We start from the raw sequence: 49,441 nt of genomic DNA, 5'->3' as shown, positions 1-49,441 counted from the left end.
CGGGGAAAAAGGTTTGCCGGGCATGGCCCAGGCGTGGGGAGGGGATGGTGAACGTGTTGACGGGCGGGATGTTGAATGCGACGAAGGATCCGCCGCCGGTCAATGCCGGGCAATTGAACAGCAGGCTGCAATAGCCGCATTTTTCCCAGATCGCATGGTGCCCCGATGCTGGCGGGCAGTGTTCAGCCGGTGGTTGCGTGCCGTGGTCGGCGTGCTCCATTGCCGACATGTCCATGCTCATGTCCATCGACATGTTCATCGACATCGGGGCGCGCTGATCCATCGGCATCGACTGAGAAATCAGTGGACCGATAAAGATCATCAGCATGGCGAACAGGCTGATCCAGCTGCCGCTCCTCAGGCGTGAAGGCTGATGGCGGTGGGCGGATGACCTGGCGCTTGACGTGCGCATGGACGGATTCGGCTCAGCGGGTTACTGAGCGTGCGCGTGCTGGTGCGTGACCTCGGGTGGCTGCTTCTGCACCGCCACTTCAACCGTCACGTCACCGGCCTTCTCGAAATGCAGGGTCAACGGAAAGCGCTTGCCATCGACGAGCAGGCCACGGTCTTTCAAGTTCACCAGCATCACGTGGTAGGCCATCGGTGCAAACGTGACGTTGGCGCCAGCAGGGATATCCACGTTGGGTACCTGTTGCATTTTCATCAGGTCGTTTTGCATCACATGTTCATGCAGTTGCGCTTCGCCAGAAAGGGGCGAGTCGACGCTGAGCAAGCGGTCGGCGGTATTGCCCGCGTTGTGAATGACGAAATACGCGGCAACTGTCGGCGCATTGGGCGGCAGTTCCTGCGACCAGGGATGAGCGATTTCCAGGGCGCCAACTTTGTATTCGTGGGCATTGGCAAAACAGGCAGGCAGCAGCAACGCGGCCAGAACGATGAGTTTGTTCAACATGGCAGTTCTCCAGAACGATTCGAAACGCAGGTCAATTGCGAGAAGAAATCACACCAGAGGGGAGGCACGGGGATTGAGGCTTGGCCATTGCTGGCGCGGTGTCGGCGTGTTGAGCGACGACGCTGGCAGGCTTCGATTGGACTCGAACTGCGCGAAATACAGTCGCGGTTCATGGCCGGGCAACGCCACCAAGGGCGCAGAGCCCGAGCAGCACCAGCAGTGCTGCATGTTGGAATGATCGTCGTTTTGCGGGGCTTTTTGTTCGATGTTGCCCAGGGAGATCGCCACCATTTTGGTGCCGCTCGATGTGCAAAAGCTGCCCCACAACAATTGTTCGGCGGGTGACTTCGCCGACTGCGCCATCGCTCCGGACATCGGCATGGCGAGCATGTTGAACAGCACTGCGAAGCAGGCTATCCAGGCAATTGCGAGCCGTTGTCGGGACATGGGACAAAATCCGGTGGGTGAGCGATCAGGCGCGGGCTATTTAGCCTGATCAGGGCCGATAAGTAAAAAAGCGGCGTGCGGTGTGGTGTCGCAGCGTCGACCGTTCTTAGTGTTCATGATAGTCGTGAATTCAAAATGCCAGTGCCACTTAAGCTTTGTTCAGATTTTCTAGACCTCAGTGGACACCCACTCAAAAACCAGACAACGCAATCCTGTGGGAGCGTACCTGCTCGCGACGATGACCTATGGTAATCAGAGTCCCTATGTAAATTGCTGCATTCTCAATACTTGTAACACTTCCGTCACCGAACCAAACTCCCGCTCAACCCCCGGCAACACCGGCCGTTTCAACACCAGCACCGGCACCCCACGCTCCCGCGCCACGTCCAGCTTCGGTTCGGTCGCCGTGCTGCCGCTGTTCTTGCTGATCAGCACGTCGATCTGCCGACGCTCGAACAACTCGCGCTCATCGTCGATCAGGAACGGGCCGCGTGCACCGATTACCTCGCAGCGCTCGTTGCCGGGATAAACGTCGAGGGCGCGCAGGGTCCAGAATTGCTCCGGGGGAATTTCGTCCAGGTGCTGCAACGGTTCGCGGCCGAGGGTGAACAGCGGGCGGCGAAACGGTTTCAGGGCTTCGATCAATTCGGCCCAATCGCTGACTTCCCGCCAGTCATCACCGGCCTGTGCTTGCCACGCCGGACGCCGCAGTGCCCAGCAGGGAACACCGCTTGAACGTGCAGCAGTTGCCGCGTTCCGACTGATTTGTGCGGCGTAGGGGTGAGTGGCGTCCAGCAACAGATCGATGCCTTCATCGCGAATGAATTGCGCCAACCCTTTGGCACCGCCGTAACCGCCGACCCGAACCTGACATTTCAGATCCGTCGGCACGCGGCCGATGCCGGCCAGACTATAGATGTGCTGCGGCCCCAGGGTTCGGGCAATGGCCAGGGCCTCGGTTACGCCACCGAGCAACAGCATTCGTTTCATTGAAAAGCCCCCGCATGCCCGACGATCCCGCCCTGGCGGTCGATGGCGAACACTTCGACCTGAACCTGCGCCGGGACCACGCTACGGGCAAACGCCAGGGCGTGACGGCATACCGCATCACCGAGGGCGATACCGGCGGCGCTGGCCATGGCCAAGGCCTGCTGACTGGTGTTGGCATCACGGATGCCTTGCTGCAACGCTGCATCGGCACCCACTGCAGCGGCCCATTCGGCCAGCTGCGGCAAGTCGATGCTCGAATGACGACTGTGCAAGTCCATGTGCCCTGCGGCCAGTTTGCTGATCTTGCCGAAGCCGCCACAAAGGCTGAGTTTATCCACAGGCACCTTGCGCAAATGCTTGAGCACCGCGCCGACGAAATCGCCCATTTCGATCAGGGCGATTTCCGGCAGGCCATAGACCCGGCGCATGGTGTCTTCGCTGGCGTTGCCGGTGCAGGCGGCGATGTGCAGGTAACCGTTGGTTTTGGCGACATCGATGCCTTGGTGAATCGAGGCGATGTAAGCCGCGCAGGAAAACGGCCGGACAATGCCGCTGGTGCCGAGAATCGACAGGCCACCGAGAATACCCAGGCGCGGGTTCATGGTTTTCAATGCCAGTGCTTCACCGTTTTCGACATTCACCGTGACCTCGAAGCCGCCGCTGTAACCGTGTTCTGCGGCGAGTTGGGTCAGGTGATCGCTGATCATTTTGCGCGGCACCGGATTGATCGCCGGTTCACCGACGCCCAGTACCAGCCCGGGCCGGGTGACGGTGCCGACACCGTGTCCGGCAAGGAAGCAAATACCTGGCTCAGCGCGCAGTCGCACTTGGGAATAGAGCAAGGCACCGTGGGTGACGTCGGGATCATCACCGGCATCCTTGATCGTGCCGGCTTCGGCGCTATCGTTCGTCAGCCGACAGAACTCCAGGCGCATCTGCACTTGTTTGCCCTTGGGCAAGATGATGTGTACCGCGTCCGCCGCCGCGCCGGTGAGCAACAGGCGAGCCGCCGCGAGACTGGTCGCTGTGGCGCAACTGCCAGTGGTCAGGCCACTGCGCAGGGGGGCAGGTTGTTCGGCGGTTTCGTCACGCATCGAGAGGCTTCGTCGTGTCCAGAAGAGTAATCGGCAAGGCCTGACGCCAGGTATCGAAGTCACCCAGCGGTTGCGCCTGCGCGATGTGGATGCGCGTCAGTTCCCCGCCGTTCTGTTCACGCCATGCCATCAGGGTCATTTCACTTTGCAATGTGACCGCATTGGCAATCAGCCGGCCACCGGGTTTGAGGGCGGCCCAACAGGCGTCCAGCACGCCTTCGCGGGTGACGCCGCCACCGATGAAAATCGCGTCCGGACGTTCCAGGTCTTGAAGTGCTTGCGGTGCATGGCCGCGAATCAGCTGCAGGCCAGGCACACCGAGGGCATCGCGGTTATGTTCGATCAATTGCTGCCGCCCTGCATCGGCCTCGATGGCCAGTGCCCGACAACTCGGGTGGGCACGCATCCATTCGATGCCGATCGAGCCGCTGCCAGCGCCGACATCCCATAGCAGTTCGCCGGGCGTCGGGGCCAGGCGTGCGAGGGTGATCGCCCGGACATCGCGCTTGGTGATCTGGCCGTCGTGCTTGAAGGCCGAGTCTGGCAGGCCGGCCAGCCGTGACAGGCGGGGTGTGGAAGGGGCGGCAAGGCAGTCGATCGCGATCAGGTTCAAGTCGGCGATGACCGGGTCGGCCCAGTCGCTGGCGATGCCGTCGATACGTCGTTCGGCTTCGCCACCCAAATGTTCCAGCACGGTCAGACGGCTCGGGCCAAAGCCTCGTTCACGCAGCAGCGCGGCGACTGCGGCGGGGGTGCGCCCATCGTTGCTCAGCACCAGCAAGCGCACGCCGCTGAACAGCTGTGCGCCGAGTGCGGCGATCGGGCGGGCAACCACTGACAGCGTGACCACTTCCTGCAACGGCCAGCCCATCCGGGCGGCGGCCAGCGAACAGGAAGAGGGCGCCGGTAGCGTCAGCATTTCCTCGCAGGGCACGTGTCGTGCAAGACTGGCGCCCACGCCGAAGAACATCGGATCGCCACTGGCCAGGACGCATACCGGTTCGCCACGCCGGGTCAATACCGGTTCAAGTGTGAATGGACTTGGCCACAGTTGCCGTTGCCCACGGACGCAGGCTGGCAGCAAATCCAGTTGCCGTTGCCCACCGATGATCCGCGCAGCGTTCAGCAGGGCGTGTCGGGCATTTTTGCCAAGCCCCTTGAAGCCATCCTCTGCGATGCCTACCACTGTCAGCCACGGGGTCATGCTGTTCCTCACCTATCAATCGACGCCAAACATCAGGGTGCCGGTCCGTGTCCGGCTGGCGGTCGCACATGATAACGCGGTATGGAAGTCATTCGCCTGTGGTTGTCGGGTGAAATCGTGGTTGGCGTTGACAGCCTTCCAAGTGGCAGAAGAAGTGATTCTATTATCGTTTTTGCAGGTTGAATCTCTTCATTGCGATCTCGTGTATTTTCTTGTCGATTAACGGCCTTTTATGTTCGAGTCGGTACCTGTCAAGTTTAAGGCTGGCCCGGCGCTGTATGATTTTTGCGTCTTGATTTTCCCAGTTCCAGAATAAGAAACTGCTTCTCTTGGTGCGGACTACCAGCTCAAGATTAAATACTGCTATTTCCAGAAAGCCTTTCGAATCGTACCGCGCAGGAATAACTTGAAAGCGTTCCCCCATGAGGCTTTCTTCATCCAGTGAAACCAGCGCCGGTTTGTCGGGTTTCAGCGCGTCGAGGGTGTCAATCATGGCGTTCCCTTGTCGGGGGTCCTGCATGCCCTGAGCGCTCTGGACCAGAAAATCCGCAACGCTATGCGAAATGACACGGCTGGTGCGGGTGAAAATGGCGTCTTCAAAGACAGACCATCCGAGGAACTCCAATGTTTTTACATACTCATGCAGCCACGTCGACGAATCGACGAAGCGGCTGCAGAGCATGTCGGCGGACTTTGTGGCTATTTGCGTGCAATCGGTCAAGTCGGTGTAATCTTGAAGTGAGAGAGTCTCCATGCAGGAAGCAAGACTGTGGCCAGTCAACATTCCGATTATTTTGTTTTCATTCATGTGCTTCTCCTGAGTCATAAGTCTTAGGTGTGATTAGTTGTCTTCGCATTTAAACGAAAGTACAGATTGCGCGAGCACGATGAAATAAAAGAAAGAAAAGGAATTGATACTGGCTGTTAGTGTTTTCGCCAAACTCATGTCTGAGCTGCCCAAGTAAGACTTGACGTCAATCGAGACAATCCGATGCCGGCATCGAGCGCGTTTCGTCGTCTGTCGTTGCGGACTTTTCATCCCGCCAGACAAAGCAGGCATAATGCTGCCCTTTATCCTGTACCGGTCAGCCTGTGAATTCTCGTCAGACACCCATCCCTTTACGCCCTACGGCCTGTCCCGGGTTGTTGCGTATCGTCCAGGCGTTGGACGGCGGTATATGTCGAATCAAACTCAGTGGTGGCGCCATCCGCTCAGAGCAGGCTGTTGCTCTCGCTGATGCAGCCGAGCTCTATGCCGGAGGCATAATCGAGGCAACTAACCGCGCCAACTTGCAGATTCGCGGAATCGACGGCCAACAAACAGCCTTGATCGACCGCCTGCTGGCTGCCGGGTTGGGACCCGGCAGCGCGGCGGCCGACGATGTTCGCAATCTGATGCTGAGTCCCACAGCCGGCATCGATCGGCAAATGCTGTTCGATACTCGCCCGCTGGCCGATCGGATTCTGACCACGGTGCAGCAGAACGAACGTTTTCATGACCTCAGCGCCAAGTTCGCCGTGCAACTCGATGGTGGTGAGGCCTTGGCGATGCTTGAGCATCCCCATGATGTGTGGCTGTCGGCCTTCGAGCGAGACGGTGAGTGTCGGCTGGCATTCGGCTTGGCGGGGTGCCCAACGGACACACCCGCAGGCTCTGTCACGCTCAACGATGGTCACGACCTGGTCGTCGCGGTGCTGGATTTGTTCCTAGAACTGGCACGCCCCGAGCAATCGCGAATGCGTCATTTGTTGGCCGAGCACTCGGCTGATGATTTTCTGTCCCGACTGGCCGAGCGGGTACGTTTTCAAGCCATTTGCGATGGACTCCGCACCACGCGCCCAGGCGCTCTGCACATTGGCATTTGCCCGCAGGCTGAATCCGGTCGGGTCTACATTGGCGCCCAGCCTCCTCTTGGACGGCTTGACCCCGCGATGCTCCGTGGCACCGCCGAACTGGCGCAAGCGTTTGGCGACGCGAGTCTGCGTTTCACCCCTTGGCAGAGCCTGCTGTTGCCCAATGTTCGCGATGAACATGCCGCAGAAGTCGTTCTACGCCTGGAGCAACTGGGCCTGCTGTGTAGCCCCGATCTGGCGTTATCACGATTGATCGCCTGCACCGGATCGGTGGGATGCGGCAAAGGCCTGGCAGACACCAAGGGCGATGCCTTGCAACTGGCCGGGCTGCTGCAGCGATACGGGCACGTACTGCACGTGCATCTGAGCGGTTGCCCGCGCTCCTGTGCCGCCGCGCATATCGCACCGGTCACGCTGCTGGCCGTTTCAATCGGCCGTTACGATCTCTATTTTCGCGATGCCGCGCAGCCCGGTTTCGGCGCGCTGCACGCACGCAACCTTACTATTGAAGCGGTCGCGACGTTGCTCGACGCCCGCGCACGGAGCCCCCTTGATGCTTGATTACATCCGCGACGGTCAGGAGATCTATCGCAACTCCTTCGCGATCATCCGCGCCGAAGCCAACCTGGCGCGAATCCCGGCCGATCTGGAAAAACTCGCGGTTCGGGTGATACACGCCTGTGGCATGGTCGAGGCAATCGACGGTTTGCAGTTTTCCGCAGGCGCGGGCCAGGCCGGGCGCGATGCGCTGGCGGCTGGCGCACCGATCCTGTGTGATGCGCGGATGGTCTCCGAGGGAGTGACCCGTGCACGATTGCCGGCGAACAACCAGGTGATCTGCACCTTGCGCGATGAAAGCGTTCCGGACCTGGCGCGAGAGCTGGGCAACACCCGTTCCGCCGCTGCGCTGGAACTGTGGCGGCCGCATCTGGAGGGCAGTGTCGTGGTCATCGGCAACGCGCCTACCGCGCTGTTTTACCTGCTGGAAATGCTCGACGCCGGTGCACCGAAACCGGCATTGATCCTCGGCTTCCCGGTAGGCTTCGTCGGCGCCGCCGAATCCAAGGCGGCGTTGGCGGCGGACAGCCGTGGCGTGCCTTTCGTCATCATGCAGGGTCGCCTGGGCGGTAGCGCCATGGCCGCCGCCGCCGTCAATGCCCTCGCCACGGAGATCGAATGATGCACAAACCAGGACGTTTGATCGGCCTTGGCGTGGGTCCCGGCGATCCGGAACTGATTACCGTCAAGGCGCTGCGCCTGCTGCGCGAATCGCCGGTGGTGGCGTACTTCGTCGCCAAGGGTAAAAAGGGTAATGCGTTCGGCATCATCGAGGCGCATCTGCAAGAGGCACAAAATCTGTTGCCACTGGTTTACCCGGTAACCACTGAGGCGTTGCCGGCGCCGCTGTCCTATGAGCAAGTGATCAGCGACTTTTACGACGCCGCCGCCGCCGAAGTGGCGACGCATCTCGATGCCGGTCGCGACGTGGCAGTCATTTGCGAAGGCGACCCGTTCTTCTACGGTTCCTACATGTACCTGCACGACCGGCTCGCCGAGCGTTATCAGGCCGAAGTCGTGCCGGGTGTGTGTTCGATGCTCGGCGGTGCCTCGGTACTCGGCGCGCCGCTGGTGTATCGCAATCAGAGCCTGTCGGTATTGTCCGGCGTGCTGCCCCATGACGAACTCAAGCGTCGCCTGGCCGACGCCGACGCAGCGGTGATCATGAAACTGGGGCGCAACTTTCCCAAGGTGCGCCAGGTGCTGGAAGAACTGGGTCTGGCCGAACGTGCGTTGTACGTCGAGCGCGCGACCATGGCCAATCAGAAAATCGTGCCGCTGGATCAGGTGGAGCCCATGTCTTCGCCTTATTTCTCGCTGATCATCGTTCCCGGCGAAAGGTGGCAAGGCTGATGACCCGATCCGTTCCGGCGATTGTCATTCTCGGCAATGGCAGCCTCTCCACCGCGCGCAGGCTACAGCAGGTTTACCCCGGCGCCCTGATCCATGGGCTGGCCGAACGTGTCGATGGCGCGGACCGTGTCTATCACGAGTTCGGTGCGACCCTGCGAGAACTGTATCAACAGGACACGCCGATCATCGCCTTGTGCGCGGCCGGCATCGTCATCCGCACGCTGGCGCCGTTGCTGCTTGAAAAAGGCGCCGAGCCTCCGGTGCTGGCAGTGGCCGAAGACGGTAGCGCGGTGGTGCCGTTGCTCGGTGGCCTGGGCGGCGTAAACGTGATGGCGCGAGAGATTGCGAGCCATCTCGACGTTGCTCCGGCGATCACCACCAGTGGAGAGTTGCGCTTCGGTACTTGCTTGCTCAACCCGCCCAGCGGCTACACCCTGGGCGATCTGGAACTGGGCAAGCGTTTCGTTTCCGATCTGCTCGCCGGCGAGACAGTGCGCATCGAAGGTTCGGCACCGTGGCTGGCGCAAGCGCAACTGCCTGAGGATGCACAGGCGCGGCTGGCGGTGCATGTCAGTCACGCCGAGCGCTTGCCGGCGGCCAACGAATTATTGATCTATCCGCATAGCGTATTGGTAGCGGTCAGCGCCGACGTTACCGATGTGCCGAACGTGGTGCGTCAGGCGCTGCAGCGAGCCGGCATTGCTGTGCAATCGCTGGCGTGTCTCCTGGCGCCCGACAGCGCAATGGCCAGCCCTGCGTTGCGTGAGGCCGCACTCGAACTGGGGGTGCCGTTACGTTTTGCCCGTGCTGAGGGCGGTGCCTGCGAACTGGCGCGTCAGGCTATTGGGCCGGTCGTGTCCATTACGGGTGATGATGCCGTTGCCGTTGCGCTGGCCGAGCAGCCATTGGACCCGATGCAGATCGGCCGCGCGCGCGGGCGACTGGCGGTGGTTGGTCTGGGGCCGGGCGCCGCCGAACTGATGGTGCCTGCGGTGAAGGCTGAACTGGCCCGCGCCAATGATGTGCTGGGCTACGAAACCTATGTGCGCATGGCCGGACCCTTCCGTGCGGATCAAGTGCTGCACTGCACGGATAACCGCGAAGAGATGCAGCGTGCTCGCCACGCTTTCGAACTGGCGGCCCAGGGGCGCTCGGTGGTGGTGGTGTCGTCCGGCGATCCGGGTGTTTTCGCCATGGCCGCCGCCGTGCTCGAAGCGCTCCACGAGTCCACGGATACTCATTGGCACAATGTCGAGCTCGAAATCTTGCCGGGCGTATCCGCTTCGCTGGCAACCGCCGCCCAGGCTGGCGCGCCTTTGGGGCATGACTTTTGTGTGTTGTCGCTGTCGGACAACCTCAAGCCTTGGTCGATCATCGAAAAACGTCTGGACCTGGCTGCGCAAGCCGATCTTGCGCTGGCTTTCTATAACCCGATTTCTCGTTCACGTCCTTGGCAACTTGGTCGGGCGCTGGAGATTATCCGCCAGCACCGTGAGCCTGGAACTCCCGTCGTACTGGGGCGGGATATTGGCCGTCCGGGTCAGACGTTGCGGGTAATCACGCTGGGTCAATTGGAAGTAGACCAGGTGGACATGCGGACGATGGTACTCATCGGCTCTTCGACAACGCGTGTGTTCCCTCGCCTGGATGGTAATACATGGGTGTACACGCCACGCAGTTATGGCAACAAGCTTACCCCTATTTGATAATTACCATTGTTGCTACTCCATAAGTCCAGGTCGTTATTTAACAGTAACGACCTGGGCGGTGGTGCCTGTCTGTTCCCGGTTTCGGTGTGTTGAGGTTATATACACATGTTGTATTTGGTTGTGGTTGGTAGTTATGAATGAATTGCGTTAGTTTTCAGTGCGCTTCCAGATGAAGCGATTATTGATAAATAAAGGAGTGTATTCATGGACGATTTTGAAAGTTCTGTAAGTGTTTCTGACAGTGCTGATTTTGTAAGGGCGTGCATTAATAAGCGCAAAAGTGTATTGACCGTTCAATTGCGCACGATGTCGTTGAGCTCTTCGGTCGTTTCGAGCCCTACCAAAGAGTTGGACGCACTGGTGCTGGGCAACAGCCTGATCGGTTATGGTGACCAAATCTCAATCGAAAACATGGCGATCATTGAAAACCTGATTACCATGTCGAAAATGGAAGCGAATATCGAGGTGCCCGGAAATAAAGACCCCAAGGCTTGGTACCATGCGTTTACGTCCTGCATGGAAGACCTGGGCTGTTTCGTTCCGGATAAAGGTTACTCAAAGTACAGTGCCACATCGTTAAATATCACGATGGATAATGTCATGGTCGATATTATCCAGGCCGCTGTCGATGCCGCAAAGACTGCCATTCCTGGCGCTACGGCGCTCAGTGCATTGACCAACTCTACGTTGGCTGCATTGAAGAAAGAGCCGGAAGCAATCAATCTGTTTAATACACAAGCGAAGAATACTGAAGGCGTACGTTTGTCCACTATTCCCTGTGAACAAATGGCTAACGGAATTATCCTGATCGCAGTGGGGGCTGTCGATCACCAGGGAGGCGGTAATGATGGCGGTCTCCTGTTCGTGGACTGGAAGACTTCTTCTCTGAATATTTTCCATGGCAAGTCATTCATAACGTTCAATCCTGCCCGTTATGCGTACATCAAGTCGGATATCGAAGAATACCTCGGTATTCACCGCAAGGAAATTTTGGCCAAGCGTTTCAGCCGACGCAAGTAAAGGGACAAGGCCAGAGGCTTTTGGTCTCTGGCCACCCTCGAATAAGGAAAGCGTATGGCGTACTCAATAGTCATAAACTCTTGCAGCCTTTTGTTGTTGTCGACGCTGTTGCCGCCTGAAGTCAGGCAGGACACGCTCGACACTGTGTTGTTCGCTCAACTTGCAGCAGAGGAGGACTTTCCGCACGCCAAGGACCACGCTCAATGGTCCGGCGTGTTCATGGATACTCTGGCCGCTTGTGGATGGAAGTTCCATGATCAGGGCGCAACCTCGGGGATGTTCCCTTCTTCCGGTGTTCGAAGTTTCACTTTATCTGAAGCTGTTCACGCAGCGTTCCAATCAGGTTTGTCCGCACAACAGGTCACTCTGCCGGCAACCGCTTTGCGCAGGGTCGCGCAGTTGCCTGAACAGTCACCGGGGGCCCGTGTCTTTCGTGAACGCTCGATAATGGGGTGTGGCAGTCAGTCAGGCGGCATGGACGCAAGCTTCAACGGCATGCATCGTTTGAGAGTACTGGTCGGTATTGCCGAGTCTGATGGCTTCCTGACGTTGGCCACTGTGTTCTTTGAAACGGATCAGCCGATCGAAAGCCAGTTTATCCGGCAGGATTTTGCATTGAGTAGCGTGATGGGAGGGGTGAAGACCGCGTTTTTTCACGCCCGGTTTTCAGTGGACGAGTACAAAGCGTTCAGGGACGACACCGTGCAGTGGTTAGGGCCGCAACGATTGGCACTGTGCATCAATGTCGGCGAGCATGACGTGCCGTTGACTGGTGTCGGATTTGCACCACCGGCCAACGGATGACATTGATAGACATGGCGGGTCAAGGAACCAGGTAACCCTTCACCCCGGTGAAAATAATCTGCGCCGCCAGCGCGCACACAAACAAACCCATCAATCGGCTGACAATCTGCAAACCCTGGTCACCGAGAATGCGCTCGATGTGATTGGACAGATACAACACCACACCGACGGTAAAACTGGCCAGCGCGATACTGACGATGGCCATGAGCTTGTCGTCCCAATGCGGCTGGCTCACGCCCATTACCAGCAATGCACCGATGGTGCCGGGGCCGACCGTCAGAGGAATGGTCAGCGGGACGATGGTTACGTCCTGCTGCACATTGTCGGTCTGGACCGCCGACTTGCCTTGGGCCATGCCCAGCGCGGAAATGAACAGCACACTGCCGGCGCCGATGCGAAACGCATCCACCGTAATGCCGAAGACACTGAAAATCACCCGGCCAAACAAGTACAGCAACACGCTGGAAACCAGCGTTGCGACTGCCACTTTCCAGGCCAGTCGACGCTGCTCCTTGCGTGAGTAGCCGCGGGTCAGGCTGATGAAGCAGGACAGCACGAAAAACGGGCTGTAGAGCACCAGCATCTTCAGGTAAACACTGAACAACACGTGAAGCATGGTGCGGGCTCACTGGCGAGAGAAGTCGAGGGGGAGTCTATCAGGCGTTGCAATAACTGTCGGCTCAGGGCGTTGGGGTTACGCTGCGGTTTTGCAGGTCACGCTGGGCAACCCAGTGTTCGATCAGTTCGCGCAACTGCGAAAGCTCCACCGGTTTGGCCATGTGGCCGTCCATGCCGGCCTGGCGCGCGCGCTCCTTGTGTTCGGCGAGGATATGCGCCGTCAATGCCACCACCGGCGTGCGAATCCGCTGGTTGCCGACTTCCCAGGCACGCAGTTGCTGGGTGGCCGAGAAACCATCGAGGATCGGCATTTCACAGTCCATCAGTACCAGGTCATAGCGCTGGGCCTTCATCGCCTGTAGCGCTTCTTCGCCATTGCTGGCGGTATCCGGTTGCAGATTGAGCTTGCCCAGCATGCCGCGGATGACCTTGGTTGAAATGCTGTTGTCCTCGGCAACGAGAATGCGGAAATCGCTGGGCACCTTGATCGGCAGGGTAGGGCTGGAGGGCGCATGCGGCATGACGGCGAGCCCTTTGTTGCGCTGGGTCAGCTCGTCGGCCAGGGTGGTCTTGAGGGTGTAGCCGGCCACCGGCTTGGCGAGGATGCGTTTGACCCCGGAGTTGCGTGCAATGATCTTGCTGGGCGCATTGCTGATGCCGGTGAGCATGATCAGCAGGATGTCGTGATTCAGACTCGGGTCTTCCTTGATCTTGGCGGCCAGTTGCATGCCGGTCATGCCAGGCATGTTCTGGTCCAGCAGGACCACGTCGAAGTAGTCACGCAAGTGCGCCTTGGTGCGCAACAGCGCCAGCGCTTCCTTGCCGGATGGTACGGCGCTGACGTTGAGGCCCCATGCGCTGCATTGCTGTACCAGCACTTTGCGGCAGGTGTCATTGTCGTCCACCACCAGCACCCGCGCACCTTGCAACGGGCCGTCCAGATCGGATGTCGGGTGTTCGAGCCGGTCCGGGTCCAGCGGCAATGTCAGCCACAGCGTGCTGCCTTGTTGGGTGCCACTCTTGATGCCGAACTCGCCTTGCATCAAGCGGATCAGCTGACGGGCGATCACCAGCCCCAGATTTCCGCCCAGGCGATTGGCCGAAAGGAAGTGCTTGCTGTGCAGCTCGGCGTGCATCAGCGCATCGCGTTCTTCGGCATCCATCGGTTCGCCGCTGTCCTGCACGGCGATGCGCAGGCGCGGTTTGGCGCTGCGTTCATCGAGGGCAACGACAATCAGGATTTCACCTTCGTCGGTTTTCTTCAGGGCATTTTCAAGCAGGCTCAACAGGGTCTGGCGCAAACGTGTCGGATCGCCGCTGATGACCCGCGGCACTTGTGGCTGGATGAAGCTGATCAGCTCGACGTTCTGCTGTTCGGCCTTGGCGCGGAAGATACTCAGGCAATCTTCGATCAAGGCGTTGAGATCGAACTGCACATCATCGAGTTCGATCTGCCCGGACTCGAGTTTGGAGATGTCGAGAATTTCGTTGATCAGCGTCAGCAATTCGTTGCCGGCGCTATGAATGGTTTGCACGTAATCGCGCTGCTTGACCGACAGCGGCGTGCCAAGCAGCAGTTCGGTCATGCCCAGCACGCCGTTCATCGGCGTGCGGATTTCATGGCTGATCTTCGCCAGGAACTCGGCCTTGGCATTGATTTCGGCATTGCTGGCGGCCAGGTCGCGACTGATGCTGAAGCGGTCTTCGGTGATGCTGCGTTGGCGCTCGCTCAAGGCAATGCTCATCAGCAGGCCGCTGATGCAGATGAAAGCCAGCAGGATGGTGATCAGGCCGTGGGGCTCGACCAGTGTCAGCCCCAGCAATGCCGGCAGGATAATCAGCGTTCCGAGGTTGAAAGCCACCATGGCCGCAACGAACAGCCGCGCCGGGCGATAGCCTTTCTGCCAGTGAAAGGCGCTGACGAACAGCATGGTCAGGCCCGCCAGGGCGACCAGGCCATAGGTAATGATGTTCAGCGGCAATGTATTGACGAACAACAGCAGCAGGCCGCAGGTCGTGATGACCAGGATCTCGCCCAGCAGCAACCGGTTGAGCGGGTGGGGGCCGAGGGGGGCAAAAAAGCGATAGGCGAGCATCAGGCCGCAGGGGGCTGTCAGCAACAAAGCGAGGTATGCCCCCGGTGTTTGCACGGCTTGCCAGCTTGGTATCCATGGCCCCGCGAGGTTCAGCAAGAGCACCAGGCTGAGCATCAGCAAGCCCTCGCAGGCGGCCAGCCAGAGACTGCTGCGCGAACGGGTGTAGGCGTAGCGGATGAGGTTGTGCAGGATCAGCATGCCGACACAGCCCAGCAGCAGTCCGTAGACCAGCGTCTGGTTCTGATTGGCCGCGGTCATGACCGCCGATTGCAGGGTGATGTAGGGCCGCAGCTGGTTATCGGAGACCAGTCTGAGGTACACATCAAGGGGTTTGTCGCTCTGCGGCAACGGCAGCATGAAGTCGCTGCTGGGCAGTGGCCGGTCGGTCTGGGGTTGTTTGTTGCCGGTACTCGATTGGTCGATCAGGTTGTCGCCATCGAGCACATACAGGTTGAGACGCGACAAGTCGGGCGCGAACACCCGCAGTAGCTGTTCATGCTTGCCGGGGGCGAGGCGGAAGCGGATCCAGAGTGCGCCGTCGGGCTCGGCTGCGGTGAGGCGGTCAAGTTCGATGGGACTGAATTGATTGCTGTAGCGGGTGGAGCGGATGTCGCTCAGTTGCAGATCGCCCTGTTCGTCGAGCAATACCGCCCAGCCACTGCCTTGCGCGGCCTGGGCCGGGAGCATGCAGAGCAGAGTCAGCAGAGTGACGGTGAAACCTATGGCAATCCTGAGCCAGCGCACGGCGAAATCCCTTCGTAGGTTGATGCCAGAATATAACTATGCGCGGCGCCGGAATAGTCAGGCAAGGGCTTGAAGCCCCTGCCCGGCTCAAAGGATAGCTTATTCCTGATTTTCGCCACGCTCGCGGGCAATGGCACGGTAGCCAATGTCCTTGCGATAGAAACAGCCTTCCCAATCAATTTTCGCCGCCAGCTTGTAAGCCTGCTGCTGAGCCGCATCGACACTGGCACCCATGGCCGTAGCGCAAAGCACGCGACCGCCGGCCGTTACCACTTGATTGTCTTTGAGCGCAGTGCCAGCGTGGAAGACTTTGCCTTCCAGCGCGGCGGCTGCATCCAGGCCATTGATGGCCACGCCTTTGGCGTAGTCACCAGGATAGCCGCCCGCCGCCAGCACGATACCTACGCTTGGACGTGGATCCCATTGCGCCTCGACCTTGTCCAGCGCCTGCGCCAGAGCAGCTTCAACCAGCAGCACCAGGCTCGACTGCAAGCGCAGCATGACAGGTTGGGTCTCAGGGTCGCCGAAACGGCAGTTAAATTCGATAACTTTTGGGTTACCAGCCTTGTCGATCATCAAGCCGGCGTACAGGAAGCCAGTGTAGACGTTACCTTCCTCGGCCATGCCGCGAACCGTCGGCCAGATCACCAGATCCATGACGCGCTTGTGCGCTTCGGCGGTGACAACCGGGGCAGGGGAGTAGGCACCCATGCCGCCGGTGTTCGGCCCGGTGTCGCCGTCGCCGACGCGTTTGTGGTCCTGGCTGGTGGCCATTGGCAGGACGTTCTTGCCGTCGACCATGACGATGAAGCTAGCTTCTTCGCCATCCAGGAACTCTTCGATCACGACGCGCGAGCCGGCGTCACCGAAGGCATTGCCGGCGAGCATGTCACGCACGGCGTCTTCGGCTTCGGCCAAGGTCATGGCGACGATCACGCCTTTACCGGCGGCAAGGCCATCGGCCTTGATCACGATTGGAGCACCTTTTTCGCGCAAGTAAGCCAGGGCAGGCTCGATCTCGGTGAAGTTCTGGTAGTCGGCGGTCGGGATCTTGTGGCGAGCCAGGAAGTCCTTGGTGAAAGCTTTCGAACCTTCCAGCTGTGCGGCGCCAGCGGTCGGACCGAAGCAGTCCAGGCCGCGGGAGCGGAACAGGTCCACGACGCCCGCAACCAGTGGCACTTCCGGACCAACGATGGTCAGGGAAACGTTTTTCTCGGCGAAGTCCGCCAGTTGCTCAAGGGCCAGCACGTCGATGGCGACGTTCTCGCACTTGGCTTCAATGGCCGTACCGGCGTTGCCCGGGGCCACGAAAACCTTTTGCACGCGCGGATCCTGAGCCACTTTCCAGGCCAGGGCGTGTTCACGGCCACCGCTGCCAATGATCAAAACATTCATTTCAAAAACCTCGGATGACGCTAATTCTGTGGGGGCTGATCGTTCCCACGCTCTGCGTGGGAATGCCTCAACGGACGCTCCGCGTCCGAGGGACGCGGAGCGTCCCGGGCTGCGTGCCCACGCAGAGCGTGGGTACGATCAAGCAAACAAATCAGTGACGGAAGTGGCGCATGCCGGTGAACACCATCGCGATGCCGGCTTCGTCGGCAGCAGCAATCACTTCAGCATCACGCATCGAGCCGCCTGGCTGGATCACAGCCGTCACGCCCGCCTTGGCCGCATTGTCCAGACCATCGCGGAACGGGAAGAATGCGTCGGACGCCATCACCGAACCGGCTACCTGCAAGCCTGCATGCTCAGCCTTGATCGCAGCGATGCGAGCCGAGTTCACGCGGCTCATCTGACCGGCGCCGACACCGATGGTCTGACGGTTCTTGGCGTAGACGATGGCGTTGGATTTAACGTACTTGGCGACTTTCCAGGCGAAGATCAGGTCGTGGATTTCCTGTTCGGTCGGCGCGCGTTTGGTCACGACTTTCAGGTCATCGGCGCTGATCATGCCGATGTCACGGCTCTGCACCAGCAGACCACCATTGACGCGCTTGTAATCCCACGCTGCTGCACGATCGGCCGACCACTCGCCGCAGGCCAGCAGACGCACGTTGGCTTTGGCTGCAACGATGGCGCGGGCTTCTTCGCTGACGCTTGGGGCGATGATCACTTCAACGAACTGGCGCTCGACGATCGCCTTGGCGGTCTCTGCATCCAGTTCGCGGTTGAAGGCGATGATGCCGCCAAACGCGGATTCGGTATCGGTGGCATAAGCCAGGTCGTAGGCTTTGCGGATGCCGCCTTCGGCATCAGGGCTGACAGCCACGCCGCACGGGTTGGCGTGCTTGACGATCACGCAGGCTGGCTTGACGAAGCTCTTGACGCATTCCAATGCAGCGTCGGTGTCGGCCACGTTGTTGTACGACAGCTCTTTGCCTTGCAGTTGGGTCGCGGTAGCGATGCCGACTTCGGCAGGCTTGGCTTCCACGTAGAACGCCGCGCTCTGGTGCGGGTTCTCGCCGTAGCGCATTTCCTGGGCCTTGATGAACTGGCTGTTGAACGTGCGCGGGAATTCGCTGCGACCTTCTGTGCTGAGCGTCTCGGCAGCCTGGTTCACGGTACCCATGTAGTTGGCGATCATGCCGTCATAGGCAGCGGTGTGTTCGAAGGCCTTGAGCATCAGGTCGAAACGCTGAGCGTAAGTCAGGCCACCGGCCTTGAGGTTTTCGAGGACGCTGGCGTAATCGCTGGCATTGACCACGATGGCCACGTCTTTGTGGTTCTTGGCAGCCGAACGGACCATGGTCGGGCCGCCGATGTCGATGTTCTCGATGGCGGTCGGCAGGTCACAGCCTGGCTTGTTGATGGTGGCTTCGAACGGGTACAGGTTGACCGCCACCAGATCGATCGGCTTGATGCCGTGTTCGTTCATGATGGCATCGTCGATACCGCGACGACCGAGGATCCCGCCGTGGATTTTCGGATGCAGGGTCTTCACCCGACCGTCCATCATTTCGGCAAAACCGGTGTAATCAGCGACTTCCACAGCGGCAACGCCGTTGTCCTGCAGCAGCTTGAACGTCCCGCCGGTGGAGAGGATCTCGACGCCCAGGGCTTCAAGCTCTTTGGCGAATTCAAGGATCCCGGTCTTGTCGGAAACGCTGATCAAGGCGCGGCGGATCGGCAGGCGGGTAGTCTGGTCGGTCATTTCAATTTCCATCAAAAGCAAAGGAGTCAGCAAAAAAGGCGACCGGTTTTACGCGGGCGCCTTTCTGGTTTGATTGAATGCTTACAGCAAATCGTACTGCTTGAGTTTCTTGCGCAGCGTGCCCCGGTTGAGTCCGAGCATTTCGCTGGCCTTGGTCTGGTTGCCCTTGACGTAGTTCATCACGCACTCGAGCAGGGGAGCCTCGACTTCGGAGAGCACCAGGTTGTACACATCCGTGACGGCAGCGCCCTCAAGGTGGGCGAAATAATTGTGCAGCGCTTTCTCGACACTCCCGCGAAGGGTCTGACCTTCTTCGCTCGGGGTATTGAGGTGCTGTTTCAAATTCACGTTGTCGCTCACGGGTGTTGTTCCACTCACTAAAGTCTCGGTCATCATCGTCATGCGGCCACCCCCTCTCCGTCCCCTGTCAGGCTCTTGTAACGTTCGGCGAAGAACCCCTGAACGTTGGCGCATTGTGCTTCCGTATCTTCCAAACGATTGAAGTGGGCGCGAAACTCCCTGGCGCCCGGCAAGGTTGCGAGATACCAGCCCACATGCTTTCGAGCAATGCGCACGCCCATCACGTCTCCATAGAAGGCGTGCAGCGCAGCCAGATGCTCTAGCAGAATGCGTTCCACCTCGATCAGTTCCAGCGCCGGGAGCTTCTCGCCGGTGCGCAGGAAATGGTCGATCTCGCGAAAAATCCATGGCCGCCCCTGGGCGGCCCGGCCAACCAGCAGGCCGTCGGCACCGGTCGCGTCGAGCACGTATCGGGCCTTTTCCGGCGAATCGATATCGCCGTTGGCAAACACCGGCATCGATACCGCCTGCTTGATCGCGGCAATGGTGTCGTACTCGGCTTCACCGGTGTACAGATCGGCACGGGTGCGGCCATGTACCGCCAGCGCCGTAATGCCTGCCTGCTCGGCGATCTTCGCCACCGTCAGGCCATTCTTGTTGTCCCGGTCCCAGCCGGTCCGGATCTTCAGGGTAACCGGCACATCAACCGCAGCCACGACGGCCTGCAGGATCTCGGTGACCAGTGCTTCATCCTTCAACAGTGCGGAGCCGGCGGCCTTGTTGCAGACCTTCTTCGCCGGACAGCCCATGTTGATATCAATAATCTGTGCGCCCAACTCGACGTTGGCCCGCGCTGCATCCGCCAGCATCTGTGCATCGCCACCGGCGATCTGTACCGAGCGTGGCTCGGGATCACCTTCGTGGATCATGCGCATCCGCGACTTGCGGGTGTTCCACAAACTCATGTCGCTGGTGACCATTTCCGAGACGACCAGTCCCGCGCCCAATCGTTTGCACAGCTGACGAAAGGGTTGGTCGGTGACCCCCGCCATCGGGGCGAGAATCAAGCCGTTGTGTAATGTGTATGGACCGATGCGTACCGCCGACATAGGGCTTCCCTGTTGTGGGGCCGGATCATGAGAGTTCGAAAAAGGGTTGGCATGATACCCGCTCTCGATGACTGGATAAAGGTCGAATTGAACAAAATCTGAACAGTTATTCCGTTATCGCCAGCGGTTTGGTTCGCGCAGGGAAAGTCAGAAAGCCGTCGTCAATTGAAGAGCGGTGAACCGTTTCACTCGGGCGAGTGGAAGCTCAGGCTGTAATTCACCGCTTTTGCACCTGGATCGAGAATGTCGAGTGCGATGTGGATCGGGGTTTGCGGAGGCATTTCGGCCATGCCTTCGAGGTCGCCCCCGAGATACTCGCCGGGTTTGAAGCGGCGGCTGGCGATCAGGTGGCCGTTGAGGTCGGCGAAGCGCAGTTCCAGCAGCGGGAAGGGCTGGGAGAAGGGCGCGCGGTTATAGATGATCGCATCAACCACCAGCGCACCACTGAACTCCGGGTGGCTGCGCACTACCAGGTTGCTGCTTTTGATTTTGGCGATGTCGACCTTGGAGGGCACCGTGCAACCGATGTGTGGGCACAGTTGCTGGAACCATGGGCGATATTGGTCCTGGCGTGCGAGTTCGTCGAAGTGATAGGCGACGTACTGGCCCACGAGTGCGCCGGCGCCCAGCAGGATCAGCACGAGCCAGAAGAATCGGCGCCCCCACGGCGAACGGCGTTTTTGCCAGTCCAGTTGCAGCGGGTCATCGGTCAGGTCTTGCAAGACTTCGGCGCGAACGCCCGGTTCGCTGCGTTCGCGACGCTTGCGCAAGGGCTCGATCGAAGGCAGGTCGGCGTCGATTTCTTCAGTAGCCGTTGCCGAAAGGCGTTCGTGATGAAGTGGAGGATCGAGCGGGTCGTGCAGGCGTAAATGTGGCGGCTGGGGTTCGTCGTCCAGTTCCACCGGCTCGAGTTCCAGCGACAGCGAGGGTTCGGTGCGTGCGAGGATGCCTGTCTCTTTCAGGGGTTCTTCTGAAACAGGAGTGTCGAGCGCATCGAGCTCGTCAAGGTTATTGCCCGTTTGCGCACGATCGGCGGCCGATTCGCTGAACAGGCTGTCAGTGGTCCAGGGTTCTTCGTCGATTTCAGTGCTGTCGCGGCGAGCGCTGAGGCTGTCTTCGCGGGGGCGGCCGAATTCGGTGATGGGCTGGATTTCCCGCTGTTCGAGCCGGGCGAGTTCTTCGTCGAGGTCGAGGCTGTCCAGATCCAGTTCGGCCGCGCTCCATTGCTTTTGGCTGATGGCACGCGGTTGTTCGGGTGCCGGGGCTTGCGCGATGGCAGGTGCAATCGGCGCGGCAGGCTCTTTGCCGGCCTGTTCAAGCAATTGCTTGGCCGCGTTGAATACCTGCAGGCATGAGCCACAGCGAACGACCCCGCGCGCCACGCTCAACTGGGCATGGCTGACGCGGAAACTGGTTTGGCAATGCGGGCACTGGGTGACGAAGCTATCGGTCATGCGGCGATCCGGATTATGCAGACGCTCATTCTAGCGCCGACGGCCTGTGATGCGCACCCAGCCATCGCGATTGGCGATCGGATCCAGATCGAAGTCCTTGGCGTAGGCTGCAGCCACTTCATCGCCTTGCTCGGCCAGAATCCCCGACAGCGCCAGACGGCCACCGGGCTTGACCAGGCCGGACAGCTGCGGTGCAAGGGATACCAGCGGGCCAGCGAGAATGTTCGCTACCAGCACATCAGCCTGAACCTGCGGCAGATCTTCCGGCAGATACAGTGGGAACAGCTCATTGGCAATGTGGTTGCGCCCGGCATTGTCGCGGGAAGCTTCCAGCGCCTGCACGTCGATGTCGGTGCCGACCGCTTCCCTGGCGCCCAGCAGCAAGGCGGCAATGGCCAGGATCCCCGAGCCGCAGCCGAAGTCCAGCACGTTGCAATCTTTCAGATCCTGACCGTCGAGCCATTCCAGGCACAGTGCGGTGGTCGGGTGGGTGCCGGTGCCGAACGCCAGGCCCGGGTCCAGCAGCAGATTGACGGCGTCTGGTTCGGGGGCGGCATGCCAGCTTGGCACGATCCACAGGCGCTGACCGAAACGCATCGGCTGGAAACCGTCCATCCAGCTGCGTTCCCAATCCTGGTCTTCGATCACTTCACTGTGGTGTTCGGGCAGCGGGCTGCCAGTCAACAGCTCAAGATGAGCCAGCACCGGGCCAGGCTCGGTGCCACCTTCGAACAGGGCCAGCAGGTGGGTGTGCGACCACAGTGGCGTGGTGTTGAGTTCCGGCTCGAAGATCGGCTGGTCTTCGGCGTCCATGAAGGTCACCGATACGGCGCCCACTTCAAGGAAAGCGTCTTCGTAGGTTTCGGCTTGTTCTGGGCTGATGGCGAGACGGACTTGCAGCCAAGGCATGGCGGGCACCTTTGAAAAATATAGATTGCAGCCTAGCGGGCTGCGAGAAGCGCGCAAGTTTACGCGAGCGCAACGCAGAAGACGACCGGGTTGCCATCCAATACCGCACGACGCTCTCTGTGGCGAGGGAGCTTGCTCCCGCTGCAGCGCGATGCGGTCCCAAAATGGTAGATAAGGCTTTGTCTGTCACAACTCGGATGAATGGTCTTGCGGCTGCTGCGCAACCGAGCGGGAGCAAGCTCCCTCGCCACAAGGTTTCTGGGGGGGCATCTGCAGAAACAACAAAGCCGCCCGAAGGCGGCTTTGTCAGGTGCAGGTTCGAAGCTTAGTGCTTCTCGCCGGCCAGCTTGTGCTCGAGGTAGTGAATGTTCACGCCCCCTTTGCAGAAACCTTCGTCGCGGGTCAGGTCGCGGTGCAGCGGGATGTTGGTCTTGATCCCGTCGACCACGATTTCGTCCAGCGCATTGCGCATGCGCGCCATGGCTTCGTCACGGGTTGCACCGTAAGTGATCAGCTTGCCGATCAACGAATCGTAGTTCGGCGGTACGGCATAACCACTGTACAGGTGCGAGTCGACGCGAACGCCGTTGCCGCCTGGTGCGTGGAAATGCTTGACCGTGCCCGGGCTCGGCATGAAGGTTTTCGGATCTTCGGCGTTGATCCGGCACTCCAGCGCGTGACCGCGGATGACCACGTCATCCTGGGTGAACGACAGCTTGTTGCCAGCGGCGATGCTGAGCATCTCCTTGACGATGTCGATACCGGTGACCATTTCCGAAACCGGGTGCTCTACCTGGACACGAGTGTTCATCTCGATGAAGTAGAAGCGGCCGTTCTCGTACAGGAACTCGAAAGTGCCCGCACCCCGGTAACCGATGTCGATGCACGCCTTGACGCAGCGAGCGAAAACTTCCTGGCGAGCCTTCTCGTCGATGCCCGGTGCCGGCGCTTCTTCGAGAACTTTCTGATGACGACGTTGCAGCGAGCAATCGCGGTCGCCCAGATGGATGGCGTTGCCCTGGCCGTCGGAAAGCACCTGGACTTCCACGTGACGCGGGTTGGTCAGGAACTTTTCCAGATAGACCATCGGGTTGCCGAACGCCGCGCCTGCTTCGGAGCGGGTCAGTTTGGCCGAGGAAATCAGGTCTTCTTCTTTATGCACAACGCGCATGCCGCGACCACCACCGCCGCCAGCGGCCTTGATGATCACCGGATAACCGACTTCGCGACCAATGCGCAGAGCGGTTTCTTCGTCTTCCGGCAGCGGGCCGTCAGAACCCGGAACGGTCGGTACACCGGCGGCGATCATGGCGTGCTTGGCCGATACCTTGTCGCCCATCAGGCGAATGGTTTCGGCTTTCGGGCCAATGAACGCGAAGCCGGAGTTCTCGACCTGCTCGGCAAAGTCGGCGTTTTCCGCAAGGAAACCGTAGCCTGGGTGAATGGCGGTAGCGCCGGTCACTTCGGCCGCGGCAATGATTGCCGGAATGTGCAGGTAGGAGTGGGCGGCCGATGCCGGGCCGATGCAGACGGACTCGTCTGCCAGACCCAGGTGCATCAGTTCCTTGTCAGCCTTGGAGTAAACGGCGACGGTCTTGATGCCCATCTCTTTGCAGGCGCGCAGGATCCGCAGGGCGATCTCACCGCGGTTGGCGATCAGAACTTTTTCCAACTTCGCAGTCATCAAAGGCTCTCCGCGGTTCAAACGATGGTGAACAGCGGTTGGTCGTACTCAACCGGCTGGCCGTCTTCGACGAGGATGGATTCGATCACACCGCTGGTTTCAGCTTCGATGTGGTTCATCATCTTCATGGCTTCAACGATGCACAGGGTGTCGCCTTTCTTCACGGTCTGGCCGACTTCAACGAAGGACGGCGAGGTTGGCGAAGACTTGCGATAGAACGTACCGACCATTGGCGAACGGGCAACGGTGCCGTTCAACGCTGGTGCGGCAGGCGCTGCAGGTGCGGCGGCAGCGGCAGCCGGAGCGGCGGCAGCGACAGGCGCGGCAGCCGGAGCTGGCATTGGCGCAGGAGCGTAGTACTGCTGAGCCGGGGTTTTGCTGTGACGGCTGATGCGTACGGACTCTTCGCCTTCCTTGATCTCGAGCTCGTCGATGCCGGACTCTTCCAGCAATTCGATCAGTTTCTTAACTTTACGGATATCCATGAATCATCAACTCCCAAGGGTCGGTCAGGGGCGTATAGCTTGTTGTTCAAGCTGCTCTAATGCAGCCTCCAAGGCCAGTCGATAACCGCTGGCGCCAAGGCCGCAGATCACTCCTACCGCTACGTCGGAGAAGTAAGAGTGATGGCGGAAAGGTTCGCGTTTGTGCACGTTGGACAAATGCACTTCGATGAATGGGATGCTCACCGCCAGCAGCGCGTCACGTAATGCGACACTTGTATGCGTAAAAGCTGCCGGGTTGATCAAAATGAAGTCCACACCTTCGCTGCGAGCGGCGTGGATGCGGTCGATCAATTCGTACTCGGCATTGCTTTGCAGGTGCAGCAAATGGTGGCCGGCTTCACGGGCACGGCGTTCCAGGTCCTGGTTGATCTGCGCCAGCGTCGTGGCGCCATAGGTGCCCGGTTCACGGGTGCCGAGCAAGTTCAGGTTGGGTCCGTGCAGAACGAGTAGCGTCGCCATCGGCGGTTCCTTTGTTATCCGTGTGCAATTGTCAGAACTCGGCGACTATGCCGCAAAGCCTTTGTGACTGTCCAGTTCTCTGCAATAGCCAGCACGATGACCGATGTTTGCGCGAAATATATGACTGCTTGCTTAAATCCGGTCATTCGCCCTGGCAACACGTTCGGCGAAGTCCCGCGCATTGATCTCGCCGATCACCCGCACATCGACACGTTCGACGCCGTCCTTGCCGAAAAACATCAAGGCAGGGGGGCCGAACAGTTGGTAGCGATCGAGCAGGGCGCGTTGTTCGGCGTTGCTCTGGGTGATATCGAAGCGGACCAGTCTGTAACCCTTGAGGCGTTCGATGACGATGGGGTCGTTCAGTACTTCCCGTTCGATCACTTTGCAGCTGATGCACCAGTCGGCGTACCAGTCGAGCAGCAGCGCACTTTTGGCCGAGCGGGCTTGGGCGAGCACGCGGTCGAGTTCAGCCGGGGTGTCTACGGTTTGCCAGGCACTGGTTTCCTGGGTTGGCGCGTTGCTGGCAATGGTGCGCGACTGGCCGATGGGGTTGAACGGGTCGCTCTGGCCGCTGAATGCGCCGAACCAGCAGGCCAGCGCGTAAAACAGCAGGAACATCCCGAATAGCTGGCCCAGGCGTTTTCGCGGTGGTTTGTAGACGAATTCCAGTGCGCCGAGGAACAAGCCGACACCCGCGGCCAACAGGCCGATCAGCAGCAGCGTAACCTGTCCCGGCAAAACCCGGCTGAGCAAGCCGATCGCCAGTCCCAGCAACAACACGCCAATCGCATTTTTCACGTAGATCAGCCACGGGCCGCTTTTTGGCAGCCACGCCGCGCCGCCGGTGGCCACCAATAACAGTGGCGCGCCCATGCCCAGGCCGAGCATGAACAGTTTCAGTCCACCGCCCAAGGCATCGCCGCTGGCGCTGATGTACAGCAACGCACCGGCCAAGGGTGCCGATACGCAGGGCGAAACCAGCAGGCTGGAAACCACGCCCAGCACTGCCGCGCCCCACAGCGAGCCGCCTTCGGTGCGACCAGCAATGCGGTCGAGCCGGCTGCTGATGGCATGCGGCAACTTCAGCTCGAACACCCCGAACATCGCCAGGGCAAACACTGCGAAAAACGTCGCGAATGGTACCAGCACCCAGGCCGATTGCAGGCGCGCCTGGAGATTGAGTTGCGCACCGAACATCCCCATCAAGGCGCCGAGCAGGGCAAAACACGCCGCCATCGGCAGCACATACGCCAGCGACAGGTTGAAACCGCGCCAGCCGCCGACCTGTCCGCGCAACACCACGCCGGACAGGATCGGCAGCATCGGCAGCACGCAGGGGGTGAACGTCAGGCCCAGACCGGCGAGGAAAAACAGCGCCAGTTCGCGCCAGCTCCAGCTATACGGCACGGTTGCGCTGTTGCCGGCGTTGATACTCAGGCGCTCGGTTTCCGGCGGATAACACAGGCCCTTGTCGGCGCAGCCCTGATAAGTCACCACCAAGGTAAAGGCGCGCTGATCGGTGCGCGGCAGTTCTACATCGAGAACGCCGTGGTAGACCTCGACATCGCCAAAGTACTCGTCGTGCTTCTTTTGGCCGTCGGGCAATTGCGCTGCCCCGAGAGTGACATCGCCCGGTTCGGCGCGAAACTGGAAGCGGTGACGGTAGAGGTAATAGCCTTCGGTGGCGACGAAACGCAGTTTGATCGATTGCGACGTGCTTTCTACCAGGCTCAACTGAAAAGCTTCGCGTACCGGCAGGAAGTCGGCGCTGTTGTTGATCGAGCCCAGGGTAGAACTGGGACGGCTCTCCAACAGGCCGGTGGCGGCGGCCGGCAGGGCGAGCACGAATAAAAGCAGGCAGAGCAAACGGCGCATGACAATCTCGCGTTTCGGAATTGGGGGGATGATAGCGGACGTCGTGCGGATGTGCAGTGCGGGTAGTGCTGGGGTGACTGGTCCGACGTCATCGCTGGCAAGCCAGCTCCCACAAGTTTTGCAGGTATCCACAAGATCTATAAGCACCCTCAACCCTGTGGGAGCTGGCAAGCCAACACCCACGAGTATCAAGGTTGTCCACAAGATCAATAAGCACCCTCAATCCTGTGGGAGCTGGCTTGCCAGCGATGGCGGCTTATCAGACGCGGAAGGCCTGAACGGCGGTATGCAGGCGCCCACCCAGCACCAGCAAATTTTCCCCTTGCTCGCGCCCTTCGCCAATGCGCAGCAAGTTATCCCCGCCCAACTGATGAATCCGCTCGCTGTGGTCGCGAATCTCACTGACGGCGCCGCTCTGCTGGGCGGTGACATCGGCGATGCGCACTGCGGTGTCAGAGATGGTCTGGATCGCCCCGACGATTTTATCCAGCGCGCCATCGGCCGCCTGGGCCTGGTTGGCGGTGGCTTCGGCGTGTTCGACCTGGGCGCGCATGCCTTCGACCGACTGGCGCGCGGCGGTTTGCAGACCGGCGATCAAGGTCTGGATTTCGGCGGTGGCACCAGCAGTGCGTTGCGCCAGTGAGCGAACTTCTTCAGCCACCACGGCAAAGCCGCGACCCATTTCCCCGGCGCGTGCCGCTTCAATGGCCGCATTCAGCGCCAGCAGATTGGTCTGGTCGGCAATCGAGCGAATCACCGTCAGCACCCCGCCGATGGTCGCGGACTCTTCGGCCAGATGTTCGATCATCTGTGCATTGCCCTGCACTTCGTCCACCAGCGCATGCAGGCCTGTCAGGCTCAGGCCAATGACTTGCTGCCCGTGCTCCACCGCGAGGCCCGCATGCCGACTGGCTTCGGCAGCCTGGCTGGCATCGCCGGCGACTTGCTGAATGGTCGCTTCCAGTTCGCCGAGGGAATCGCGGATCAATGCGGTGTCCCCCGCCTGGTGCTCGGCACCGCTGTGCAGGTCGTTGCTCAATTCGGCGAGGGTCCGGCTGCTGCCGGCGACCTGTTCGGCGTTGAGGCGAATGGTCCCCACCAGCGCCACCAGATAGGCGCGCAAGCGATTGAGCGACGCTTCGATGTCATGCAATTCGCGGTTGGTCTTGCCCAGTTGGATGTCCTGGCTGAAATCCCCTTCGGCCCAGGTCGACAGCGCCGGAGCGAGGTTGGTCAGGGTCCGGGCGAGTTTGCGTTGCAGGCTGTCGATCAGCAGCGCGATCAGCAAAATCAAACCGATCATCACGCCTTGCATCAGTCGGACTTCGCCCTGGATTTGCCCGTGCTGGGCGCGGACCACCGGTTCCAGCCCGGCGATGGCGTGTTGCACATCGGCGATTTTAAGATGAGTCGCGGTACTGAGATCGGCGCGTTTCTGGATCTGCTCGCGGGTCCGAGCCAGCTCCGCCGGGTAACGGGTTAGCAGGCTATTGAGTTCACGCTTGTAGCCAACGCCGGCATCCTCGGCTGCAGCTTTCTCGGTGCTCTCCAGGCCCATCATCGAGGCGAAATTATCGGTGTTCGATTCGCTGCTGGCTGCCACGCCCAGCAAGGGCAGGGCGTCCAGCAGAGCGGCCTGGGTGCGGATGTGGGTGACTTCGCGCTCGACATCGGCGGCCAGTTCGCTGCGGCCGCTGCTGACCAGTTTGTCCCGGGCCAGCGACAATTTACCCAAATGCTGCGATGCAGTGAGCAATGGCGTCAGGTACGCCGCGTTGGCGCTGGCGTACTGACTGAGCTGGTCGAGGCTGGCAGCCAATTCCCGCTCGGCTTGCAGCAGCAGGGCCTGCGGATCTCCGGCGAGCTTGCCCGCGGCCAGCAGATCGGTTTTGCTGAAGTCACTCAGGTTGGACAGGCTAGGGCGCAGGCTTTCGGCCAGCGCCGGTGGCAATTCGCCGAGTTCTGTTTGCAGGGCATCAATGGCCTGGGTGGCGTTGCTCAAGCGCAGGGCATCGCCGCTGGCGAGGTAATCCTCGATGTTGCGCGCCACATCGTTCTGAAACTGCTGAGACAAACCCAGGTAACGCTCCATTAATAGGTACGGGCGTTCAAGGGCTTTTTGCGACCACCACAGCGTCGCGCCAAGGGCTACGCACACGGCGACTAAAAGGAGGGTGTTGAGATTGGTCAGCAGCTTCAGGCGCATCACGGACTACCAACGGCAGAAATGGTAAGCGCCTGAAGTTATTGCGTTTCTGTTACAGGGTTATGACCGAAGGGGTCAATTGTGATGAAAAAGTGGCACTTTGCTTTGACGTCCCCGCCGCCTGGACACGGTTGCGCCCGGCACCTTTGGCACGATAGAGCGCCTCATCCGCCTGGCTGGCCATGGACAGGCTGTCGGAGGTTTCACACAACTCCACCACCCCGGCGCTGAACGTGCACCACAAATCCTGGGGTTGAGCCGGATAGTGAATTTCGGCAAAGCGCTGGCGGATTTCATCGAGGACGTTGTAGGCCGCCTCAAGGTCGGTGTCCGGCATGACAATGGCGAACTCTTCACCGCCGTAGCGGCCAATGAAGTCAGTCTTGCGCAAGCGCTGCTTGAGGAACAACGCCAGGCTCTTGATCACCCGGTCGCCCATGGGGTGGCCGTGGCTGTCGTTGACGCGCTTGAAGTGGTCGATGTCGAGCATGGCGAAGCTCAGCGGTTTGTTCTCGCGACGAGAGCGGAACGAACAGTCTTCGAGCAATTGCAGGATGTGGGTGTGGTTGTACAGGCCGGTGAGGCTGTCGCGGACCATGCGCGCCTTGAGGTTGCGCGCCCGCGCCGCGCGATTGCGCACGGTGGTGATCAAGTGCCGGGGTTTGATCGGCTTGGTCAGGAAGTCGTCGCCGCCTTCACTCATGGCGTCGAGCTGCTTGTCCAGATCGTCTTCGGCGGACAGGTAAATGATCGGCACGCTGACATAACGGTCGTTGTGACGGATCACCTTGGCCAGTTCCGTACCGGTGCAGGCCGGCATGTACATGTCGAGGATGATCAGGTCCGGCTGGAAGTCCGCCAGTTCGGCCATGGCCTGGATCGGCTCGATCAGCGTCCGGGTGACAATCCCGGCGCTGTTGAGCAAGCGCTCGGTGTGCAGGGCCTGGGCACGGGAGTCGTCGATGATCAGCACTTTATAGGGTTCGTACTGGGCAACGCAGGTCAGGACTTCGATTTTCTCCAGCAGGCTCGACGCTTCGAGCGTGCCGGTGAGGAACTCCTGACCACCGGCACGCACGGCGGCGAGTCGGGTCGGGGTATCGGTTTCGTGCAGGCTGAAGAACAACAGCGGCAATTGATGATCGAGGCCTTCCTGGGCTTCGGCGGCCAGCTTCAGGCCGATGCCGGGGCCACTGAAGTCCACGTCCATGACAATTGCTGCCGGCAGACGCTCGACCATCGACGAGCGAAACGCAGCTACGCTGTCCAGGGACTGGGCGCTTAGCCCGAAAAACTCCAGTTGCTTGGCCAGGCGTTCGGCGCGGTCGTGATCCTGCAGCATGACGTAGATCGGCTTGCGCAGGGGCGGCAGGAACGTCTGGTCGAGTTGGTCGCCATGGCGCAGGCCAGTGCGGGACAGGCGCTGCATCAAGCGGTTGAGGTCAGTGATCAGGCCACTGCTCAAGCGTCCGCGGTTGGCATCGACGGCTTCCAGTGACTGAGTGATTTGGCGAGCCAGGTGCGTGTGTTCCGGCTGTTCGAAACGCTCGGCGAAGCGCAGCAGGCGCAGATTGGCCTCGCTCAGCTCCGACAGATCGGTGCTTGACCACTCGCTGCGTTGCAGGCGCTGCCATATCTCAAGAATCTGACGTGCCTGATGAATTACCCGCTGGGCAAAGTGGTGCTTGAGGCGCTCGCGGCTGGGATCTTCTGGCTCGGTCATATCCTGACTACTAGTTAGGGGGCGCGCTGAGGTCGAGTGGTGGCTCTATGCTAGCACCACTTTACGATGACATGAGCGCTGTACGTCAATAATCTGCAACGCGGACGCATTCAGTTTCTGACTGGTTGGTCGTAAATCGGCTGTTGGTTTTTGCGAAGGGCGCGCCGACCGGGGCTTATACGGCGTTTGTGATGAAATGTCCGGGCGTTTCGAGCTGCCGATCAGACTTGAATGCGAGTTGTTTCCAGGTGGCTGAAGATGAGCCGATACGCTGTTTTTTTGCGGGTATGGGCTAGGGGATTCCCCTATGGGCAGCGTCAGCGAAGCGGTCGTGATGATCGCTGCGGTTACGCGGGACGTTTAATTTTCGTCATCACGCCAACGGCGGGTGCCGGGCAAAGGCACGTTGTTGTATGGTTGTGGTCGAACCGTTGAACTCAAGTGATTGAAAGGATATCGCCATGCTGGACTGGAAAAACCGCGCGGGCAGTGCGCCTGAACGTGCCGCCGAGCCCAAGTCGGCCACCCGCAGTTATCTGGGCGGCCTGCTGTTCAGCCGCGCGCTGGCCACGCTGATCGGTCTCTACCTGCTGGTGGCGATTGCTTTGGGATGGTACTGGAGCCAGGAGCCTGCGCTGTTTCCTGTGCAGCAGACTGCGCAAATGGCGGCCGAAAAAGAAGGCAAGCAAATGGTGGTCGGTTACACCACGGTCGAAACCCTCAAGACCGTTGCCGGTACGTTGCTGACCAAGCAGGGCGGCTATATCTCCAACGACCGCTTTCCGCCAGGCCTGTGGATGGACAACATGCCGAGCTGGGAATATGGCGTGCTGGTACAGGTGCGCGACCTGAGCCGTGCGTTGCGCAAAGATTTCGCCCGCTCGCAGTCGCAGTCCGCCGAAGACGCTGATCTGGCCAAGGCCGAGCCGCGTTTCAACTTCGACAACAAGAGCTGGGTGCTGCCATCCAGTGAGTCCGAGTACCAGGAAGGCATCAATTCCCTGAGCCGTTATCAGGCGCGCCTGTCCGATCCGAACCAGAAGAGCGCGCTGTTCTATGCCCGCGCCGACAACCTGAACAACTGGCTGGGCGACGTCGGTACGCGTCTGGGTTCGCTGTCGCAACGACTGTCGGCCAGTGTTGGTCGGGTCAAGCTCAACACCGCGTTGAAAACCGAGGTCGTGGTACCGGGTGTGGCGCCGCAAGTCGACGAAGAAATCGTCGAAACCCCATGGCTGCAGATCGACAACGTGTTCTACGAAGCGCGGGGCCAGGCTTGGGCCTTGTCGCATTTGCTGCGCGCCATCGAAGTCGATTTCGCCGATGTCCTGGCCAAGAAGAACGCCACGGTCAGCGTGCGCCAGATCATTCGTGAGCTGGAAGCGTCGCAGGAAGCCGTGTGGAGTCCGATGATCCTCAATGGCAGCGGCTTCGGCGTTTTGGCCAACCACTCGCTGGTCATGGCCAACTACATTTCCCGGGCCAACGCGGCAGTGATCGATTTGCGTCAACTGCTCAATCAGGGCTGAGTCATGGCCGACAGTTCCATCGATAACCTGCGGGAGGCTGCCCACCGGGCGGCTTCGGATGCCGAACAGATCGCCTGGGTCGACGAACAGGACAACCTGCTCGGCGCCCTGGTCCGTTCCGATTTGCGTGAGCGAGGGCTGATCGGTCGCGGCACTTACATCATGTTGTTCAACTCCGCGGGTGAGCTTTGCGTGCATCGGCGCACACTCAGCAAGGCGATCTATCCTGGTTTCTGGGACGTGGCGGCGGGCGGCATGGTGCTGGCGACGGAAACCTACGCCGAGTCGGCGGCGCGGGAACTGGAAGAAGAATTGGGCGTGCGTGGTGTGGAACTGACCGCCCATGACCACTTTTTCTTCGAAGACACCGGCAATCGCCTGTGGTGCTCGGCGTTTTCCGCGGTGTGGGATGGCCCGTTGGTCCTGCAACCGGAAGAGGTGCTGGAAGCGCGTTTTATCCCCATCGAACAGGTCATGCAGGAAATCGAGCAAAAGCCTTACTGCCCGGACTCTTTGGCCGCGTTGAAGCGCTATCTGCGGTCACGCGGCGAAGACGTCGCAAAAGAGGCATAAATTGGCGCCGATTGGCTCTTAGCAATCGGCGTTTTTGCCGTTACACTGCGCGACCTTTTTAAGCTGAACCGGTATTGGTTGTTGCTGTTCTGTTGGAGCGAGCCTGCTCGCGATGGTCGTGAACGATGACGAGGGTATCCTGACACCCCGCAGCGTTCTCAGGTTCATCGCGAGCAGGCTCGCTCCTGCAGAGGACACGCCAACGACAGAGTCTGCCGGTTCAGTAGCGCTGCCCCTGCCTGAGTGGGGCTTCGCGGTCGATAGCCCTTCCCGAGTGCTGCGACCAGTCTTTGTCCTCCCAAGAGGATTGCCGGTGGCCAAAAAAGCCGCATCCTTCGCCGCCCTTGGTGGCCTGGTATTTTCCACCGACGCAGGTCGTCATTGCCCGGAATGCAGTAAACCGGTGGACGCCTGCATCTGCAAACAGACCGTTATCCCGGCCGGCGACGGCATCGCTCGCGTGCGCCGCGAAAGCAAGGGCCGTGGCGGCAAGACGGTGACCACCATCACCGGCGTGCCGTTGGCTGAAGACGCGCTCAAGGAACTGGCCACGACGTTGAAGAAACGCTGCGGTACCGGCGGGGCGTTGAAAGACGGGATCATTGAAATCCAGGGCGATCATGTCGAGCTACTCTTGGCTGAACTGATCAAGCTCGGTTTCAAAGCGAAGAAGTCCGGCGGCTAGCAGCCTCTGTGAAAACCACTTGCGGCTTGATCCAGCCCTGATTGCCTTCAGGTCTGGCGTCGCCGTCATGGTTTTCACAGAGCCTGTTCTTGACCGGTTTCTAAACTCGTTGCGGTCTGCGGGGTCTACCCCCTCGTTGACGAACCGTCATTTTCATTCTTTAGACTGCGCCGACCTGAATCCAGGCGACGCACTATGACTTCTTTATAGGGGACTTCGATGTCCGTACGACGCACACGCAAAGACGATGGCAGCCAATGGACAGTTGCGGACAGCCGCAGTGTTTACGGGATTCGCCATTGGGGGGCCGGGTATTTCGCGATCAATGACGCCGGTCGCGTCGAAGTTCGTCCGAACGGTCCGAGCAGCTCGCCCATCGACCTGTTCGAGCAAGTCGACCAACTGCGCAAGAGCGGCTTGTCGCTGCCGTTGCTGGTGCGCTTCCCCGATATCCTGCAAGACCGCGTGCGTCAGCTGACCGGCGCGTTCGACGCCAACATCGAGCGCCTGGAATACCAGAGCAAATACACGGCGCTGTACCCGATCAAGGTCAACCAGCAGGAAGCGGTGATCGAGAACATCATCGCCACCCAGAACGTTTCCATCGGCCTGGAAGCCGGTTCCAAGCCTGAGCTGCTGGCGGTGCTGGCGCTGGCGCCGAAGGGCGGCACCATCGTCTGCAACGGCTACAAGGACCGCGAGTTCATTCGCCTGGCGTTGATGGGCCAGAAGCTCGGCCACAACGTCTTCATCGTGATCGAGAAAGAATCCGAAGTCGGTCTGGTGATCGAAGAAGCCAACTCGCTCAAGGTCAAGCCTCAGGTCGGTCTGCGTGTGCGCCTGTCGTCCCTGGCGTCGAGCAAATGGGCCGACACCGGTGGCGAGAAGTCCAAGTTCGGTCTGTCGGCGGCCCAGCTGCTGTCGGTGGTCGAGCGCTTCCGCGCGGCTGGCCTGGACCAGGGCATTCGCCTGCTGCACTTCCACATGGGTTCGCAGATCGCCAACCTGGCGGACTACCAGCACGGTTTCAAGGAAGCAATCCGCTACTACGGCGAACTGCGCAACCTTGGTCTGCCGGTCGATCACATCGACGTCGGCGGTGGCCTGGGCGTGGACTACGACGGTACGCACTCGCGTAACGCCAGTTCGATCAACTACGACATGGACGATTACGCCGGTGTCGTGGTCGGGATGCTCAAGGAGTTCTGCGACGCGCAAAACCTGCCGCACCCGAACATCTTCTCCGAGAGCGGCCGTTCCCTGACCGCGCACCACGCCATGCTGGTGATCCAGGTGACCGACGTCGAGAAACACAACGACGACGTGCCGCAGATCGAGAACAAGGAAGCGCTGCCGGAAACCGTGCAGTGGCTGGTGGACTTGCTGGGGCCGACCGATATCGAGATGGTCACCGAAACCTACTGGCGCGCCACGCACTACATGAGCGATGTCGCTGCGCAGTACGCCGATGGCAAGTTGACCCTGGCGGAAAAAGCCCTGGCCGAGCAATGCTATTTTGCCGTTTGCCGTCGCCTGCACAACTCGTTGAAGGCGCGTCAGCGTTCCCACCGTCAGGTGCTCGATGAGCTCAACGACAAGCTGGCCGACAAGTACATCTGCAACTTCTCGGTGTTCCAGAGCCTGCCGGACACCTGGGCCATCGACCAGGTCCTGCCGATCATTCCGCTGCATCGCCTCGACGAAGAGCCGCTGCGTCGCGCAGTGTTGCAGGACCTGACCTGCGACTCGGACGGCAAGATCAACCAGTACGTCGACGAGCAGAGCATCGAAACCAGTCTGCCGGTGCACTCCCTGAACGAAGGCGAGGACTACCTGCTGGGTGTGTTCCTGGTCGGCGCCTATCAGGAAATTCTCGGCGACATGCACAACCTGTTCGGTGACACCGATTCGGTGAACATCTACCAGAACGCCGATGGCAGCGTGTACCACGCCGGTATCGAAACCCACGACACCATCGAAGACATGCTGCGCTACGTGCACTTGTCGCCGGAAGAGTTGATGACTCACTACCGCGACAAGTGCGCCAGTGCCCGCATCAGTGCCAGCGAACGTACCCAGTTCCTCGATGCGTTGCGCCTGGGCCTGACACGTTCTTCTTACCTGTCTTCCTGAGGTAAGCATCACGCTCATCAGGTTGTCTGAAAATTTCCCGTTCGCTACGGAAATTTCAGATGACCTGGTGCGGCGTTTCTCTTTTTTCAAGCGAAGCGGCCTACGTCCTCGGCTATCCAAGTCATTTGGTCTTCTTTTCGCGTAGGTCATTTCCTAAGTTGTACTTCACCTCTCTACTCGGCCATGGCTCTCGGCGAGAATCCCCGGCCGCCCCTCCTGTAGAGAATCGCCGATGTTCGATCCAGTCAACGAACCTGACTTCCGTCTGGACGTAGCAGGTCTGTCCGACGCTTTCGAGGTCCTGGCCTTTACCGGTAGAGAAGCCATCAGCGAGCCGTTCGTGTTCGACGTGCAATTGCTGATCGAAGACCCCGCGCTCGACCTCGCCAGCCTGTTGTACCGTTCGGCTTCCCTGCACTTCGGGCCGCAGGGCAACCGTGTCCATGGTCAATTGCAGGAACTCGTCCAACGCGACCATGGGTCAACGCTCAGACTCTGTCATGTGCGTCTCGGCCCGAGGCTGGCGTGTCTGGCGCAGCGCTTCAGCCGGCGTATTTTCAGCGCGAGGACAGTGCCGCAGATTCTCGATCAAGTGCTCAGGGAGCACGGCATTGTCGGACAGCAGCGGCGCTTCGAGCTGCAGGGTGATTACCCGCTTCGCGACTACTGCACGCAATACCGCGAATCGGACTTGCAATTCGTCCAGCGATTGTGTGCCCAGCAACGGCTTCATTATCACTTTGAGCACCGGGCGCACGGGCATTGCGTGGTGTTTGCCGATGGGCAAGGGCATTTCTGCAAGGGCCAGGCGGTGGATTTCCGCCCCGAAGGCCGCCCACCGGCTGTGCGCCGTTTCGAGGTGCAGCGTTGCGTGGACAGCACCGCGCAGACTGCGCAAGGTCACTCGGACCTGCCGACGCTGCGCAGTGGTCAGCTGATGCCGTTGTCCGGTCATCCGGTCCGCCAGTGGAATCATCTGTGGTTGCTCACTCACGTCGAGCATCAGGGCAGTCAGGATCCGCGGGTGCCTTACAGCAATCATGTGCGGGCGGTGCATTGGCAGGCATCGTTCGAGCCACCCCGTTGTGTGGATAAACCCCTGATGCACAGCCTGCAACGTGCATGGGTGGTGGATGTCGATGAGTCCCGGCCCGACCCTTCCCGACCGGTGGCGGTGCAGTTTGACTGGGTCTATCAAGGCGAGGGGGCTGCGCCGAGCCACTGTTGGTTACCGCTGGCGCCGGAACTGCAAGCCGTCGGCGTCGGGTCGCTGAGCGAGGGCGCGGAGGTGGTGGTGAGTTTTGTCGAAGGCGATCCGGACCAGCCGATGATTACCGGCGTCATACACCTGCCTGCCCGTGACGACACTGGGCAGCAGGCGAAGGCATCCATCGACGACGACGCCCTGCCGGAAGGCGTGCAGGACTGGTTGCGTTCAGGCGAGCCCTTGCTGTTGCTCTGTCTGCTGCCCGGCGGCGGTAGTTTCAATCATTGTGCGCAGACGATCTGTACCTGTCGGACGTTGACGCAACCTGGCTGGAGCGGCATCGCATGATCGACGTGCACATGCCCGATCCGATCGCACAATGGTTGCTGTTGGACAGATCGGGCGCACCGCAGGCGAGTTTGAGGTTGCAACGCACTCTTGCCGAGGCGTCGCAGTTTTCATTGTTCGAAGGGACTGAATGGCATGCACTGAAAGATCACGGTCCGGTGTTGGTCGACCTGCGGACTTGCCCGGCACTGGCGGACACTTGCCGACACGACGCACACCAATGGCAAGGTTTGTTGCTGACCAGTGAGGCTTGCGCCACACCATTGCTCGCGCACTTGCGGCGCATGCTGACGGTCTCGTTCGGCCTGCATCATCGGGCACTGCTCAGCTACTACAACCCGCAGACCGCCAGTTACTTCTTCGATGCCTGCGATGCCGGGGAGTTGACTCGCTGGTTGGGGCCGATCAGTCAATTGCGCTGGTTCGGCGGGACTTGGGCTGACCGGGCGATTGGCAGCCAGGGTTGGCAGCAGTTGCTCAACCCGGGGCTTGCCGTGCGTCCTTTGGCGCCAGAGGAAGACCTCAGCCCCCGGCAACGGGAAAACCTGCAAACCTGTCTGCTGGAGCAGCATGCCTGGCGCTGGAGCCAGGCCACCGGCTGCGAATATTTTCGCTTGTGGTCGCATCTGCAGGAGGGGCTGGCGCTGGGCTTCAGCGAGCGGCCGGTACTCGATGGCTGGTTGTGGTTGCGCTTGCAATACCACGGGGCCGTGCCCCAACTGCCGCTGGTGGGAAACACCCAGCAGGAGCGCCTCGATGACCTGCGTAGCCGCTGGCAGGGCGACGAGCCGCGAGCATGACATTCGAAGTCAAAATCGCCTGGTTGCCGAGCACAAACCCCTCTCAATGAGCGCGGGCGAACCAGCCGTCGTGGCGGCGCAGGCGCCAGGCAATGGCCCCGAGAGTCAGGCTGCGGAGCAACATGAACAGCAGAAAAGTTATCCACAGGCCATGGTTGCCAAACCCTTGCAGCGCCCAAGCGAATGGCACCAGCAAAGCCACCGTCAGCAGCATGCCGTTACGCATTTCACGGGCACGGGTGGCGCCGATGAACAGGCCGTCGAGCAGGTAGCTCCAGACGGCGATCAATGGCAGCGCAGCGAGGTAGGGCAGATACATGAATGCGGTATCGCGCACGCTGGCAATGTCGGTCTGCATTGCGATGAACAGGTGCCCGGCCAACAGGAACAGCACGGCGAAACCCAGGCTCGCCAGCAACGACCAGCCGCAAGCCACCACCAGAGACCGACGCAGGGCATCGCGGTCGCGGGCACCGATGGCATGCCCGCACAGGGCTTCCACCGCGTGAGCCAGGCCATCGAGCGCGTGGGCGGTCAGCAGCAGGCCGTTGAGCAACAGGGCGTTGGCCGCGACAGTGGCGTCGCCCAACCGCGCACCTTGTACGGTGATCAGGAAAAAAACCGATTGCAGGGCCAGGCTACGGATAAAAATGTCGCGGTTCACCGCCAGCAACGGGCGCCAGCTCTGCCACAAGCCCAGGGCCGCCCAGACAATGTGACCGGGGTAGGCGCGCAAGGCCTGGCGGGTCATCAACAGGCCGATCAGCGCGCCGGTCCATTCGGCAATCACCGAGGCCCGGGCGGCACCGACCACGCCCCATTCCAGGCCAAGGACAAACCAAAGGTTCAGGGCGATATTGACCAGGTTGGTGCTCAGGAGAATCACCAGTGGCGCCCGGGCGTTTTGCGTACCGAGGAACCAGCCGACCAGCGCATAACTGGCCAACGCTGCGGGCAGGCCGAACAACCGCGTATGGAAAAACTCGCGGGTCATCTGATCCAGCTCTGCCGACGGTTGCATGAAGTGCAGTGCGGCCCCGCTCAGCGGTACGCCCGCGACACCCAGGACAATCGCCAGGCCCATTGCCAGCAACAGCCCCTGCAACAAAATCTGCCGCAATGCCGCACCGTCCCCACGTCCGGCAGCCTGCGCGGCAAACCCGGTGGAACCCATGCGCAGAAAACCCATGGCCCAGGCCAGGAAGGTGTACAGGCTGGCCCCGACCGCAACGGCACCGAGCTGATGGGCGTGGGGCAGGTGACCGATGACGGTGCTGTCGACCAGTGCCACCAGCGGTACGGAAATATTCGAGAGAATCATCGGCGCTGCCAGCGCCCAGACCCGGCGATGGGTAGGACGGTCGCGCCAGTCGGCAATCAGCTTGGACATGCAGGCTCCTTGGAGGAGCGGGCATTGTAGCGACACATGTGCATGTGCCGCGATTCAATGTGGGAGGGCGTCAGTGCATGATCCAGCTAAGCAACCACAACCCCAGCATCAACCAGATGATCCCCATGATGATCGACGCATTCATGAACGCGCGGATCGCCGACCACAGCAGCACCAGCCCGAGGATCAAGACAACGATGCTGATGATCGAGGTGTCCATGCCCAGCGCGCGGGACAAGCCGTCGACAAAATTGCTGCTGGCGCGGCTCACCAGTTGGAACAGGCCGCTGAGCGCATCAACGATGAAACGGATGACAGAACCAATGGCTTGACCGAGCCATTCGAAAAAACCTTCTACCTGCATGGAATGAGCGTCCTGATGAGTTCGAGCGTTGGGCCATTGATCGCGGTGGCGAGTTCCCCACAAGCATAGAGTGTTGTGCATGACCTGTGGAAGCGAGCCTGCTTGCCGATCTTTGTCACTTGCCTTCACCTGTGATCCCCCCGAAGCTATACGCCTTCAGGAGAGCCCGATGAACCTTGTTGAATTGACCGAACGCCTGCACGCCATCCGTGACCGCAATGACTGGCAGCCATTTCACAGCCCGAAAAACCTGGCCATGGCCGCGAGTGTCGAAATGGCCGAGCTGGTGGAAATTTTCCAGTGGCTGACCGAAGACCAGTCGCGGCAGTTGCCCGCTGACAAACTGGCCCATGCCGGCCAGGAAATCGGCGACATCGTGCTCTATCTGCTATTGCTGTGCGGGGAGTTGGGGCTGGACATGAATGACGTGGTGCGCAGCAAACTGGCCGACAGCGAGCGGAGGTTCAGCTGATGAGCGACCGTCATTTCGATCAACTGGCGACCCGTTTCGCGGAAAAAATCTACGGCGGTGCCAAAGGCGCAATCCGTTTGGCGGTGCTGCAGGCCGATCTGGCCGAAACCCTGCCGGACCGGCCATTGCGGGTGCTGGATATCGGCGCCGGTCTGGGCCACATGTCGTTGTGGCTGGCCGAACGCGGGCATCAAGTGACGCTGGCCGAGCCCGCCGAACCGATGCTCGAAGGCGCCCGCCAGCGTTTCGCCGAAGCCGGGCAAACCGCAACGTTCATTCAGGCGCCGTGGCAGGATCTGCTGGGTCAATTGACCGAACCTTACGATCTGGTGCTGTGCCACGCGGTGCTGGAATGGCTGGCCGAGCCCCACGCGATCCTGCCGGTGTTGCATCAATTGACCAAGGCCGATGGCTGGCTTTCCCTGGCGTTCTACAATCGCGATGCGCTGATCTATCGCAACCTGCTCAAGGGCCATTTCCGCAAGATGCGCAAGAACGACATGGCCGGCGAGAAGCAGAGCCTGACCCCGCAACAACCCCTTGATCCACGGGAATTGGCGGCGCAACTTGAAGGTCTGTGGCAGGTCGAAACCCAGAGTGGAGTGCGGGTTTTCCACGATTACATGCCGGTGGAGTTCCAGGCCCGCGCCGAATTGGTGGACTTGCTGGAAATGGAGCTTGCCCACCGTCGTCACCCAAGCTTTGCCGGGCTTGGGCGTTACCTGCACTGGATCTGCCGGCCGGTCTGATCGGAGCGCAAAATGAAAACTCGTTCAGGGTTGCTGCTGTTATGTCTGGGTTTGGCTGCATGTCAGGGCAGCAATCCGTACGTGGCGTCCTCCAAGCCCCTCCCTCCGGCGCCAGCGCAGGCGGCCAATACCTTTGACCGCAGCGCCTACCCGGCACCACCGCGTGACTATGGGCGCTATCGCAGCTGGGCCTGGCTCAACGGACAAATGCCGCCGGGCACTGCATGGGCAGATTCGGCCCAGGTTGCCGAAGCGGTCAGCAGCGCGCTCGATCAACGCGGTTTGCGCCCGTTGCATGACAACCGTCCGGCGGACCTGTTTGTCAGTGCCGACCTGCGCATGGAAACCCGTTTGCGCCAGGTCCGTGACGATTACTACGGCGGTGGCTACTACGGCGGTTATGGCGGTTACAACCGTTACGGCAATGGCTACGGCGCCTACACCGCAGTCCCGATCGTCCGCACCTATCAGGAACAGGTCGTGGTGGTGCAAGTGGATTTATACGATGCACAAAGCGGTCAAGCCGTGTGGAGTTCCAGCGCTGAAACCAGCAATCGCGGCACTCAGAGTGAGCAGGTGGATGCCATACGCAAGGCTGTAGAAAAGGCGCTGTCGGCGTATCCTCCCAGTTAGATAACAAGCCTTTCGCAGGTTCATGTCTTCAACCGGAGAATCATCATGTTCCGCCGTTTCGTTTTACTGGCAGTGGCCGCACTGCTCAGTGCCTGCGCAGCCAACCAGGTCAATCATGACTTCGACGCCAGCCGCGACTTTGCCGCCTATCACAGCTGGAGCTGGAAAGAGCCCGTCTTGCAATATCGCCCCGATGATCCACGGATCAAGAGTGACCTGACCGAGCAACGCATCCGCCAGTCAGTGACCGATCAGCTTGATCAGCGCGGGTTGCGCCCTGCTGCCACGGGTGCCAAGGCTGACTTGAATGTACAGACCTATCTGATTGTCGAAGAACGCCAGCAACAGATAACCACCAACTACGGCGGCGGTTATGGCAACCCGTGGAGCGGCTACTGGGGCGCGCCGATGTACAACGAGACCCGGCTCGTCTCATACAAGGTCGCCACGATTCAGATCGACCTGTTCGACGGCAGGGACGGCAAACTGGTGTGGCGCGGCAGCGACGAACAGATACTCAGCCGCACGCCCAATCCAGCCGATCGCAGCAATGCGATCCACGAAACCGTCACCCGGATACTGTCCAACTATCCACCCCGGTAAACACCCCACAAACCCTGTAGGCGCGAGCCTGCTCGCGATAGCGGATTGTCAGTCGACACAGAGGCTGACTGATCCAACGCCATCGCGAGCAGGCTCACGCCTACAGGGTTTTTTGTTGTCTTGGCTGGCGAGTTGCCAGCAGCCTCGTCAACCCTTGTCTACACTGCCTTGACCAATGGAGGTAGCGCTCGGCAACGCGCCGGCAAAGGAGTGCGCCATGTCTCCCCGCATGCAGTTTCGCGGCCCGGCCCGGCAACGTGGGGCAATCGGTTTGATGGCCGCCGCCACCCTGGCGATAGCGCTGGGGTTCACGTTGCTGGTGATCGACACTGGCAGGCTCTACATGGAACAGCGCAAGTTGCAACGGGTGGCGGATACCGCAGCGCTGGAAGCCGTGAGCCGCGATGGCAATTGCAAGTCCGGGCAGAGCGCAACCATCTACGCCAGCCAAAGCGCAACACGCAACGGCTTTACCGTGACCGCGGACAACACGCTGACTGCCAGTTGCGGCACCTTGCAGACCGGCGCGGATAACCTCCGTGCGTTCGTGGTCGACGCCACTAAAACCGCAGCCGTCCAAGTCATCGTCAGCCGACCTGTCAACACCAGCATCGCAGCCGGCATTGGTGCGTTGCTCTCCGGTGGGCCGGTCAGCCTCACGACCCGGCTCAGCGCCACCGCCGTCGCCGCCGAACCCAAGATCACCCTGGCCCAATTGAGTATTCGCAGCACGTTGTTGAGCGTCGACAGCGCAAGAGCAAACCTGTTGAACCCCCTGTTCTCGACGTTGTTGGGCGGCAATGTCAACCTGACCGTCGGCGGTTGGGACGGGTTGGTCAAGACGGATATCAACCTGCTGAAATTCATGGACCAGCTCGCCATCGAACTGGGCGTGTCCGCCGGGAACTACACCGCGCTACTGAATACCCAGGGTTCCGTGACCCAATTCATCAAAGCCGCCGCCAACGTGGTGAACCTCAACGGCGCTACGGCGCAGGTCAAGACCGCGCTGGCCAATTTGCAAGTGGCGGCCACCGGCGCCTCGCCGATCAACCTGGGGGATTTGCTGCAATTGCAAACCGGCACGCAAGAAGCGGGGCTCGACGCTACGGTGCAGCTGTTTCAATTGATTCAGGGTTTTGTCCAACTGGCCAACAAGAACAGTGCGGTGATCGCGACGTTGCCCGTGAATGTCTTGGGGTTGGCTGGGGTGTCGACCCGCATCAAAGTGATTCAGCCGCCGCAGTTTTCTGCTGTTGGCGACCCGGCGCTGGCGAAAGTCGCGCCGCTGGGAGTGAACAGGATTTATGTGAGCACGGCACAGGTTCGCGTATTGGTGTCGGTTGATCTGTCGCTGATCAACTCCGTTTTGCAATTGGTCAACACGCTGTTGACGCCGGTCGTGGGGTTGGTCAATACGCTCCTGGCACCCGGTTGCATTCTTGGCAGCTGCACCCAGACCGACCTGAAGATCCTGCCCAACGGGCTGAACCTCGACCTCGGTATTGAAGCTGGAGTCGGCAGCAGTTATGTCACGGACTATTCCTGCGCCAGCCCTACCAGCAAGAGCCTCACCGCCACCACCAACATCTCCGCTCTGCAAGTTAAAGTGGGTCAGATCGACGATGCCATCTGGCTCTCTTCTTCCTCAGCGCAAAGCCTTTCGCCGCTGCCTTTGGTCGATATCGGCTCGAAATCCTGCACGCTGCTTAACTGCGGCGCACGAACCCCGTTCGGCGGCGGCGGTAGCGAGATCATGATCGATAGTCCAATTGCCGGTAAAACCGAACCCAATTACACCTTTGTTAATCCCCATGAAATCAACGTCTCACCAGACCCGACGCATCCGGTCTCGGTGTCCGGAGTGGTGGGCAGCCTGAAAGGGACGCTCGGCGGGGTCACGCTGATTCAACATGCACCCGCCATTGGCAGTCTGCTGGGAGGCTTGTTGAGTACGTTGCTGTCGACGCTGTCTGACGTGGTGAGCTTGTTGATCACCGCCATCAGCGGCCTGCTCGCGCCGCTGGTCGACCCGATTGTCGACAGCCTGCTGCTGAACCTGGGCATCGACGTCAACAAGGTCGACGTCGGTTTCAACCTGACCTGCGGCGAGAAAGGCAAAGCCTATCTGGTGATCTGATCCGAGGCGACCCCTTCGCGGGCAAGCCTCGCTCCTACAGGGTAGGTGGCACAATTGGCAGCTCGATACAAAAGCGTGCGCCCTCGGTGGAGTTACGCACGCTCAGCCGTCCACCCATGTTCTCGACAATCCCGTAACTCACCGACAACCCCAGGCCTGTGCCCACGCCCACCGGTTTGGTGGTGAAGAACGGTTCGAAGATTCGCTCGAGCAATCGCGGGTCGATACCGCCACCATTGTCCTCGACCCACAGCCGCACCGATTGCTCGTCCCGTTCGGCGTACACTGCAATCCAGGGTTTGAAATCTGGGTTGCTTTCGCGTTTGCCGAGCAACGCATCCCGCGCGTTGACCATCAGGTTGATCAGCACTTGTTCAAGCTGATCGACATACCCGCGTACCTGTACTTCAAAAGCGCTTTCACTGATTCGCAAATCAACGCCCTTGCCGCGCATGCCTTCGGCCAGCAATGACAGCGTGCCTTCGATGGCCTGGGCCGGGTTGAACGGGTGTTGTTCGATCTCCGAGCGGCGGCCGAACACGCGCATGTGATCGACCACCCGCGCGGCGCGTTGCACCTGCGTGTCGATGCGGTTGAGCTTGTCGGTCAGGTAGTCGACCTGCACATCGCCGTTGCTCAGGCGTTTAAGCACATTGACGATGGCCATGCGCATCACGTTCAACGGCTGGTTGATTTCATGGGCCAGGCCGGTGGCCATTTCACCCAGCGTGGCCATTTTCGCGCTTTGCGTGAGCTGTTGCTGGGAGCGGCGCACTTCGGTGTTGTCGCGGCCAACGGCCTGAACTTCGACCAAACGGCCCTGCGCGTCGAACACCCCGCGATCCGACCAGACCCACCAGGCGTGTTCGCGGCCGGGCAGTTGCAGATTGATTTCCGCGGTGCTCACCGGGAACTCCGGGCTCAACTGGCCCAAGCGCTGGAGGAACGCTTCCCGCTGTTCAGTTGACATCCAACTGCCCAGATCGACCCCCGGTAATTGCTCAGGCGCGCATTCCAGGTAAGTCGCCAGCGGCCGGTTGCCGAAGGTCAAGGTCAGGTCCGGCCGGTAGCGGCAGATCATTGCCGGTGAGTCTTCCACCAGAATCCGGTAGCGCTCTTCGCTTTGCTTGACCTGTTCGGCGGCCAGGGTGACTTCGGTGACGTCCAGCCACAGGCCCACGGCCTCCACCGGCAAGCCGAGGTCATCGCGCAGCAGTTTGGCTTCGTCGAGAATCCAGTGGTAATCACCGCGATAATCACGCAACCGATAGCGCACGCTGACCGACCCTTCGCGCAGCAGCGAACGGCTACGTTCGAAGTAGCGGTCTCGGTCGTCGGGATGAACCTTGTCCACCAGCGCGGCACCACCACAGTCGTCGAGTCCCCAGCCGAGCAGCGGCAGCAGGCTGTCACTGTAAAACGTCGGTTGCAGCGCGCCTTCGACATACTGCTGCACGTAAATAACGGCAGGGGAACTGGCGATCAGATTGTCCAGCCGGGCATGGGCGGTCGCGGCCTGTTGCTCCTGGTTCTTGATATCGCTGATGTCGAGCATGAACCCCACCAGACGACGGTTTTTGCCGATACCCACAGCCTGGCCTTGCAGGCGATACCAGATCGGCGTGGCCGTCGAACCCGGGCGATGCAAACGCACGCACATCAGCAAGGGGATGCCTTCGTCCTGTAAGGCTTGCAAGCGACTGCGCAATTCTTCGCGGTCGGCGGGATGCACCAGATCAAGCCATTCGTTTGACGGCAAGCGGGCATCTGCAAGGTTCAGAGCGTCGGCGAGCGAAGGGGCCAGTTGCACTTGGGCGCTGTCGCTGAACATCTCCCACCAACCCGTGCCGAGCAGCGCTTGCAGCGACTCCAGGCGTTCCAGTTGCAGATGGTGGTGGTGCTCGCGCAGGCGTTCCAGCAGCGGGCCGGCGAGGGCGGCGGCGAACTGAAGCCAGTCGCGGTCACTGACGTCTGGCGCCCGCTGCTGCACCGGGTAGCAGCCGCACAGCAGCCAGGCGACCACGCCCCGGGCATCGTGATAAGGCACGGCGAAACCCTCGGCATTGGCGAAGATCGCTTGCAGGCGCGGGTGTTCAATGGGGCTAAGCACCTGCGGTGCGGAGCCGTTCAAACTGTCGAGGCCGGTGCCCAGGCGCTGAGCGTTTTGCCACAATTGTGGCCCGTCGAGCCCCGCATAGTGCTGATGAATCTGCCAGCCCTGTTCTTCTTCATCGAGCAACGCCAGGGCGATGCACGGGATGTGAAAACGCTGGGCCAGGCTTTGCAGTTGATCGGTCAGCACATCGGGTAAACGCGACAGACTGCACAGGCGCAATTGCTCACCGATCTGCACCGCGAGCAACTGGCATTGCTCGCGCAGACGTGATTGTCGACGGTCGAGGAGCAAGTCACCGATGTCCAGCAGTTGCAGCAACCAGGCGTCGGCCAAGGGTTGAATCCAGCCGCGCAAATGCAGGGGGTGGCCGCTGAGGCTGTAAAAGTCCAGGTCCAGGTTCTGGCCTTGCCAGTCTGCGGGTGCGCCCTCGACCACCAGGCTGCAATGGGGCAAGAGAAAATCGAGCAGGTGCGGCGCACGCGCGGTGGGCGTCTGTTGGGCCAGCGAATGCCGCAACGGGCCGGTCAAATGCAGCACACGACCTTCGGCATCCAGATGCATCTGCAAGCCGACGCCCATGCCTACTGGCTCCGGGAGAGGTTGCGGCACGGGTGGATGGCGATTGAGCAGACGCCCGAAGAGCTTGTCGCCGGCACTCAAAATTGCAGGCTCGAACTGGCGGTGAGTGTGGCTGGCAAGTTCGGCACCTGGCCGATGCCCGGCAAGGTCAGAAACGGGATGACGGCACTCAATTTGGTGGTCGGGTAGTTGATACTGACCTTCAGCACGCCGGCGGTGTAGGTCGTGGTCGCATCCGTATCGACATTGAAATTCAGAGCAACAGGAATCCACGCCAATTGTCGGCTCAGTTCGTCTTTGACCACGGTCTTGAGTGCGGCTTCATAACCGGGTGTGTTCGGGTCCAGCGCCACACTTCGGCGCACGGCTTCGGCAGTCGACTGGTTGAACGACTGCATCAGCAACAGCGGCAGGCTGTAAGTGACGATTGCGTAGAACACCGCGAAAAAGATGACGAACACCAGGGCGAATTCAATCGCCGCGGCGCCTTTTTGTTTGTGGGGGAGGCTGGTTTTCATGAGTGCGTCTACCCTGACCATCACGAGGTAATGTCAGCATAGAATCATTCAGCCAATACGGACGTTTTTTACCGGATGCAGAGCATTGTCCTACTGATCTGGCTGGCACTGTGCGCGGCGCAGGATGCACGGCAACGGCACATCGCCAACAGTTTGACCCTGGGCGCAGGGGCTTTTGCATTGGCGTATCTGCTGTGGAGCGGCAGCACCTGGCTGGGCGCGCCGGCAGAGCAGGGTGGCTGGGCGGCATTGCTCGCGCTGGCTTTCACCTTACCCGGTTACGCCATGCGAAAACTCGGCGGTGGTGATGTGAAACTCATGATCGCCCTTGGGCTGGCGACCGACGGTCGGCATGTTTTAGGCGTGTTTATCGGTGCAGGATTGGCCAGTGTCGTATGGCTGCTGCTGGCGCCAAGAGTCTGGCTTCATTTCGGTCAAGGGCTTAGAGATCGTTTGCTGTACTTGGAGCCTGGAATGTCAAAAAAACAGCCCTTTGCGCCCTTCCTGTTGGTGGGGTTGCTGTTGACGTTTGCCTGGCTCCGCTAGTCATTCGGTTTTGTACAGAGTCGAAAAGTACGACTACTTTCATACAACAAGTAGCTGTACAGCCAGCGGCTGCATGTACAGGAACGGTCAGCCTTTTTGACCTTGCAGGGAGTTGCACGTGAACAAGCGTATCTCAGCAGTAAAAGTCCTTGTGGTCGACGACCAGCCATTGATCGTTGAAGAACTCTGCGAATTTCTCGAGAGCAGCGGCTACCGTTGTGTACCTTGTGAGTCCGCTCATCAAGCCATCGAACGTTTCAACGAAGACACTGACATCGGTTTGGTGCTGTGTGATTTGCACATGCCTGGGCTGGACGGGATTCAACTGGTTCAGGAGCTGCAACGCCTGTCCGGCAAGCACCGTGCATTCGAAGCGATCATGCTCACCGGGCGTGCCGACAAGCAGGACGTAATCAAGGCACTGCGAGCCGGCATTGCCGATTACTATCAGAAGCCGATTGACCTGGGTGAGTTGCTCGAAGGCTTGCAGCGCCAGGAAGTGGCCTTGCAGGAGCGGCACAAGACGTTGCAACTGGGGCATCTGAACCAGAAGTTGCAGTATTTGTCGGAATCGATCGATGACCTGTATCAGGACCTGGATCGGGTTCGCCGTGCTCCGTTTGTCTCAGGCACTGCGGATTCGGAAGACGGTACGGTCAGTGAGGCTGATCGGGAGGAGATCCCGGCGATTTTCAATCAGCTGTCGCCTCGGCAGCTGGATGTGGCGCGGTTGGTGGGCAAGGGGCAGACCAATTATCAGATTGCCTGCGAGTTGGGGATTACCGAGAACACGGTGAAGTTGTATGTGTCGCAGGTGTTGCGGTTGACGCATATGCATAATCGCACGCAGTTGGCGTTGGCGTTGTCGCCGAGTAATTCGGGGATGCGGCAGAGGGTTACGGCGCATTGAGTTTTGCTGGTCTTTCACTGATCAAACTGTGGGAGCTGGCTTGCCAGCGATGGCGCCCCGCCAACCAATCAATCTCTCCCAGATGCACCACAAATCCAATTGTGGGAGCCAGCCCTGCTGGCGATGGCGGCCTGCCAGCCGACCAATCTCTCCCAGCCACCCCAATCCAACTGTAGGAGCTAGCCCTGCTGGCGATGGCGGCCTGCCAACCAACCTATCTCTGCCAATCAACCTATCTCCGCCAGGCGTACTCCGTCCCTGTGGGAGCTGGCTTGTCGGGTCGCCGCATCGCAGCGATGGCGGTGGAACAGGCAAAGTTGTTTAACCGCCAATAAAAACACCAGAACCTTCCCACACGTT

The 49,441-nt window shown here is 60.3% G+C and carries 44 protein-coding genes; 19 read left to right on the top strand and 25 right to left on the bottom strand.

Going from position 1 to position 49,441, the window contains the following annotated elements:
* The 7 genes from D8U73_RS10345 to D8U73_RS10315 form a co-directional block, all read right to left on the bottom strand.
* Positions 1 to 412 (bottom strand): DUF2946 domain-containing protein (locus D8U73_RS10345; protein ID WP_130904402.1); only part of this gene is annotated, 412 nt, incomplete at its 3' end.
* 21 nt (positions 413 to 433) lie between these two features.
* Positions 434 to 913, bottom strand: coding sequence for a copper chaperone PCu(A)C (locus D8U73_RS10340; protein ID WP_130904401.1), 480 nt, complete (start codon positions 911 to 913; stop codon positions 434 to 436).
* Positions 914 to 961: 48 nt separating this feature from the next.
* Positions 962 to 1,360 carry a DUF2946 domain-containing protein gene (locus tag D8U73_RS10335; RefSeq protein WP_130904400.1) on the bottom strand — a complete coding sequence of 133 codons (399 nt, stop codon included), beginning with the start codon at positions 1,358 to 1,360 and terminating at the stop codon, positions 962 to 964.
* Positions 1,361 to 1,621: 261 nt separating this feature from the next.
* Complete coding sequence (locus tag D8U73_RS10330; protein WP_130904399.1) at positions 1,622 to 2,350, bottom strand: cobalt-precorrin-6A reductase; 729 nt, start codon at positions 2,348 to 2,350, stop codon at positions 1,622 to 1,624.
* A complete protein-coding gene (locus D8U73_RS10325) occupies positions 2,347 to 3,444 on the bottom strand; it encodes a cobalt-precorrin-5B (C(1))-methyltransferase (RefSeq protein ID WP_056852447.1) in 1,098 nt (365 codons plus the stop codon). Before D8U73_RS10325 ends, D8U73_RS10330 begins: the two co-directional genes overlap by 4 nt.
* Positions 3,437 to 4,648 (bottom strand): precorrin-6y C5,15-methyltransferase (decarboxylating) subunit CbiE, encoded by a 1,212-nt coding sequence (gene cbiE, locus D8U73_RS10320; RefSeq protein ID WP_130904398.1) that lies wholly within the window; start codon positions 4,646 to 4,648, stop codon positions 3,437 to 3,439. Before cbiE ends, D8U73_RS10325 begins: the two co-directional genes overlap by 8 nt.
* 163 nt (positions 4,649 to 4,811) lie before the next feature.
* On the bottom strand, positions 4,812 to 5,456 hold the full coding sequence (locus D8U73_RS10315; protein WP_130904397.1) for a hypothetical protein: 645 nt from the start codon (positions 5,454 to 5,456) through the stop codon (positions 4,812 to 4,814).
* A gap of 284 nt (positions 5,457 to 5,740) precedes the next feature.
* Here D8U73_RS10315 and cobG point away from each other — a divergent pair, with 284 nt between their 5' ends.
* The 6 genes from cobG to D8U73_RS10285 all read left to right on the top strand — a co-directional run bounded on the left by cobG (position 5,741) and on the right by D8U73_RS10285 (position 11,946).
* Entirely contained in the window at positions 5,741 to 7,063 is a 1,323-nt protein-coding gene (cobG, locus tag D8U73_RS10310) for a precorrin-3B synthase (protein WP_130904396.1), read from the top strand.
* The gene (locus D8U73_RS10305; RefSeq protein ID WP_056852451.1) at positions 7,056 to 7,682 is read left to right on the top strand and encodes a precorrin-8X methylmutase; all 627 of its coding nucleotides are present in this window, start codon (positions 7,056 to 7,058) and stop codon (positions 7,680 to 7,682) included. The genes cobG and D8U73_RS10305 overlap by 8 nt, the downstream gene beginning before the upstream one ends.
* Positions 7,682 to 8,413, top strand: a complete 732-nt coding sequence (locus D8U73_RS10300) for a precorrin-2 C(20)-methyltransferase (RefSeq protein WP_056852452.1) — start codon at positions 7,682 to 7,684, stop codon at positions 8,411 to 8,413. Before D8U73_RS10305 ends, D8U73_RS10300 begins: the two co-directional genes overlap by 1 nt.
* Positions 8,413 to 10,119 carry a precorrin-3B C(17)-methyltransferase gene (gene cobJ / locus D8U73_RS10295; RefSeq protein ID WP_130904395.1) on the top strand — a complete coding sequence of 569 codons (1,707 nt, stop codon included), beginning with the start codon at positions 8,413 to 8,415 and terminating at the stop codon, positions 10,117 to 10,119. The genes D8U73_RS10300 and cobJ overlap by 1 nt, the downstream gene beginning before the upstream one ends.
* Before the next feature lie 207 nt (positions 10,120 to 10,326).
* Complete coding sequence (locus tag D8U73_RS10290; RefSeq protein WP_241668509.1) at positions 10,327 to 11,142, top strand: hypothetical protein; 816 nt, start codon at positions 10,327 to 10,329, stop codon at positions 11,140 to 11,142.
* Positions 11,143 to 11,196: 54 nt separating this feature from the next.
* Entirely contained in the window at positions 11,197 to 11,946 is a 750-nt protein-coding gene (locus D8U73_RS10285; protein ID WP_130904394.1) for a hypothetical protein, read from the top strand.
* A 19-nt stretch (positions 11,947 to 11,965) separates the two neighbouring features.
* Here D8U73_RS10285 and D8U73_RS10280 read toward each other — a convergent pair whose 3' ends face one another.
* From D8U73_RS10280 to gcbA, 14 genes are all read right to left on the bottom strand, one after another.
* Positions 11,966 to 12,562 (bottom strand): MarC family protein, encoded by a 597-nt coding sequence (locus D8U73_RS10280; protein WP_056852456.1) that lies wholly within the window; start codon positions 12,560 to 12,562, stop codon positions 11,966 to 11,968.
* A 64-nt stretch (positions 12,563 to 12,626) separates the two neighbouring features.
* Positions 12,627 to 15,404 (bottom strand): hybrid sensor histidine kinase/response regulator, encoded by a 2,778-nt coding sequence (locus tag D8U73_RS10275; protein WP_130904393.1) that lies wholly within the window; start codon positions 15,402 to 15,404, stop codon positions 12,627 to 12,629.
* 99 nt (positions 15,405 to 15,503) lie between these two features.
* Entirely contained in the window at positions 15,504 to 16,799 is a 1,296-nt protein-coding gene (gene purD / locus D8U73_RS10270; RefSeq protein WP_130904392.1) for a phosphoribosylamine--glycine ligase, read from the bottom strand.
* Between the two features lie 151 nt (positions 16,800 to 16,950).
* The gene (purH, locus tag D8U73_RS10265; RefSeq protein WP_056852459.1) at positions 16,951 to 18,558 is read right to left on the bottom strand and encodes a bifunctional phosphoribosylaminoimidazolecarboxamide formyltransferase/IMP cyclohydrolase; all 1,608 of its coding nucleotides are present in this window, start codon (positions 18,556 to 18,558) and stop codon (positions 16,951 to 16,953) included.
* Between the two features lie 81 nt (positions 18,559 to 18,639).
* Positions 18,640 to 18,960 carry a DNA-binding transcriptional regulator Fis gene (gene fis, locus D8U73_RS10260; RefSeq protein ID WP_015093301.1) on the bottom strand — a complete coding sequence of 107 codons (321 nt, stop codon included), beginning with the start codon at positions 18,958 to 18,960 and terminating at the stop codon, positions 18,640 to 18,642.
* Complete coding sequence (gene dusB / locus D8U73_RS10255) at positions 18,957 to 19,967, bottom strand: tRNA dihydrouridine synthase DusB (protein WP_056852460.1); 1,011 nt, start codon at positions 19,965 to 19,967, stop codon at positions 18,957 to 18,959. The genes fis and dusB overlap by 4 nt, the downstream gene beginning before the upstream one ends.
* 185 nt (positions 19,968 to 20,152) lie before the next feature.
* Positions 20,153 to 21,421: a DUF3426 domain-containing protein gene (locus tag D8U73_RS10250; protein ID WP_056852461.1), complete on the bottom strand. Its 1,269-nt coding sequence runs from the start codon at positions 21,419 to 21,421 to the stop codon at positions 20,153 to 20,155.
* A gap of 30 nt (positions 21,422 to 21,451) precedes the next feature.
* On the bottom strand, positions 21,452 to 22,330 hold the full coding sequence (prmA, locus tag D8U73_RS10245) for a 50S ribosomal protein L11 methyltransferase (protein ID WP_056852462.1): 879 nt from the start codon (positions 22,328 to 22,330) through the stop codon (positions 21,452 to 21,454).
* 325 nt (positions 22,331 to 22,655) lie between these two features.
* Complete coding sequence (gene accC, locus D8U73_RS10240; protein WP_056852463.1) at positions 22,656 to 24,014, bottom strand: acetyl-CoA carboxylase biotin carboxylase subunit; 1,359 nt, start codon at positions 24,012 to 24,014, stop codon at positions 22,656 to 22,658.
* A 17-nt stretch (positions 24,015 to 24,031) separates the two neighbouring features.
* Entirely contained in the window at positions 24,032 to 24,499 is a 468-nt protein-coding gene (accB, locus tag D8U73_RS10235; protein WP_056852464.1) for an acetyl-CoA carboxylase biotin carboxyl carrier protein, read from the bottom strand.
* Positions 24,500 to 24,523: 24 nt separating this feature from the next.
* Positions 24,524 to 24,979, bottom strand: a complete 456-nt coding sequence (aroQ, locus tag D8U73_RS10230; RefSeq protein WP_056852465.1) for a type II 3-dehydroquinate dehydratase — start codon at positions 24,977 to 24,979, stop codon at positions 24,524 to 24,526.
* Between the two features lie 132 nt (positions 24,980 to 25,111).
* A complete protein-coding gene (locus tag D8U73_RS10225) occupies positions 25,112 to 26,857 on the bottom strand; it encodes a protein-disulfide reductase DsbD (RefSeq protein WP_130904391.1) in 1,746 nt (581 codons plus the stop codon).
* 259 nt (positions 26,858 to 27,116) lie between these two features.
* Positions 27,117 to 29,063 carry a methyl-accepting chemotaxis protein gene (locus D8U73_RS10220; RefSeq protein WP_056852467.1) on the bottom strand — a complete coding sequence of 649 codons (1,947 nt, stop codon included), beginning with the start codon at positions 29,061 to 29,063 and terminating at the stop codon, positions 27,117 to 27,119.
* Between the two features lie 52 nt (positions 29,064 to 29,115).
* The gene (gene gcbA, locus D8U73_RS10215; RefSeq protein WP_130904390.1) at positions 29,116 to 30,786 is read right to left on the bottom strand and encodes a diguanylate cyclase GcbA; all 1,671 of its coding nucleotides are present in this window, start codon (positions 30,784 to 30,786) and stop codon (positions 29,116 to 29,118) included.
* Between the two features lie 461 nt (positions 30,787 to 31,247).
* Between gcbA and D8U73_RS10210 the strand changes: the two genes are divergently transcribed.
* From D8U73_RS10210 to D8U73_RS10185, 6 genes are all read left to right on the top strand, one after another.
* On the top strand, positions 31,248 to 32,315 hold the full coding sequence (locus tag D8U73_RS10210; RefSeq protein WP_056852469.1) for a DUF2333 family protein: 1,068 nt from the start codon (positions 31,248 to 31,250) through the stop codon (positions 32,313 to 32,315).
* Between the two features lie 3 nt (positions 32,316 to 32,318).
* Positions 32,319 to 32,888, top strand: a complete 570-nt coding sequence (locus tag D8U73_RS10205) for an NUDIX hydrolase (protein ID WP_056852470.1) — start codon at positions 32,319 to 32,321, stop codon at positions 32,886 to 32,888.
* Between the two features lie 313 nt (positions 32,889 to 33,201).
* Entirely contained in the window at positions 33,202 to 33,573 is a 372-nt protein-coding gene (locus D8U73_RS10200; protein WP_003221288.1) for a translation initiation factor Sui1, read from the top strand.
* A 219-nt stretch (positions 33,574 to 33,792) separates the two neighbouring features.
* A complete protein-coding gene (speA, locus tag D8U73_RS10195) occupies positions 33,793 to 35,706 on the top strand; it encodes an arginine decarboxylase (protein ID WP_056852471.1) in 1,914 nt (637 codons plus the stop codon).
* Between the two features lie 232 nt (positions 35,707 to 35,938).
* A complete protein-coding gene (locus tag D8U73_RS10190; RefSeq protein WP_130904389.1) occupies positions 35,939 to 37,261 on the top strand; it encodes a contractile injection system protein, VgrG/Pvc8 family in 1,323 nt (440 codons plus the stop codon).
* Positions 37,258 to 38,061 (top strand): DUF4123 domain-containing protein, encoded by an 804-nt coding sequence (locus D8U73_RS10185; protein ID WP_130904388.1) that lies wholly within the window; start codon positions 37,258 to 37,260, stop codon positions 38,059 to 38,061. Before D8U73_RS10190 ends, D8U73_RS10185 begins: the two co-directional genes overlap by 4 nt.
* A 43-nt stretch (positions 38,062 to 38,104) precedes the next feature.
* Here D8U73_RS10185 and D8U73_RS10180 read toward each other — a convergent pair whose 3' ends face one another.
* Both D8U73_RS10180 and D8U73_RS10175 read right to left on the bottom strand, forming a co-directional pair.
* Positions 38,105 to 39,451, bottom strand: coding sequence for an MATE family efflux transporter (locus D8U73_RS10180; protein ID WP_130904387.1), 1,347 nt, complete (start codon positions 39,449 to 39,451; stop codon positions 38,105 to 38,107).
* Positions 39,452 to 39,521: 70 nt separating this feature from the next.
* Positions 39,522 to 39,815 carry a hypothetical protein gene (locus D8U73_RS10175; protein WP_056852475.1) on the bottom strand — a complete coding sequence of 98 codons (294 nt, stop codon included), beginning with the start codon at positions 39,813 to 39,815 and terminating at the stop codon, positions 39,522 to 39,524.
* Between the two features lie 169 nt (positions 39,816 to 39,984).
* On the opposite strand from D8U73_RS10175, the gene D8U73_RS10170 reads away from it, so the two are divergent.
* From D8U73_RS10170 to D8U73_RS10145, 5 genes are all read left to right on the top strand, one after another.
* Positions 39,985 to 40,287, top strand: coding sequence for a MazG-like family protein (locus D8U73_RS10170; protein ID WP_056852476.1), 303 nt, complete (start codon positions 39,985 to 39,987; stop codon positions 40,285 to 40,287).
* Entirely contained in the window at positions 40,287 to 41,036 is a 750-nt protein-coding gene (locus tag D8U73_RS10165) for a methyltransferase domain-containing protein (protein WP_056852477.1), read from the top strand. Before D8U73_RS10170 ends, D8U73_RS10165 begins: the two co-directional genes overlap by 1 nt.
* A gap of 12 nt (positions 41,037 to 41,048) precedes the next feature.
* Complete coding sequence (locus D8U73_RS10160; RefSeq protein WP_056852478.1) at positions 41,049 to 41,669, top strand: DUF4136 domain-containing protein; 621 nt, start codon at positions 41,049 to 41,051, stop codon at positions 41,667 to 41,669.
* Between the two features lie 45 nt (positions 41,670 to 41,714).
* Entirely contained in the window at positions 41,715 to 42,272 is a 558-nt protein-coding gene (locus D8U73_RS10155; protein ID WP_056852479.1) for a DUF4136 domain-containing protein, read from the top strand.
* Positions 42,273 to 42,489: 217 nt separating this feature from the next.
* Entirely contained in the window at positions 42,490 to 44,412 is a 1,923-nt protein-coding gene (locus D8U73_RS10145; RefSeq protein WP_130904386.1) for a pilus assembly protein TadG-related protein, read from the top strand.
* Positions 44,413 to 44,446: 34 nt separating this feature from the next.
* Here the strand turns inward: D8U73_RS10145 and D8U73_RS10140 are convergent, their stop codons facing one another.
* Positions 44,447 to 47,188: an ATP-binding protein gene (locus tag D8U73_RS10140; protein ID WP_130904385.1), complete on the bottom strand. Its 2,742-nt coding sequence runs from the start codon at positions 47,186 to 47,188 to the stop codon at positions 44,447 to 44,449.
* Positions 47,185 to 47,625 carry a TadE family protein gene (locus tag D8U73_RS10135; protein ID WP_056852482.1) on the bottom strand — a complete coding sequence of 147 codons (441 nt, stop codon included), beginning with the start codon at positions 47,623 to 47,625 and terminating at the stop codon, positions 47,185 to 47,187. Before D8U73_RS10135 ends, D8U73_RS10140 begins: the two co-directional genes overlap by 4 nt.
* Before the next feature lie 75 nt (positions 47,626 to 47,700).
* Between D8U73_RS10135 and D8U73_RS10130 the strand changes: the two genes are divergently transcribed.
* Positions 47,701 to 48,171: an A24 family peptidase gene (locus D8U73_RS10130; protein WP_056852483.1), complete on the top strand. Its 471-nt coding sequence runs from the start codon at positions 47,701 to 47,703 to the stop codon at positions 48,169 to 48,171.
* Between the two features lie 118 nt (positions 48,172 to 48,289).
* The gene (locus D8U73_RS10125; RefSeq protein WP_130904384.1) at positions 48,290 to 49,081 is read left to right on the top strand and encodes a response regulator transcription factor; all 792 of its coding nucleotides are present in this window, start codon (positions 48,290 to 48,292) and stop codon (positions 49,079 to 49,081) included.
* Positions 49,082 to 49,441: the final 360 nt, after the last annotated feature.

The organism is Pseudomonas sp. Sample_22 (assembly GCF_004307635.1).
Classification (GTDB): Bacteria; Pseudomonadota; Gammaproteobacteria; order Pseudomonadales; family Pseudomonadaceae; genus Aquipseudomonas.
The sequence above is the reverse complement of the archived record's forward strand: the minus strand, read 5'-3'. Positions and strand labels throughout refer to the sequence as shown.

Coding starts and splice junctions, on each gene's coding strand:
- D8U73_RS10210 (WP_056852469.1), top strand. CDS start 31,248: ATGCTGGACTGGAAAAACCGCGCGGGCAGTGCGCCTGAACGTGCCGCC.
- D8U73_RS10330 (WP_130904399.1), bottom strand. CDS start 2,350: ATGAAACGAATGCTGTTGCTCGGTGGCGTAACCGAGGCCCTGGCCATT.
- D8U73_RS10185 (WP_130904388.1), top strand. CDS start 37,258: ATGATCGACGTGCACATGCCCGATCCGATCGCACAATGGTTGCTGTTG.
- D8U73_RS10325 (WP_056852447.1), bottom strand. CDS start 3,444: ATGCGTGACGAAACCGCCGAACAACCTGCCCCCCTGCGCAGTGGCCTG.
- fis (WP_015093301.1), bottom strand. CDS start 18,960: ATGACGATGATGACCGAGACTTTAGTGAGTGGAACAACACCCGTGAGC.
- D8U73_RS10155 (WP_056852479.1), top strand. CDS start 41,715: ATGTTCCGCCGTTTCGTTTTACTGGCAGTGGCCGCACTGCTCAGTGCC.
- D8U73_RS10225 (WP_130904391.1), bottom strand. CDS start 26,857: ATGCGCCGTTTGCTCTGCCTGCTTTTATTCGTGCTCGCCCTGCCGGCC.
- D8U73_RS10190 (WP_130904389.1), top strand. CDS start 35,939: ATGTTCGATCCAGTCAACGAACCTGACTTCCGTCTGGACGTAGCAGGT.
- D8U73_RS10175 (WP_056852475.1), bottom strand. CDS start 39,815: ATGCAGGTAGAAGGTTTTTTCGAATGGCTCGGTCAAGCCATTGGTTCT.
- D8U73_RS10130 (WP_056852483.1), top strand. CDS start 47,701: ATGCAGAGCATTGTCCTACTGATCTGGCTGGCACTGTGCGCGGCGCAG.
- speA (WP_056852471.1), top strand. CDS start 33,793: ATGTCCGTACGACGCACACGCAAAGACGATGGCAGCCAATGGACAGTT.
- D8U73_RS10305 (WP_056852451.1), top strand. CDS start 7,056: ATGCTTGATTACATCCGCGACGGTCAGGAGATCTATCGCAACTCCTTC.
- accC (WP_056852463.1), bottom strand. CDS start 24,014: ATGACTGCGAAGTTGGAAAAAGTTCTGATCGCCAACCGCGGTGAGATC.
- purH (WP_056852459.1), bottom strand. CDS start 18,558: ATGACCGACCAGACTACCCGCCTGCCGATCCGCCGCGCCTTGATCAGC.
- prmA (WP_056852462.1), bottom strand. CDS start 22,330: ATGCCTTGGCTGCAAGTCCGTCTCGCCATCAGCCCAGAACAAGCCGAA.
- D8U73_RS10250 (WP_056852461.1), bottom strand. CDS start 21,421: ATGACCGATAGCTTCGTCACCCAGTGCCCGCATTGCCAAACCAGTTTC.
- D8U73_RS10315 (WP_130904397.1), bottom strand. CDS start 5,456: ATGAATGAAAACAAAATAATCGGAATGTTGACTGGCCACAGTCTTGCT.
- gcbA (WP_130904390.1), bottom strand. CDS start 30,786: ATGACCGAGCCAGAAGATCCCAGCCGCGAGCGCCTCAAGCACCACTTT.
- D8U73_RS10165 (WP_056852477.1), top strand. CDS start 40,287: ATGAGCGACCGTCATTTCGATCAACTGGCGACCCGTTTCGCGGAAAAA.
- D8U73_RS10180 (WP_130904387.1), bottom strand. CDS start 39,451: ATGTCCAAGCTGATTGCCGACTGGCGCGACCGTCCTACCCATCGCCGG.
- accB (WP_056852464.1), bottom strand. CDS start 24,499: ATGGATATCCGTAAAGTTAAGAAACTGATCGAATTGCTGGAAGAGTCC.
- cbiE (WP_130904398.1), bottom strand. CDS start 4,648: ATGACCCCGTGGCTGACAGTGGTAGGCATCGCAGAGGATGGCTTCAAG.
- aroQ (WP_056852465.1), bottom strand. CDS start 24,979: ATGGCGACGCTACTCGTTCTGCACGGACCCAACCTGAACTTGCTCGGC.
- D8U73_RS10135 (WP_056852482.1), bottom strand. CDS start 47,625: ATGAAAACCAGCCTCCCCCACAAACAAAAAGGCGCCGCGGCGATTGAA.
- dusB (WP_056852460.1), bottom strand. CDS start 19,967: ATGTCGGCGGTACGCATCGGTCCATACACATTACACAACGGCTTGATT.
- D8U73_RS10290 (WP_241668509.1), top strand. CDS start 10,327: ATGGACGATTTTGAAAGTTCTGTAAGTGTTTCTGACAGTGCTGATTTT.
- D8U73_RS10340 (WP_130904401.1), bottom strand. CDS start 913: ATGTTGAACAAACTCATCGTTCTGGCCGCGTTGCTGCTGCCTGCCTGT.
- D8U73_RS10285 (WP_130904394.1), top strand. CDS start 11,197: ATGGCGTACTCAATAGTCATAAACTCTTGCAGCCTTTTGTTGTTGTCG.
- D8U73_RS10160 (WP_056852478.1), top strand. CDS start 41,049: ATGAAAACTCGTTCAGGGTTGCTGCTGTTATGTCTGGGTTTGGCTGCA.
- D8U73_RS10205 (WP_056852470.1), top strand. CDS start 32,319: ATGGCCGACAGTTCCATCGATAACCTGCGGGAGGCTGCCCACCGGGCG.
- D8U73_RS10145 (WP_130904386.1), top strand. CDS start 42,490: ATGTCTCCCCGCATGCAGTTTCGCGGCCCGGCCCGGCAACGTGGGGCA.
- purD (WP_130904392.1), bottom strand. CDS start 16,799: ATGAATGTTTTGATCATTGGCAGCGGTGGCCGTGAACACGCCCTGGCC.
- cobJ (WP_130904395.1), top strand. CDS start 8,413: ATGACCCGATCCGTTCCGGCGATTGTCATTCTCGGCAATGGCAGCCTC.
- D8U73_RS10335 (WP_130904400.1), bottom strand. CDS start 1,360: ATGTCCCGACAACGGCTCGCAATTGCCTGGATAGCCTGCTTCGCAGTG.
- D8U73_RS10170 (WP_056852476.1), top strand. CDS start 39,985: ATGAACCTTGTTGAATTGACCGAACGCCTGCACGCCATCCGTGACCGC.
- D8U73_RS10280 (WP_056852456.1), bottom strand. CDS start 12,562: ATGCTTCACGTGTTGTTCAGTGTTTACCTGAAGATGCTGGTGCTCTAC.
- D8U73_RS10220 (WP_056852467.1), bottom strand. CDS start 29,063: ATGCGCCTGAAGCTGCTGACCAATCTCAACACCCTCCTTTTAGTCGCC.
- D8U73_RS10300 (WP_056852452.1), top strand. CDS start 7,682: ATGCACAAACCAGGACGTTTGATCGGCCTTGGCGTGGGTCCCGGCGAT.